Source organism: Microcoleus sp. MON2_D5 (assembly GCF_036701905.1).
Classification (GTDB): domain Bacteria; phylum Cyanobacteriota; class Cyanobacteriia; order Cyanobacteriales; family Microcoleaceae; genus Microcoleus.
In genome coordinates this window covers 1-57,671 of the sequence record NZ_JAUBRM010000029.1, presented here as the reverse complement: position 1 = coordinate 57,671, position 57,671 = coordinate 1, and the positions used below count along the sequence as shown (strand labels likewise).

Below are 57,671 nucleotides of genomic sequence, written 5' to 3'. Positions count from 1 at the left end.
GATTTTCCAAGCCAGAGCCCAGCGTTTTTGTGCAAGATTCTCTTGACTTGCCGCGAATGCTGAATAACCGCAAAACCGTTGCAGTTGTGGGGGCAGGCTTGGCCGGGCTCGCCTGTGCTTACGAACTCTCCCAGCGGGGTTTCGCCGTAACATTGCTCGACAAATCGCCCCAACTCGGCGGCAAAATTGCTAGTTGGCCGATTCAAGTTGGGAACGAAACTTTTATGATGGAACACGGTTTCCACGGTTTTTTTCCGCAATACTACAACCTCAAAAGTGTGGTTGAAGAACTAGAAATTACCGATAACTTTGTATCTTTAGAATCCTACGCAGTTTTGTTTCGAGACGGCAAATACAAACCCGAAGTTTTCCGTCCCAACCATTCAGCTTTTCCCTGGAATATAGTTGATTTGGGGATATCTTCTCCCAATCGGCTCAAGTGGGGAATCAATCTTACAAAACCCGCTCACTGGCAAGTATTTCGGGAAATCGGCGGTTTTCAAACTAAAAAAACTTTCGATCGCCTCGACAATATATCAGTTGCCGACTGGGTAAAAGGTGAATTTCCGCGCGGGCTTTATGACTTGTATTTTCTGCCTTTTGCCAAATCCAGCCTCAACGCTCCCGACGAATTGAGCGCGGGAGAATTAATGCAATTTTTCCACTTTTACTTTTTCGGAAATCCAGAGGGTTTGGCCTTCAACGGCACGCGGCAAGATATGGGCACGAGTTTGGTGCAGCCTATTGCCAAAGCCATTGAAAGCAAAGGCGGCAAAGTATTGACAGATGTCGCAGTCAGTGAGATTCGCTGGGAAAACGGCAAGATTGATTCTCTGAGTTACCAGTCGGGAGACGTGCAAAGTAAAATACCTTTTTGGGTTAAGCGAAACGCGCTGTTAACTGATAGCAACTATACCGAATATTTCGGCGCTGGGGACAGCGTATTTGCCGCCGCACCGTCGGGAAAAGAGGCAATTTCTCTGAGCTGCACTCACCAAGGCTGCACAGTTCAGAAACAGAACGACGGTCAATTTCACTGTCCTTGTCACGGGGCAGTTTTTGATGCCGAAGGGCGAGTTGTGAGCGGGCCGGCTCAGCGGGATTTGCCTCGATTTAAGGTAGTCGATGAAAAAGCCGATGAAATACAGTTAGCAGCAGCGGTTAACCAATCGCAGCCGCAAAAGTTGGGAGAAACATTGAAGGCTGATTACTATGTTTTGGCGGCCGATGTTCCGGGGATGCAGCATTTGTTTAGTTTAGCCAGCGGTGAGGTGAATCCGCAGGTGCAGAGTCGGATCGAGAGTTTGAATATAGCCGATCCGTTTGCGGTGGGCCGCTTTTGGTTCGATCGCGAATTTCCATGGGAACACAGCAATTTCAGTTCGCTTTCCGGCTACAAACTGACTGACAGCATTACGCTTTACCACCGAATTCAGGATCAGTTTATCGAGTGGAATCAGAAAACTGGCGGTAGTGTAGTGGAACTGCACGCTTATTGTTACAAGGAGAAGGAATTTCCGAACCAGGAAGTTTTACTGGCTACTTTTGAGCAAGAATTGTACGAAATTGTACCGGAATTAAAAGAGGCAAATATGCTGCACCGGGAATTAGTAAATCAAAAGAATTTCTCTGGATATCCGCCCGGTAGTTATGCGGAACGCCCGGAGACTTGCTGCGCTGTACCTAATCTTTTGTTTGCGGGAGATTGGGTAAAAATGCCGTTTCCTTGCGGTTTAATGGAAAGGGCGGTTAGCAGCGGTTTGTTGGCAGCTAATGCTATTTTATATCAGGAGGGTTTGCAGAGACGATCGCTCTTGACGGTGAATCCCGAAGGCGTGTTAAAAATCTAAGGTTTGCAGCGGGGGGGGGTTTTATAAATCGTCAATTATTGGCTGCTATCCTCGGTGAAACCCGCCCCCAGCCCTACCAGTTTAGATTTTAGATTTTAGATGTTAGATGTCAAGAAATGGGAATGACTGATTCAAGAAGGGTTTGGAGCTTTCTTACAGTTGCATTCTTTTTTTAAGATGAGTTACGGTTTGTGGGTGTGGTTTCGCTGAGGGGAAAAGGCAGAGCTTGCGAACAAAAAAAATATCTGCGTTGAGGGGGGTGGATATACGGTTAAAATATTATTGAATGAGTATAAAGCAATAATAGATGCTGAAGAGTAACTGCAAAATTCGCAATAAATCTGTAATGTTTGATGCTTTTGCAACAGAATACGATTTCGCTGCCACCTTGCAAAACCACAACGATTTCTTTACTAACAACCTATCGGTCAGCAAAGGTGCAGCATTAGATATTGGTTGCGGTTCGGGAATTCTTGCTTTTGAATTAGCCCAGTATTACGATAATGTAGTGGCCGTCGATTTATCAGCAAAAATGCTGGACATCGCCCGTCAAAAACGCTCAGCCCCCAATATCGAATACATCCAAATGGATGCCAGTCAATTAGCGATCGACCGCAAATTTGATTTAATAGTTAGTGCTGCTACTTTTCACCACCTACCCAACCTCGCAGCCGCCCTTGAAGCAAGTAAAAAATTGTTAAATCCGCACGGAAAAATCGTCTTTTTAGATAATATATCGGAAGTCGAGACACCTCCTAGAATAGGCTACATATTAGGGGCAGCGAGAGATTTTAAGCCCGACTGTTCCACCTACGGATTTCGCAATGCTTTAAGATTATTAAAATTTAGATTGTCGCCGACGTGGTTGAAGCATTTAGCTAACGATAGGTATTTGTCAGAACGGAGATTTAGAAAGATTTACGGTCGTTGCTTTCCGGGCTGTTATTTTGTAAAATTGGGTTGTTTTATGGGCGTAATTTGGGAACATTTGTAATGCAAAACAACGCGATAAAATCGGTATCTGCAAGGGGAGAAAAAACTCACATCCGCGAGTTGGGCATTAATCTCGCTCGCTGGTATGCAATCGCCCGCACCACCGAGGTGCAAACTCAGCCGCTAGCTGCGAAAATCTGGAATCGGGCGATCGTACTTTTCCGCGACAGTGCAGGCAAAATCAACGCTTTAGAAGATAGATGTCCCCATCGGCAAGTTAAACTCAGCCACGGTCAAGTTAAAGGCGATTTAATCGAATGTGCTTACCACGGATGGCGGTTAAATGCAAGGGGTGAATGCGCCGAAGTCGATTATTTAGCCGAAAATCAAAAGCTACCTAACTGCAAAATTCGCTCCTATCCAGTCAAGGAACAAAACGGTTTTATCTGGCTGTTTCCCGGGGACGAAATCCAAGCAGAAAAAACTAATTTACTGGATTTGCCAGAGTGGGAACATCTCAATTATATTGCCACAGTTTCAGTCATCGACTGTCAGGCACACTATTCATTTTTAATTGAAAACTTGATGGATATGTACCACGGACACTTGCACGATGATTGGCAAGCTTGGGCAAATCCGGTGTTAGATACTATAGAAGAAAACGAGCATCAAGTAACAGCGCGCTATCAGGCACAAAGTTATTACAAAATAGATAAAATTTGGTCAATTTCTCAGTTATTTTTTAAGTCTTTGCGCCGACTGCACCCGGAACCGCTGGACGTGAGTTATGTTTACCCGCACTGGGTTTCAACTTTGGGGAGCGACTTTAAGATTTACTGCTTGGTTTGTCCGGTGAGCGAGACGGCAACTCGGGCTTATTTAATTCATTTTACCTCATTAAATGCGTTTTGGCGGCTGCACAAATTGCCTGTTTGGTTTCGCAGGTTTATCAAAGATAGTTGTTTCGGTGCTGCTCAAAAGTTATTAGATGGTTTGGTGCGGCAGGATGTGTTAATGATTGAGGAAGAACAGCAGGCTTTTTTGCAGAATTCAGAAACAAAAAATTATGAATTAAATCGAGCTTTAGCCAGCGTGCAAAAGTTGATGAGAAGTCAGGCGGAAAATGGGTAATTCAGGATCGGATTGAAACCTGCGGCGGGACGAATGAAACCCGCCTGCCGTACCTCAGACAATGGAAAACCGCCAGAAAACACAGTAGGAGGCTGTATGGCTTTTTCCATACTAGGGCGATCGATCCTGCTATCGTCTCGCTACCCCACCTCTGGCACCAGTACATCTCAAACCCGTAAATTCCTCAACTTTTGTGAATTGACAGATTTACTCTTTTATGCACTCAGTGAATTTGTTCAGGTGAACTCGTGAAAAACAGATTTTGAAGTTTTATGTATTTACATTGTGCTTAAAGTGCCATCGGATATAGTTTTTCTAGTCAGGCGAGCAATTATACTATCGGCAGATGACAAGATTGAATTAATCAATTGATAGGCGACTTGTTTTGGGGGTATCGCCCTAGCCGCCCCAAGGTCACCTCGGCTTGTGAAAGAAAGCAGAAATCGAGCTTAAGACCGAATTCAAGAGGCAATCGAGGTCACCATCGGCGGACTCAATGAGTCAGTCCAAAGCATTCCTGAAGATAGCAGCGCTAATTTAGGCGGCTCATCAGGTGACTCCATGAACCACGTACACATAGAGATTGAACTATGTCATTGTCATTAATGCCAGATAGCGATCGCACTCCACAATCTACCGCACCTTCCTCTAGTAATTTCCCACAGGCAGTAGGTACAACCGCCACACCCACTTTTGAAATCAACGCCTCTCGGCAGTTCACTTCCTGGTTAGCTTCACAAAATCTCAGTTTAGTTTTCACCACCTATCAGGCGGGGAAGGTCTTTTTCATTGGATTACGACAAAACGGGGAACTGTCGGTATTTGAACGGACATTTGAACGGTGTATGGGATTGTATGCCCACAACAGCAGCCTGTATATGAGTTCGCTGTATCAACTGTGGCGGCTTGAAAATGCCCTAGAACCCGGACAAGTAGCGGATGGCTGCGATGCCGTTTATGTACCGCAAGTGGGGTATATCACCGGAGATTTAGATATTCATGATGTGGTGCTGGTTGAACCCCCCCAGCCCCCCAAGCTTCGGGGGGAACAACAAGTTGAACCACAAGTTCCTTCCCTTAATAACGGGGAGTTAGGGGGGGTAGTCTTCGTCAATACCCTATTTAGCTGCCTTGCCACAATTAGCGAAACGAAAAGCTTTGTCCCCTTGTGGAAACCGCCGTTTATTTCCAAATTAGCCGCCGAAGACCGATGCCATCTCAATGGTTTGGCGATGCGAGACGGTCAACCCCGTTACGTCACGGCAGTGAGTCAGTCGGATGTGGCGGATGGCTGGCGGGATAAACGCAAAGATGGCGGCTGCGTGATGGATATTAGCACCAATCAGGCGATCGCCACAGGCTTATCGATGCCTCACTCACCCCGTTGGTACAACGATAAACTGTGGTTGCTCAATTCAGGTCGTGGGGAATTTGGTTATCTAGACCTGGAACGGGGAGTATTTGAAGCGGTAGCCTTTTGTCCGGGATATCTGCGGGGTTTGAGTTTCTGCGGTGATTTTGCCGTGGTGGGGATATCCAAACCCAGGCACAACAAGACCTTTTCAGGTTTAGCGTTGGATGAGCAGTTACAGGCAAAACAGGCCCAAGCCCGATGTGGACTGCTGGTGATTGACCTCAGAAGTGGGGATATCGTCCACTCGTTACGCATTGAAGGAGTTGTAGAGGAATTATACGATGTGCAAGTCTTGCCAGGAGTGCGGCGACCGATGGCAATTGGGTTGAAAACTGACGAAATTCGCCGCGTGATCTCGATAGGCGGCGGCTAAAGCAAGAAAACCGACTTCTGGAAAGAAGTCGGGATGTGAAAACTTTCAACTAACCTAACAAGGAAGAACTAACACTATGTTTGAACCAACCTTCAACCTCTCAGACCTCAACGGCAGCAACGGCTTTGCGATTAACGGCATCGCGGCGGATGACCGATCGGGCTTGTCGGTCAGCAACGCCGGGGACGTCAACGGCGATGGCTTTGATGACCTGATTATCGGGGCAGACTTGGCCGACCCCAACGGCATCAACCGTGCAGGGCAAAGTTATGTAGTGTTTGGCAGCAACAGTGGCTTTGGTGCGGGCCTCAACCTCTCAGAGCTCAACGGCAGCAACGGCTTTGCGATTAACGGCATCGCGGCGAATGACTACTCAGGCTCGTCGGTCAGCAGCGCCGGGGACGTCAACGGCGATGGCTTTGATGACCTGATTATCGGGGCACGCTTGGCCGACGCCAACGGCATCCGTGCTGCAGGGCAAAGTTATGTGGTGTTTGGCAGCAACAGTGGCTTTGGTGCCAGTGTCAACCTCTCAGAGCTCAACGGCAGCAACGGCTTTGCGATTAACGGCATCGCGGCGTATGACGAATCAGGCTTCTCGGTCAGCAGCGCCGGGGACGTCAACGGCGATGGCTTTGATGACCTGATTATCGGGGCAAAATTGGCCGACCCCAACGGCATCAGTGGTGCAGGGCAAAGTTATGTGCTGTTTGGTCAGGCAACGACTCCCACCAATCAACCCCCCGTGGCTAACAGCGACAGCGCTACCACGGCTCAAAATACTGCCGTCACCCTGGAGGCTTCAACTCTGTTAGCCAACGACACCGATGTTAATGGCGATAGCCTCAGCCTGACGGGGGTCAGTAATGCTGTCAATGGCAGCGTTACCTTCTCTAATAGCAATGTCATCTTCACCCCCAGCACTAACTTCACGGGTAACGCCAGTTTTAATTACAGCATCAGCGATGGTAAAGGCGGCACCAGCAGCGCTCTTGTCAGTGTCGCTGTCGGCGGTACTCAAATGGGTACCAGCGGCAACGACACCCTCACGGGTACAGCAGGGAACGACTCGCTCAACGGCGGCAGCGGCAACGACAGCCTCACCGGCATTGCCGGAAACGACACCTTGATTGGCGGCAATGGCAGTGACTTCCTATTCGGCAGTGCGGGCAACGACTTACTCAATGGTGACAATGGGGATGACACCTTGAGGGGTGGACCCGGTAGCGACACCTTGACCGGTGGCAACGGCCCGGATGTCTTCGTGTTTGCCTCCGGCGAGGGCATCGATACGATTACTGACTTCAAGTTGGGTAGCGACAAAATCGGTCTGACTGGGGGTTTAACCTTTGGGAATCTGTCGTTCTCCGGGAATCAGATTCGTATGGGTAGTGACGTTTTAGCCGTCCTGACTGGGGTGAATACTAATACTCTGACTGCCTCGAATTTCGTTAGCGTTTAGAACCGCGCACCGGCTGAGGACTCGTCAGCCACAAGCGTTGCTGACGAGTCCCCGCGCTACTTTTTGCCTCGACTAAAGAGTCGCTCAATTCAAGGCAAAACATCTCTCATCAAAAGTTCAAACCAGGTGAAAGTGAGATGAAATCAAGGCAGCTCAGGCGAACGAAATTCGCCGCGCGATCTCGATAGGCGGCGGCTAAAGCAAGAAAACCGACTTCTGGAAAGAAGTCGGGATGTGAAAACTTTCAACTAACCTAACAAGGAAGAACTAACACTATGTTTGAACCAACCTTCAACCTCTCAGACCTCAACGGCAGCAACGGCTTTGCGATTAACGGCATCGCGGCGGATGACCGATCGGGCTTGTCGGTCAGCAACGCCGGGGACGTCAACGGCGATGGCTTTGATGACCTGATTATCGGGGCAGACTTGGCCGACCCCAACGGCATCAACCGTGCAGGGCAAAGTTATGTAGTGTTTGGCAGCAACAGTGGCTTTGGTGCGGGCCTCAACCTCTCAGAGCTCAACGGCAGCAACGGCTTTGCGATTAACGGCATCGCGGCGAATGACTACTCAGGCTCGTCGGTCAGCAGCGCCGGGGACGTCAACGGCGATGGCTTTGATGACCTGATTATCGGGGCACGCTTGGCCGACGCCAACGGCATCCGTGCTGCAGGGCAAAGTTATGTGGTGTTTGGCAGCAACAGTGGCTTTGGTGCCAGTGTCAACCTCTCAGAGCTCAACGGCAGCAACGGCTTTGCGATTAACGGCATCGCGGCGTATGACGAATCAGGCTTCTCGGTCAGCAGCGCCGGGGACGTCAACGGCGATGGCTTTGATGACCTGATTATCGGGGCAAAATTGGCCGACCCCAACGGCATCAGTGGTGCAGGGCAAAGTTATGTGCTGTTTGGTCAGGCAACGACTCCCACCAATCAACCCCCCGTGGCTAACAGCGACAGCGCTACCACGGCTCAAAATACTGCCGTCACCCTGGAGGCTTCAACTCTGTTAGCCAACGACACCGATGTTAATGGCGATAGCCTCAGCCTGACGGGGGTCAGTAATGCTGTCAATGGCAGCGTTACCTTCTCTAATAGCAATGTCATCTTCACCCCCAGCACTAACTTCACGGGTAACGCCAGTTTTAATTACAGCATCAGCGATGGTAAAGGCGGCACCAGCAGCGCTCTTGTCAGTGTCGCTGTCGGCGGTACTCAAATGGGTACCAGCGGCAACGACACCCTCACGGGTACAGCAGGGAACGACTCGCTCAACGGCGGCAGCGGTAACGACAGCCTCACCGGTAATGCCGGAAACGACACCTTGATTGGTGGCAATGGCAATGACTTGATATTCGGCAACGCGGGCAACGACTTACTCAATGGTGACAATGGCGATGACACTTTGAGGGGTGGACTAGGTACGGACATATTGACGGGTGGCAACGGCAAGGATGTCTTCGTGTTTGCCTCCGGCGAGGGCATCGATACGATTAGTGACTTCAGTTTGGGTAGCGATAAAATCGGTCTGACTGGGGGTTTAACCTTTGGGAATCTGTCGTTCTCCGGGAATGAGATTCGTATGGGTAGTGACGTTTTAGCCGTCCTGACTGGGGTGAATACTAATACTCTGACTGCCTCCAATTTCGTCGTAGTCTAGAACCGCGCACCGGCTGAGTGCGACGGGTCAGCCACAAGCGCTGCTGACCCGTCCCCGCGCTACTTTTTGCCTCGACTAAAGAGTCGCTCAATTCAAGGCAAAACATCTCTGATGAAAAGCTCAAGTCCCGCTACGAATCAAACCAGGTGAAAGTGAGATGAAATCAAGGCAGGTCAGGCTTTCCCCACAGCTTGCCTTTTCCTGGGATAAGTTGCCTTAAACCTAATACCGGAATCGCCGGAATCAAGCCTTTTTAACAATCGATTTTCCTCGATATATAGCTAGCAGCAATCGCGCCCTTGAGAAGAGGGCAGAGAATCTCAAAACACGTCCACTAATACAACCCAAGTGCATCAAAGGACAACTCAATTCAATCAATCAGCCGTGCATCAAAATAACGCTTGAGAATGCACCGATGCTGCAATTTGTCAGCCGTCCTTGGCGCCCGTATTTAACTTACTGCTCCGAGTCCCGGTATTCCCTAAAACCTAGGGGCGGCAGTCAAAAAAATCTAAATTCCGCCTGCACAAACTTTACTTTTTAGGTCGCTGCTGCTGGTAAACGCTGATAACTTTATCGGCATAAGTAGCAGTTGCGCCACTTTTGCAAGCTGCGGAGTCCCCTGTCATCCACCAGCAAGCGGCGCGGCGTATGGCGGTTAATTCATTGTTGCTGCTAGCTTTGTATTCGTCGCGCAGCAAATCGCCCACGATACAGCTAACTATTGATTTGGCTTTTGTAGCGTCGGCCTCAAATTGTTGGGGTGTTAAATCTTGTTTGGTACAGAATTTTGCCCAGCGGGAAATATTGCCCGGTAAAACTTGCCACTGACTGTACATTCCGTCATTTGCGGCTTGTGGCGGGGCGGCTTGTCGCAGCGCTTCTACGAGGGCGGAAACTTGGGCGTCGGTGACTGCTTGCGCTGTGGCTGGAAGTGCTTGCAATCCGAGGCTAATTATCAGGCTGCCGAATAGTAGATTGGTTTTTGCGATCGATTTAAAATTCATTCACAATGCCCTGTTTGATTTAAACTTTGTTTCCTCAAACAAGGTTTACTATTTTGTCTATCGAATACCTCTGTCTTAAGTATGATTTCCCCACTTAATGCACTGTCGATCGCCCTTACGATAGAAATTGTTAATCAAGTACGATAAAATCATCGAAGTACAACCCAGGGAAATTCCACGTTACACTACAGCAGAGGGTACGGCACCATTCACCGAGTGGCTTGATGCCCGCCGCGATCGGAATGTTAGAGTTAGAATCAAATCTAGGCTTGACCGAAGTCGAGCAAGGTAATCTCGGAGATTTCAAGTCAGCGGGACAATGAGTTTTTGAACTCAGAATTAATTATGGCCCGGGCTACCGCGTCTACTTCGGACAAGTCTGCTTGACAATTGTGGTAATCCTCATAGCTGGGGATAAAAGCACCCAATAACAGAACATTCGACAAGCTATAGAATACTGGACAGATTATGAAAAACGTGAAAGCACCGACAAGTGATAGCTACCGCGAGGATCTAATTGAATCTCTCCACGAGCCGGAAGAAGCTGCTGGTTTTATCGGGGCTATTTTGGAAGAAAAAGACCCTGAACCCGCACTTTTGAGAAATGCCATCCGAAAGGTGGTTGAGGCTCGAATCAGGATGAATACTCTTTCGGAGTCAGCAAAACAGCATCACGAAAAACTCGACAAGATGCTTGCGGAAAGTGAAGGTTCGGAAATCTATAGTTTGGTAGAATTGCTCGAAGCATTAGGATTTAAACTAGAAATTACTGTCGCAGATACTGAGTTGTCGCCTGACTCAGAAGCGGAGATTGGGGAATCAGAATTATCGCCCGAACCAGTAGTAATTAATCCCAGTTAATGAGTAAATCGCGCCCTCACCCTTCCCTCACAAAATCAAACAATCGGTGAGCCATTTCTAGCTTGCTGCAAGAGACTATTTCTACTTGCTTGCCGGCGGCATTAATTAATATTGCTTGATTGGTATTGCTGCCGAAACCTGCACCTATTCGATCGATCGGGTTTGCGGCAATTACATCCAGTTTCTTCGCCCGCAATTTGTCCAAAGCTGGCTTGACAATATCCCCAGTTTGTGCGGCAAACCCGATTAATTTTTGGTGCGACTGTTTCAAATTTCCCAACTCTGCCACAATATCCCCTACCGGTGCCAACGGCAAACAATTCGGGAGCGATCGCTTCGGCAATTTTTCACTACTGTATTCAGCCGGCTTCACATCGGCTACCGCCGCAGCCATCACCGTCAAATCCGCATCGTGAAAACATTGCAGCATCGCCTGCCGCATTTCTTGTGCACTCGCAACTGCGATCGCCCGCACACCTGACAGCGGCAATTCCCCAGTTATACTGTGTACCAGCGTCACTGTAGCGCCGCGGTGCTGTGCAGCTTGCGCCAAAGCTATACCCATTTTGCCACTGGAAGGATTGCCGATAAACCGCACCGGATCGAGGTGTTCCCGCGTTCCTCCCGCACTGATCAACACCCGAAGGCCCGCTAAATCTCGATCGCCCTTCGCATACAACAGCGATTCAATATGAGGCAAAATCTCATAAGGTTCTGCCATGCGGCCGACACCCGCGCGATCGCACGCCAGCATTCCCGCCCCCGGATTCGCAGCATGATAGCGCCGATAACTCAACACTTCACGCCAATTCCGCTGCACCGCCGGCTGTTCCCACATATCCGTATTCATCGCCGGTGCCAGCAAAATTGGGCAAGTAGAAGCTAAGACAGTATTAGTCAGCAAATTATCAGCAAAACCCCCCGCCAACTTAGCCAAAGTATTAGCTGTCAAAGGAGCAATCACAAAAACTTCCGCCCATTCTCCCAGTTGAATATGCAGGGGGCGGCCGTGACTTGCTTGCCAAAAATCTTTGTCAGTAAAAGCAGGATGGCGGCACAGAGTAGCAAAAGTCAAAGGCGTTACAAACTCCGCGGCTGCATCAGTAAGAATAGCTTTAACTTCCGCTCCAGCTTTTGCTAAAGTTGAAACTACTTCGCAAACTTTGTAAGCTGCAATCCCGCCACTAACGCCGATTAAAATTCGTCTGCCCTTCATGTCATTTTTTCATAAAAAAAAATCAAGAAAGAAATTAAGATAAAAACAGACTCAAATCTCTAATTCATCTGTTTAATCCGCAACAAAATATGCTGCTAACTTCTTCCTCAATTCCGTCGAATTTTTTGACCTAGATTTTTAAGTCTATGCTTCGTCGTAGGCTTCCATATCCAGAAGGTGGAGATAAGGTTCAACCAGCTCCGGCCGCTGAAAGGCAAGCGATCGCAACAAATGCCAATCATTCAATCCCTCAAAAGGATCTGTATAATCGTCAACTTCCAAACGGACAGCCAATTCTGCCACGTCCTGAGAAGTAAGTACAGCAATATCGCGCGATGCTTTGGTTAAAGTTTTCATTTTTTTCCCCTGCCCGAGACTTCCGCCATACTATATACTAAACCTTTAATCAGATTTCGACACAGTTTGTACAACAAAACTTCGCATTACATCTATAACTTCCGGCAGAATCTCGTGTCCCATGTTAAATTCTTGATACTGCACCGCAGCTCCCCAAGCCGTCAAACTCTCGCGCGATCGCACAGCAGCACTAACCGGCACAATAGTATCTTGAGTACCGTGCACGATTAAAACAGGTGGCAAAGCACTCCCAGCAACTGGCGAAATCGGGTGTAAATAACCGCTCAGACAAATTAAACCGGCTACGGGCAAAGTCAACCCCACATCTAGAGTCATCGCTCCGCCTTGAGAAAAGCCACCTAAAATCGTGCGAGACAAAGGCACGCCCGTGCTGCTTTCCAAAGACAGCAAAAATTCCCTCAGCAATTGCCGGCTTTCTACCAACCCTTGAGCGTCTTTGCTTTGAAGGTTATACCACGCTTTGCCGCTCGTTACCTGGGGATGGGGAAATGGGGCATCGGGAAACACAAACTGATAATCCGGCAAATTGAAAACGGGTGCTAAGGAAGTCAAATCCCGAGCATTAGCACCCCATCCATGCAAAGCGACCATCAAAGCGACAGGTTGGCGATCGGTTGTGGGCGGAATGCTAATAGATTGTAAAGACATCGTAGTTAATAATTGGTAATCTGGCCTTGCTACAATTATAAATTGTCACGACGGGTAAAACCCCAAATATTTGTCTTTGGCGATATTGGAGTCGAAATTAGGACGCGATTGCCAATAACTATAACAGTTAACAGTTGACAGTTGAAAATAGACTGCGAAATCCGCAGCTTTCCCAAGTAGAGTGCGGATAGTTCACATTTTCTAAACAGGAATTAGGGAGCATCTCATATTTGTAAAAACACTTTTTCTGGCTCCTTCCTTCTTCCTCTTTTCTTCTTCCTCTTTCCTCCTGCCTCCTGCCTCTTGCCTCCACACTCCAATTTCTAGCTTTGCTGCTTTCATTGAGATGCTCCCAGTAAGACTCAGCTATAAACGAGATTTCTCCCGCTAATTCCAACTGGCACCTACTGCAGGTGAAACCTTAGAAACAGATTGCTTAGACTGTTGCCGCACCGGCACCTCAATCCAGAATTCAGTTCCCTCTCCCGGAGCCGATAGGCACCTGAGCGAACCTTTATGTTTTTCCACTATTTGATAGCCGATCGACAATCCCAAGCCAGTACCTTTGCCTACAGGCTTGGTAGTAAAAAACGGATCGAACAAACGTTTTTTTACATTCTCCGTCATGCCCGCTCCATTGTCAGCAATTCGCACGCATACACAATTAGAACTTACAAGTTCAGTACGAATCCGAATTCTAGGTAAAAAAGCCGCATTATAGGAATTTTTACCATTTGGTAAAATGTGACTTTTTTCTTCATGTAAAACATCAATAGCATTGCTCAAAATATTCATAAATACCTGATTCAATTGTCCAGCCCAGCACTCCACTAAGGGCAAATTTCCGTATTCTTTGATGACTTGAATGCCCGGAAAACCAGGTTGGGGTTTCAGCCGACTATCCAAAATCATCAAGGTGCTGTCAATGCCTTGGTGAATGTCAACCGACTTCATTTCAGCTTCATCCAAGCGCGAAAAATTCCGCAGAGAAAGCACGATCTGGCGGATGCGTTCAGCTCCCATATTCATAGATTTTAGGATTTTAGGCAAGTCTTCACTGATAAACTCCAAATCAATCTCTTGTAGTTTCGCTTGCACTTCTGGTGTTGGGTTTGGATATTGCTGCTGGTATATTTCCACAAGTTCCAGCAAGCTTTGAGTATATTCGCCTGTATGGATCAGGTTGCCAGAGATGAAGTTGACAGGATTGTTAATTTCGTGGGCAACTCCAGCCACCAACTGCCCCAAGCTGGACATTTTTTCAGTTTGGATTAGTTGAAATTGAGTTTCCTGCAAATTTTTTAGTGCCGTTTCTAGTTCAGCGGTGCGCTGTTTTAGTTGAATTGTGCGATCGTACACTTGCTGTTCTACTTTTGCAGTACGTTCTAGAGACATCAACAGGTAAATCGTCAAGCTGCCAGTCATCAATAGCCCGATCGCACAAATTGCCAGCGAACCCTGATGCGTCCTCATACTGTTGTACCCCTTCCCAGGCAAAACTAGCAGCCTCCACTGGCGGTCTGCTACGTTAAATAAGCGAGTGCAAGCACTAGGATTTTTACAGATTTTTCCCCCCAAATTAGTTAACTCTGGCTTTTCGTGTTTTGGGTTATCTATCAACTGTTTAGCTTGTGAGTCGTAGCGCACCAGAAAGCGTTCTTTCTCTATAGCAGAGTTGTCATAGAGGTAAAAATTAATCTTGTCTAAATTTAGCGATTCTAAAGAGGCATCGACCATACTCGTGATCTGAAACAGACCCGCAATAACTCCCATGAGGTTTTGGCGGCCGTTAACCGAGTTATCAACAGAACTTGTGCGGCGGCGTACTGGTAGAAATACTTGCAATCCCGGTTGATTGTTGCTGACTAATCTAATCCGGGCCGAAGCCGCTATTTTCCCGGTATCCACCGATTTCTCTAAAGCTGCTTTGCGATCGGGGCTGGAGGCAACATCAAAACCGATCACTTTGTTATCTTCTTCTAGTGCTTCTCTGTAAATAATGGGAAAATATTCCGATCGCACTTTTGCTTTGACCTGCTTTTTGTCAGGAGTTCGCTCGTAAATTTGAAATGCCGGAAAACCTTCGGCTCGAATTGTTTGTTCGTAAGCTACTTTTTGGGCAGCCGGCACGCGCCGAATCCAGTTAACAGAATGTATAGCAGAATTTCGGGAAAGTGCAGGTTGAGTGAATTGCTTAAAATCTTGTCTGCTAACTTCACTAGATGCGCTGTAGAATGCTTCAAGTGAGTACAGAAATTCTAAATTTTTGTTGATGCTTTGCTGCAATGCCACATTCAGGCGATCGGCTTGCTGATGAAATTCAGCTTGCATTCGTTGGTTTTCCGAATGCCAAACAACGGCTGCGGCTGCCAATGACAAACTCGTGCCGGTGCAAAGAGTCAGCGCTGCTGGAATGTAGCGACGGTGCGACAGTAAACTTTCCTTCAGCGAATTAAACCAATTGCTCGCAACATTCATATTTCCACACCTTCTGCCACCGGAGTGCAATTGTTTAAAGACTTGTGAAGTTCCTTGATAGCACGATCGACAGCCTATAAACTAAATTGTTTAAAAACTTACGATCGCAGCAATAGCACTTACCCTGAGAAACCCAATTTCTACGAAAATATTGGTGTGGTAACGAGAAAGTTGGGAAGCAATTGGCTTTTTACGAATAGTGCATCCCCCACTGAGGGATTGCCACCAATTGTAACTAAGTGTAACGAAGCGAGTTCAAATCTGGGCGAGCCCCAAGTTATATCAAATCCGTTAGCATCGGAATAGTAAATTCGAGTTCACTGTTGACGGTTGACTGTTCACGGCGTCAACAGTCAACAGTCAACAGTCAACCGTCAACATCATTCCGGTGTAACCGGAAATGATATTACTTCCCCGGAAACACCCGAGAACGAGAAAAAGCCTCGATCTGGTGGGGCGGGTAATCAATACCCGCCCTAGAAAGCCAACTTAAATGTGGAACAGCTTACAAAACAGTCCCTATTTCCTTCAAATAAACCCGTGTGAACGGTTCATCATCTCCCAGAGTATACTGTTCGATCAACCCTTGGCGGCGAATAGAAATACTATTTCCTTCCCTCACCACAACAGTATCGTGATCGGTGCTTTCTCTGATCAACATCATCTCAGTTTCTCCCGGATTGTCCAGCACCACCATATTGCTCCCCCCATAAAACATTCCCTCAGCTTCCAAAATATTTCCGGGATATTCAGCAATTAACAAATCGAGCTTGGGATTCCGCAGCAAACTTTGCACGTTAAGATTGTAATTCTTATGCAAAACTTTTTCAGAACGGTTAACAAAAAGTCCCCCGCGGCAAACAGCACCGATCGTCCAATCGGGATGCTGCAAAAGAATGTGGTCGATTGTTTCTTGCAGATCGTGCACCGAAATTTGGTTGAAAGTAATAATCGGAATTCGGGCGGATTTTCCCGAGTCAAAGAAAGTTTCCACAATATGCGACGGCACATCAACCCCTTCTCCGACAGCCGGGTTGAGGTGCATAAAAATTCCCGGCGCGGCATTGATTTCGAGAATCCCAAAATTGCCTGTTTTCCAAGATTTGGCAAGAGTTTCTGTTATCACATCAACCCCCAAACAAGTTAACCGAAAATGTAGGGCAATATCTTGAGCTAAAACAATGTTATCCGGGTGAATACTGTGGGTAGCGTCGATGCTGACGCCGCCTGCGGAAAGATTGGCGACTTTGCGTAGAGACACAACGCGATCGCGCTCTAGGACACTATCTAATGACAGCCCTTGTTCTGCCAGATACATTTCCATCGCTTCGTCGGACTGAATTTTGCTCAGGGCCGAAGTTGGCGTATCCAAACGTTCTGGTTTGCGGTTTTCGCGGCGGATCAATTCGCGAACTGTTGAGTCGCCATCACCTGTTACCCAAGCGGGCCGGCGTTCAGTTGCCGAAACAAATTTGCCGTCAACGCACAACAGCCTAAAATCCGATCCTTTGATGCTGTTTTCCACAATTACTCGCACCGGTTCAGTTTCGGGAATGGCCTTAACTGCTCTTTTAAAAGCGGCTTGCAATTCCTCAGCATCTCGGATATCTGCTGTGACACCAATTCCTTTATGGCCGACTACTGGTTTGACAGCAACTGGATAGCCAATGTCTCTAGCAACTGTCAGAGCTCCGTTTTCTGTGGAGACGATATCGCCTTTGGGAACAGGAAATCCTAATGTAGCGAGAAAAGCTTTACAATCGTCTTTGCGCGTGGTAAAATCAGAGTCTAAATGGCTGTCAGAATCAAAAGTAGTTGCAGAGCCGCGCACGAGTTTTTTGCCGTAACCGTATTGCATCAATCCTTCATCCCACAAATAAAATACGGGAATGCCTTTTTGAGATGCCGCTCGCATTAACGAATAAACTGTCGGGCCTCCGTAAACTGACTGCCGGAACATATTTTGCAGCGCGCCCATTTGTGCTTCCAAGGGAAAGTCTTGATTTTGATTGATGGCTTCAAACCAATCCCAAACTGCGTAAACTACGGATCTGGCGGTGCGGGCGTGAAGTGCTTCTATGCTAATTCTGTTAAACTGAGAAAACGGCTGGATGTTCCAGTTTTGGAAGTGCAAACCCATGTCGAGTTTGGCTACTTCTGAGGCGGTACGGCCGAAGAGTTGGGCGTGGTTCGAGAAAGTTTCGTGCAGGATTTGCGGGTAGCGATCGCCAATAATTTCCTGGTAATGTGCGATCGGCAAAGGTTCGCTCGCGCCCGTCAACGCTAAATCGAAAACTAAAGCTGCTGTGTCTAAATAAGGGTTTGGCCCCATATAGTGTTTGAAGTTGAACACATCAAAAACATCTGTTTTTCGAGCATTGACGCGGGCTGTTTCGGTGCTTTTTTCTTGCAACATTTTCTAACCTCCTTTTAGCTAATTTTTAACGGTAACTTTATACTCGGTGCAGGGGATACTACCTGCGGGCATAGATATCGCACTGCTCAGTTGAGACAACTACTCCGACCCATTCTGCCTTCAGCCTTATTGCGAGAGTGGGGCAGTGGGGGAGTGGGGCAGTGGGGGAGTGGGTGAGAGGGGAGAGGGGAGAGTGGGAAAATATTCCTTCTTTCTTCAAGATCTGACTGAGCATTCATGACTAAGCATTGATAACTAAGCACTTATAACTAATGACTACTTCCTTCCCCGTTCAGGAAAAACCTATAACTTTAGAGAGGTACACTCCCCACTTATAATTGTTTATGACTGTGAAAGAAAATTTAAGAAGCAGCAAATTATGAAGATCGCACAAACTGCTCTCAGGGATAAAGTTCATGAATTAGCTGAGGAAGCATTTCACCGGAAGCTAATTTCTGGCTACGGCGACGGTCAAAACAGCAACGAATATCAGATTGTCTGGAACGGCAAACCCAGACACCTACCTTTAGAACGCGCGAGCACCATATTGAGCAATTTGATCGAGCGATCGCACTAACGGGCGATCGGACTAATTCAGGACTGACGCTGATCAATCTGATTTCTACGAGCAATCAGAGGAGGATTAGCGAAGAATCAGGTCAGAAACCGGATCGATCACCCCCCCCGCGTCGGCCTTGTAATTTAAGCTCATTTTTTGACCCCTCCTATCTCCTGTTAGGGGGGGTAAGTTTTTTGTGTCGATCGTCGAGGATGAGTAAACACCCACATCACCCTTGAGCTCTGTGCGTGCTGGAGGGGTAGAAGTCTGAGATTTTTTGGTATCTATATATACCTTTGGGCCGTTTTCGGAAAAAAGAAGTTTGTGTTTTAGTGAAATTAAATAAATTAACAGTGGAGATATTATGGCGAGCCAGGAAACTCAGGGAAAGTTGCTAATTATTGGTGGCGCGGAAGACAAAGAGGGGGACTGCAAAATTCTGCGGGAATTCTTGCGCTGCGCCGGAGGCACTAAAGCCCGCATTGTAGTAATGACCGCTGCAACAAGCCTACCGGGAGAAGTAGGAGATAATTACATCCGAGTGTTTGAGCGACTTGGCGCTGAAGATGTGCGAGTTATTGACACTCAAAGACCCGAAGATGCCAGCGATCCAGAGCATTTAGAAGCGATCGAACAAGCCACGGGCATATTCTTTACCGGCGGAGATCAAGCGCGGATTATTAGCTGCTTGAAAGACACCAAACTCGACGCAGCTATGCACAAACGCTACTCTGAAGGGATTATCATTGGTGGCACCAGTGCCGGCGCGGCGATGATGCCAGACATGATGATTATTGAAGGAGACTCGGAGACAAATCCCCGCGTTGATGCGGTAGCAATGGGCCCGGGAATGGGTTTCCTTCCCAATGTTGTCATCGACCAGCATTTCGCCCAACGAGGTCGTCTGGGACGCTTAGTTACGGCACTCTTGCTGCAACCGGCTGTGTTGGGATTTGGTATTGACGAAAATACAGCTATTTTAGTCCACGGTGACGAGTTAGAAGTCATTGGCGAAAGCGCTGTAACTGTCATCGACGAGTCGGAAAAACTCCACGACAATATTGAGGGACGCTTGAAGGATGAGGGTTTAGCGATTTGCGGGGCCAAGTTGCACATCCTCCCCCACGGATATCGGTTTAACTTGAAAACTCGCCAGCCGGTGTTTGATAGCGCAGCAACAACAGCAGAGAGACAAAGGCAGCTCGCCTAATTTACTGGCAACTGGCAAACGTCTCAAAAGTATGTAGGGTGTGCAGTGCACACCTTACCGCTGCAACGAAGTAGGATGGTTAAAAACCCAGTTTCTGCGTCCAAAACCAATAAAAAGAAGAGGTGAAATCCTCTTCTTTTTATTGCTGCGGTTTCGGGGTTTTTAAGCAGTTTTCTGTTCGCCAAAAATCGACTGCTGCGCTTCTTCAGTCGATATTAAATTCCACCCTTGAACTCTCAGCTTCTGAAATGTTGCCCATCCCTTAGAACCGCCCGGTTCCCGGTAGTCGGATACAGCAAACTGCGGAAAAGCTGTATAAGGCCGCCACGCCTGACGGGCATCGGTACGCAAGTGCAATATCTTTTCTCCATTGCCTCCGAGTCGGGGCAACCAACACATTTGTTTTAGCATTTTTAACACTCCAGAGTTTTACAGTAACGGTAATTCGCCAACATCCCACATTAAACTTTTAGAGCCTTAGAGCCACTGCTCGGAATATCTAACGGGTAACAGGGACGAATGAGATTTTCACCAATTACCAATTACTGAGGTAGCAGCAGTCGTTAAAGCTGATTTTGGTTCTACAAAGTTTGCCGGTCAACAACTATAAAACAAGTGCTGCCAAGACATAAGCAAAAATAATCATTGCTATTCTCGGCTCAAACTTGGCTTAAAGTCGCAGGAAAACCCAGTTGAATATAGGATTCATGTTTCTGGTTTCCCTTGCCTTATAATTACAAGCTCATCCTCTCTGTTCCCGCATAAAATGACCTCTTTCTACGGTATTATTCCTGTCCGCTAAAAAATGTTTCTTTAGTTACAAATCTTAAATATTCACCACGATTTATTTAGTTATCAAAAGTTAAATTACTTTTCATACAATACTTCGGACAGTTTTGGATAGCCAACCGTAGAATAGGGGTTCAAGCCTCTAAGGCAAGTTCGCTACCAACAGAAAATCTAGGGTTTCAGACTGCGAACTCAAAACAGTCCGGACTATTTTTCATAAATAGCACTTAATAAGTTTTAGTTACTTTAACTACATTTTTGATTAAAATCAGGTTTCGGGTGCCTAGGGGCGCACCTTACTCAATCGCTAGGGTTCGCACTACTAAATCCTCCGGCTGCGCCCCCAAGTACCTTACAACATAAGAGATACAGGTTTAACTCTTAAGAACAAGAACGGTGGCGACAGATTTACCAAATTGTAAAAATCACTACTAATCACGCTTATAAGTTCTGCAAACCAGGTATTCCTGACCGCTGCAATTGAATTCAAACTCTTCGCTCCCAACAACAAAGCAGCTACACTGCTCGGCTCCTTTTCCCAATGGGCAGCAATTCCCTTAGAAAAAGATGAGAAACGTTATTTCCTCACTAACATTAAGTTAGAAGACGGTATTTATCAATACAAATTCCGAGTTCAGTCGCAAAGTCCATGTTTTGAACCGGACGAATGGGTAGAAGTCAATGACCCCTACGCTACTGAAATTGACCGCACTACGGATACAAGTACAGTTCGCATCAAAGCAGGCGCGCGAATTATTGATACCTATGTTTGGCAGCACGACGACAAAGAACTCCCCAATAATGAAGAATTAGTCGTTTACGCAATGCACGTTGCTGATTTTTCCGGGCGGGATGGTTCCGAAAGTGGCGGTAAATTCCAGCAGGTGAGGGAGAAATTAGATTATCTGTGCGATTTCGGGATAAATGCGATCGAACTAATGCCAGTTAATGAATATCCGGGCGATTATAGCTGGCGCTACAAAGTCCGCACTTTCTTTGCCCTGGAGTCCAGCTACGGCGCAACCGCAGATTTGAAGCAATTGATTGACGAGTGCCACGGACGGGGCATCCGAGTGCTCCTGGAGGGGATTTACAACCACTGCGATGAAGAATGTCCCTTATTGCTAATCGATCGCAATTATTGGTACTACCGCGACAAACACTATCCCGAAGATCCGGCTAACTACTGGGGCTCGGAGTTTAACTACGAAAACTTCGACCCACAACTCGGCATTCGTCCTGCTTGGAAATTCATCGGCGATGTCGTTAATTTCTGGATTCAAGAATATCATATCGACGGGATTCGCTACGATGCAGTGCGACAGTTGGACAATCGAGATTTCCTGCACTGGATAATTCGTGAAGCGAAAAAAACCGCTGGCGACAAGCCATTTTACAACCTAGCAGAACACTTTCCCCAACTTCCCTAACTCGTCGCTGCCGACGGGCCGACGGATGGGTGCTGGCACGAAAGTTTTCGCATTTTTGCCATAGAAAATCTCGCGGGGGATACTTTAGATATTGAAAAGCTCAAGGAAGTTCTGGATGCCAAACCACAAGGCTATCAAAAGGTAACTAATGTTATCAATTATTTAGCCAGTCACGACCGATCGCACTTGCTGGCGGCAGAAAGCTTTCTGACTCTCGACCCAGAAGCGGCTTTGAAACAGGCTAATTTGGGAGCATTTTTGTTAGTCACAGCAGTAGGAATACCGATGCTGTGGATGGGCCAAGAGTTTGGACAATCCGCTCGGCAAACTCCCAACCAGCCGAATAAACTGCAATGGTTTTTGTTGAAAAATCAGCCAAATCTGAGTTGTTGGGATACTACAAACACGTGATTCGGCTGCGGGAAAAAGTTCCGGCACTTTATACCGAAAATATTGAATTTATCCACGAAAATGCCGAAGCCAAAGTCCTCGCTTACTACCGCTGGAGCGAGGAGGGAACGCGAGCATTAGTTGTCGCCAATTTTTCGGATACTTATCTATCTGGTTACTGCATTCCTAAGTTTCCGGCTGCCGGAACTTGGCACGAGTGGATGCACAACAAAATCGTATAAGTTGGGGAAGAAGGGTTTAAGTTTGATTTGCCGGAATGGTCAGCCCAAGTATTTGTTTGAGAGTGGGAGAATTATGTCTCCAGGCAGATGAGCGGCGGAGTTGTACAACAGTAAATTGTATTTAGGATGGGCGCACCAAACTAAACAAACTGGGTTTTTCTGCCTAGGTGGATGGCTGTAACGATACTTTTTTGTAAAAAAACTCGGTTTCTGCATCCAAGAGTGCGATCGTAATTCCTGGTATTGAGAATAACAATTACAGGGCGACTTGCCAACCGTGAATTAACACGTCAATTAACACGTCAATTAACACGTCAATTAACACAAACTTTGTCGGAGGACAAACTCTATGGGCTGGCTAAAAAGATTGTTTGGTTTAGAAAAACTTGAAAATCAAGAAACTGTTGAGGCTCCTGCTTACCAAGCACCTGTAGCTGAAGCTCAAGCTCAAGCTCAGTCTGGTGGGAGCGCTCAGACAATCCCGCCGGAACGCATGGGATTGAATGGAGAATACGATCAAAGCGGTTTAGCTAAACGGGTGGCTCAGGCTTTTGATGCAAATCCAGATGTGGCGGATATTGAGACTGTTTATGTGGCTCAACTTGGCACTACTGTGGTTCTCAAAGGTACAGTTCCCAGTCAGGAAATTGTCAACAAGTTGGTGACAATTGCTAAAGGTGTTAAGGGTGCAACTGGGGTGGAAACTAATGAAGTTACTGTCGGCTAACGCGACGGTTGTTTCTAACAGTTAGCAGTTAGGAGTTAACAGTTAACTTAACTGCTAACTGTTAACTCCTAACAGTCTTTTTTATTTATCTATCATGGTTTCAATCAAAAAATATGGCAGGGGAAACCTTAGAACCTACTCGCGGGAAATTAGAACGGACTCTTTCGCAAGGAATTCAAGCTTTGTACCGCTCTCAACTCGGGCACTCAACGAGTCAGGCGCTGTGCAATCTTTTGGATAACAAATTGATAATAGTTGTCGAAAATGGGCTTACTCAACCCGAAAAACTGCTGGCCCAGAATGGTCAGCAAGATTTGGCGTTGCAGGTGCGGACACAATTAGAATCACTTCTGGAATTGCCACTGAAAGAATTAATCCAAAAGGTTTTGGGCGTGGGAGTCATTGATTTGCTCCGCGATGCGACCTGGGAGACGGGCCGCACGGGAACGATCGCAATTTTGGACTCTGCACCTCAAGTTCGTGCTTCTAATTATAAATCTAAAACTCAACCAAAACCATTGGAGAGTTAAGGTGCTGGCGGATAATTCTTTCTAAATCTTTGATGTTAAAAGGTTTGGAAAGGTATTCCACGCAGCCGGCTTGGAGAATTCGAGCGCGGTCTTCTGGTTTTGCTAGTGCTGTGACAGCGACTATCGGAATATCTCTGAGATCGGGGTTTTGTTGAATGCGTTTTACCACTTCCATACCGTCTATATCCGGCAAGCAAATGTCGAGTACGATTAGGTCGGGAGGTCGATCGACTGCTGCTGAAATAGCTGCGTACCCGTCAACGGCTCCTACGCACTCGCAGCCGCATAAATCGAGTATTTGTGTCAGCAGCTCTAAGTTGTCGTGATTGTCGTCTACAGCCAACACTAAGGGGCGCTGGTCTAGCGCCTGTTGACCGTTATTTACAAACGAGGATTCCAATTTATTGTTCCAGTGAGGGTAGTTCATAAATGCCGATCGAAACGATCAAAAAAGTTGCCCCCGAGGCATTCTTCAAGTGGCGCTGCGGCACTTGAAACAGATTGGCTCGTATTTGTAGCTCTCCGATGACCAGTTTTTGGTCTAAGCCGATACAATCTCGCTACAAGGTGCGGGCAAAACGACCGCAGTGGATTAACCCCATAGCATCTGCTTATTCTACCTCTCCTAGCGCCGATTACCAACTGATGCGAGCTTGGCGTCAGCCTTGGTAAAAATACGCAATAACTACGAAAAATCTTACCAATAAAGCATCCTCGCTTAATAGCATTCCATACTGGCGACAGCTTTTTAGGATATTAACCACATTAGACATGGGTTCCCATAGACGGATCTATCTAAAGGAAGATTATAGCGGACACTTAAGTTTCCTAACTTCCACCTGCTGAGAGATACTTGATTACTCTACTTTAGACTTCAATGTTTTTAAGTAGTAAATCACAATTTAAGCCAGTAAAAAAATTTAGTTTTTACATGAGCTTTACCGGATATTAACCTAGGAGGTTTTAATGACAATTCCAATCAGAGACGACCTGACTTACATTTTGCTCAAAAATATTGGCAGCGGCAACGGCAGGGGAGAGTCGGAAATTAGGAACGCAGCGGAAGAATATGTGGGTCACCAGGTGCCGGAAGCTGAATTGCTCGGTCATTTGGACTACCTCAACCAAAGAGAATTTATCAAAGCGGAGTTTAGTGGAGAACCTTACGGGGGAACCGAGTTATTGCCGCCTTTAGTGGCATTTCAAGAAGCCGAGTTAACAGACAAAGGCCGCAAACTGTTACAAAAAATGGAAACGAATCCTCCGAATTCGCTCCACCACGAAGGATCGGCAGTTCCTATCGCTTCAAAGGATATGCCGTTTTTGGAAAAAGTGATGGTAAACGGTCACTTGGAGGATATTTTTGATGCCAGGGACATTACCGAAGTAGTGTACCGGGTCATGCGCGATGTGATGACAAAAGATGCCATCGAGCACGTGGAATCTGAATTGCACAAAGAAGTTTTGCCTACGGATGACAAAACCCTGCAACAAGAAATAGCAGACCTCTGGAAAGATACAAATCCGCTGGTGGGATTGCTCAGCCGCATACGTCAGCCTTTGACCGGCCCGCCTGCACCTGCGGGGATCGATGGCAATTTGTTTGCACGGAGGGTGGAACTAGAAGGCGCACTTCCTTCGGGAGTAAAACCGGAAACTGCGATCGCGGCTGTATTTTCGGCAACGAAGGATGAGCTGTCCGAGGAGCGAATTCAGGAAATAGCCGGCTTTTTGCCGGACAGAATTCGGGAATTGTGGGAGTCGGCTTAACGAGACCTTTTAAGGTATAAATACTTACCAGCCGGGTTGACCAACCAGTATTCTCCCTCCAGAGGGGACAATAGTGCTTGGTCAACCCGGTTTCTCTATACCTTTTGTCTGCTAGCTCTGCAATTGTTTTGTAGTGAGGACTTGAGTCCCGATCGAACTCGATCGGACTTGAGTCCTTACTCATTGTCAGATTGCTCTTTCCTTGCCTTGTAAGTGCTGTGAAAAACCCGGTTTATCACCCAAATTTGTCGAAAAAGCCGAAAGATCCCCAGAAACGGAGTTTCTAGCTGTTGGGTTGGGTCAATGCCCTAGAGGCCGCGAAAGTGTAGTAATGTATAATACAGGGCAACTTAAGACGGTGGCTCGCAAAAATGCTGTCAACAGCCCGGGAGATCAAAAGGCATGACCCGCACCAAAGCTAGACAAATGTCACGATCGACTTTACAACAAGAGATTTTACTCAATCGAATTACCAATCGCATCCGCAACTCTTTAGAACTCCAAGAGATTTTGACGACAACTGCGCGAGAAATCCGCAGCTTTTTAGATAGCGATCGAGTAAAAGTTTATCGCTTTGAGGCCGACGGTAGCGGTGAGGTAATTGCTGAGTCGATCAACGGCGACAATTTGTCCTCTATGCTGGGTTTGCGCTTTCCCTCAGGCGACATTCCCCAGAGTGCTCGGGAAATGTTTCTCAAAGCGCGCCAGCGAGTGATTGTAGATGTGGAATTGAAGCATCAAACAATTAATCGGTTAGATTGTCCCGAAACCGGCAAAACTTTAGCAGTTGAAGATATTAGCTATAGTCCTGTAGACCCCTGTCACGCTGAATATCTGAAGGCTATGGGGGCACGTTCTTCTCTGACGGTGCCGATTGTGCATCAAAATCAGCTTTGGGGACTGTTGGTGTCTCACCACAGCCAACCGAAACGGTTTAGCGATCGAGAATTGAAAATGGTGCAGTTGCTTGTGGATCAACTTTCAATTGCGATCGCCCAATCTTTTCTACTCAGTCAAGCTAGACAGCAAGCGCGTGACGAAGCGGTTATCAACCAAATTACCAGTTTGCTGCATTCTCCTCTGGAACTCAACGAAATTCGGAAAGCAGTTCTCGAACAAACAGTCAAGCATTTGCAAGGTTCGGGAGGGCGACTCTACCTTGCCGCCGAGTTTGGCGATCGGCCCGCTTTGCTTTATACCTGTGGCCAGCAGCCCGCCGACATCGACCTTGAACTCAGCCCGTTTTGGCAGCACATTATGGGGAGGGCAAACGAAGACGATCGAGCACAAACTGCTAATCATACAAGCCAATTAGGTATTTTTGAAAATCTATATTCCCAGCATTACAATTCAATTGACAGCAATATTCCCAATTTTATCGTACCGCACTTGTACGCAATTTGCGATATTTCTAAAGAACCTCAACTTAAATCTGTATCTGCCAATTTAGTCGCCGCTTCCATTCGTTCAATTTTGGCAGTACCGCTGCAATACCGCCAACAGTGCATCGGCTGTCTCACCGTTTTTCGCAGCCCTATAGAAACAGAAATTTTGTGGGCGGGCCGTTGCAGTTCGGACGCCCGGAACGATCGTCCCCGACAGTCCTTTGCAGCTTGGAAAGAAATCAAAACCGGCGAAGCTCAAAAGTGGACTAGCGAAGAACAGAAGCTAGCACAATCTTTAGGAACTCACCTGTACATGGCTGCAATGCAGAGGCGCGTCGAGGCGATGATCCGACATCAAGCTTCTCACGATCCATTAACCGGTTTACCTAATAGATTACTGTTTAATGAAAGGCTGTCTTTAGCTTTAGCTAGCGCTCACCAAAAGGGAGAAATGCTGGCGGTAATCTTTCTAGATTTAGATAGATTTAAAAATGTTAACGATACTCTCGGTCACCCAGTGGGCGATTTGTTGCTGCAAAGTGTATCTCGGCGTTTGACTGACTGTTTGCGCGTGGGGGATTCGATAGCTCGTTGGGGCGGAGATGAATTTACTGTGCTGCTGTACAATATCAACAGCCCAGAGGAAGCAACTACAATTTGCCAGCTAATTATCCAGAGTTTAAGCAGTCCTTTTGATTTTGACGGTCTGGAACTTTATATTAAGGCTAGCTTGGGAATTGCTTTGGCTCCTTATGACGGAGAAGATGCAGAAACTTTGCTGAAAAATGCTGATGCTGCGATGTACAAAGCTAAACAGAAAGGTCGCAATAATTATCAGTTTTACACGCAGGCGATCGGCAGTAAAGTCTCCGAGGATCTTAACTTAGAAAATAATCTTTACAAAGCTCTAAAAAATTCTGAGTTTGTGCTGCACTATCAGCCGCAAATAAACTTAAAGACTGGCAAAATAGTGGGCCTGGAAGCTCTGATTCGCTGGGATCATCCCGAACGCGGTTTGATTTCTCCCGATCGATTTATTCCCTTAGCTGAGGAAACAGGATTAATCTGCCCGATTGACGAATGGGTGATGCGGACTGCTTGCTTGCAAAATCGAGCGTGGCAGTTACAGGGATTGCCGCCGATGCGGATAGCGGTGAATTTATCAGCCCGCCAGTTTCTGCAACCTCACACGGTAAAAATCATCGCTGAAATTTTATTAGAAACCAAGTTAAATCCCGAGTATTTAGAAATAGAAATTACCGAGAGCGTTGCGATGACAGATGTGAGCTTTACGGTGTCGGTATTGCAGCAGTTGCAGGACATGGGAATTCACATTTCTCTGGACGATTTTGGCACCGGTTATTCTTCGCTGTGGTCTCTGAAAAACTTTCCCCTCAATCATTTAAAAATAGACAAATCTTTCGTGGCAGATTTGGTGACCGGCAGCAGCGGTGCTACTATTGTGAAACTGGCGATCGCCTTGGGCCAGGGCCTGAATTTACAGGTGATTGCTGAGGGAGTGGAAACAGCAGAACAGTTGGCGTTTTTGCAATCGCATCACTGCGATATGGGTCAGGGTTATTTCTTTAGCAAACCCATACCGGCGGCGGCTATAACCCAATTGTGCTTAGAAAATAAATGTGGGAAATAATATCGATTCCGGTTGCACCCTCCGTGATTGTTGACTGTTGACTCACAGTGAACAGTCAACAGTGAACAGTCAACAATGATAAGGAGTGCAACCGGAATCGATAGGACAGCTTACTGCCAAACAAACACTTTCGCTTCGTATTCCGGCAAGTCAATCATAATATTGTCATCGCCAGATTCAATATCATAATTCCCTGTCCATTCGTGCCAAGTTCCGTTGGCCGGGAAGTGGGGCACGCTGTAACCTGCTAGATAATTTTCCGACATATTCGCCACTACTACCACTCTCGAACCTTCATCGTTCCAGCGAGTGTAAGCAAAAACTTTCGAGTCGGGGTCTTCGTGGAAAAAGTCGATGTTTTCTGTGTAAAGTGCCTGGTTATTTTTACGCAGGTGAATCAAGCCTTTGTAGTATTCCCACAAACCTTTATTCAAGTCATTTCCTAGCAGCGTCCAGTCAATTTTAGATTGCTCAATTGTTTTGGGTTTGTATTCGCCAAATTCTTCGCCCATCCAAATCAGCGGCACCCCAACTGCTGTCATTAACAGTACGGTTCCCAACTTCGCCCGCTTGAAGGCGGCTTCATCCAAAATGCCGCGCGAACCCAATTCGGCAAAAAGGCGATCGTGGTCGTGATTGCTCAAATAATTAACTACATTCGTAGCACCCAAGTAACCTTGCCGCTTGCAGTCGATTACCTCTTTGAGCCGTTCTAAATCAAAATTGTCGCCGCAGAGTTGTGGAATTAGGGAGTGATAGAAACTGTCGTGCCAGCAGCCGTCCATCGGCCCGTCTAGATTCGTGATGCTGGGATTGTCGGGAATGTATTCGGCAACGGTATAAAATGGTTTGGGACCGGCGACACTTTTGGCTTCTTGAACGATCCAGTGCATGAAATCGTAGTTAGCAATTTGTCGCGCCGCGTCGAAACGAATGCCGTCGAGATGATATTCTTGAATCCAGAAGCGGACTGTATCGCCAGCAAATCTGCGTGCGGGGAAAGTTCCTAAGTTTTCGTCGTAGAATTCGTAGTTAAATTCCGGGCCCCAATTGTTGTCGGGATCGCGGGGTTCGTGGTGAAACCAATAATCGTGATCGATTTGAGTGAGGGGGCTCGATGCTTCCGCGTGGTTGTAAATCCCGTCGATGATGACGCGAATGCCGCGCCCGTGACACTCGTCTATCAGGTTTTTGAGTTCTTCTGTGGTTCCGTAGCTGGACTCGGCAGCGAAGAAGTAGCGGGGGTTGTAGCCCCAACTGTAGTCGCCTGGGTATTCTTTGAGGGGCATGAGTTCGATCGCGTTGATGCCGAGTTCGACTAGGTAATCGAGTTTTTCGACGACGTGCTTGTACTGGCCGCGGGCCAGGGGATCGGCTTCGCCGCCGGAAAAGTCCGCAACGTGCATTTCGTAAATCACTAATTCCCGATCGGCAGGTAGCGGTTTATCGTCGTGTTTCCAGACGTAGGTATCGACAATGCGATCGCCATCTTTGATCCGAACCAGGCCGTTTTGAGTAGGATCGTCGATGTCAGTCGCGTAGGGATCGACTATATCTACCCACTGATCCGCTTCCACAAACCAGCTTTTCGACTGAACGCGGAATTTGTATTGATAAACGCCATCCTCCAACTCAACTCGCGTGCGGAAAAAACCCTCTTCGTCCTTTTCCATCGGAATCTCTTCCCAATTAGAAAAAGAGCCAATCAAGGCAGCTCCTTTGTTGTAGGGAGCAAATAATTTGAATTCAATTGGAGCGGCCATAATACCTCTTTCTAAAATATTTCACTAACAGTTGATACTTTTAATTTCGCTAATTTAAGCGAACTCAGCATCGCTCTGCGGATATAATTTCTTTAAGGCTTAACTATTCCTAAAAGTATCTTAATCTGGCCTGGGTCTGCGCCTTTTATGAAGTGATATCGCGCAATATTGGCAGTGCGAGCGAAATTTATTTAACTGGGGATCGCTCAACAATAAGTATTATTAATATGATATTTTTTTAGCATCTATCTTAAGGTATATTGAGTTTTTTAAAAAGTGAAAATAATATCTGTACTGGGATAGATGCGGATTTAAACTTTATCAATTTTTCAACAACCAACAATTGTTCGGCTGGTGCACAGTGCCTGCCCTAATTTTTTGGTAATAATTAGTCAGTCGGTGTGCACTGCACACCCTAAATCAGTGGCCGTAAGGTGCGCCCAGCGCACCCTACTTTTAACTTGATTTTGCCTGACGCTCAGGCTTCATCCAACCAAGCCAGAACGCAGGGCAAGAACGGCAGCCTGAGTGCGGTCATCAGCACACAACTTGTTCAAAATATTGCGGACGTGAGTCTTGACTGTACCGACAGTAATGTAAAGCTTTTCGGCGATTGCAGCATTGCTGTAACCCTGCACTATCAGTTCCAAAACCTCTAATTCCCGTTCGGTTAAAGGGTAAGTCTCAATGATGTGACTAAACTCGGGTTCGGCAGCCTTAATTGTGACTCTTTTGCCCTCAGCTTTCGGTTCTTCCGGCGCGGACTCCTGAGTGCGAGCTTGTTTCAGGACGATGCGGGCGATCGCCGGATCGATCCAAGAGTTACCTTCGTGAGTTACTTTTACTACATCTAATAACTGATCGAAGCTAATATCTTTCATGCAGTAAGAGTCAGCTCCGGCGGCAAAAGCTGCCAAAACTTCTTCTTCATTGTCCTGAAAAGTCAGAATCAAAATTTTGGTATCCGGATCGGACTCCGCTACCGTTTTTTTGAACTTTTGTGTCAATTCAATGCCATCAAAATCCGGCAGCCCAATATCTACAATTGCCACGTCAGGTTTTGAAGACTGAAGCAGTTTCAATCCCTCAGTAGCGTTAGCGGCATCCCCGACAACTTCTATCGTGTCACGCTGTTGTAAAGCTGTGCGGATGCCGACTCTTGTCAGGTCATGGTCTTCTATCAAAGCAACGCGAATTTTACTCATCTTTCTTCCAATAGTCCAGTAAACTTTAAAAATATCGTCAACTGACTCAGCTAAACTGAGAAAATTTGAGAATGTGTCCTGATTTAGGGTTTTACAGGCTGCACATCATTTTTAAGCATACTCATGTAGCCGCCCAGAATGCAAGTTAATTTTTAAGTTATTTTGCGGCGATGCCTGCACGAGCCCGATCCGGACAGGTAAGCTCTCAATGTTTCAACAGTTTAACTGAATTATCTCATTGTCCGCCCGTTGATAGAGGTAAAGATACCACTACCCATATAAATTTAAAGTATAAAAAATTTTGATGCACTTGGCTCGTCAAAATCAATAAAGCTAGCAGCACGAGTCTTTAGCCGGTGTTAGGGCTTAAGTCCAATGCTTATTTATATAACCTGTTATGACTCAGTATCCCGGCAATAAGTCTTTTCAGTCGGAGTTTTCCGGCTCTGAAATCTTACACAAAGTATCTGAAATAACATCCCCCCAACCGCAAGTTTGCGACTCCCAAACTCAGGAGGATGGCCTGTGGGAGGCAAATCCTTACATAGTTTGGAAAGCGTATGCCGACGGCTGGGTGAGTTATTTAGGTCCGCGCTGGGAGGAATATACGGGGGTACCAGCAGCAGCAGCTTTGGGTTTCGGCTATCTGGCGCAGATCCACCCAGAAGACCGTTCTCGTCTGTTGGCGAGATCGCAGGCTTCTAAGTTCCCGCCACTAAGTTACGAAATTATATTTCGTCTGCGGACGCGGGAGGGCACTTACCGCTGGAATCTGGCCAGAGCAACGCCTGCTAATCTAGACAGTCAGGAAGTTGTGGAATGGGTGGGAACCTATACAGATATGGACGCGCTCCAACAAACTCAACCCGAACCCCAAGCAGAACCAGAATTGTTGCCCCATCAAGTGCCCTCGGAAGACAATTTCACAGCAGAAAAGTTGTGTGAAGTCGAAACGGTAAGGGACAGCGGGCGGGAGTTGCACGCGATCGATCGGTTTACAAATCTGTTGAGCCAGCGCGCGGGTAGCTTGGGTCAGTTGTTGCAAGGCATTGCGGACGCGACTGTAGAGGCGATCGCAGGAGCGGAATTTTGCCTAGTTGCTCTCCTGGAGTACGATTGCAGCGGCCTCAAACTCACCGCTGTCGGGGGCACGGAAAACTTTGGTAAGGGCAAAACCCCGCACGTGCAAAACAAGCTGCTTTGGAAAGCATTTGCGACGGGAGAGTCTGTACTGTTGCGGTCGGAGTCTGGCGACGGCTTGCTGCCGGCGGCGGCTTGTGCTGCGGCGATCGAGTCCGGGCAAAGCGGCCGTTTGGGTGTGTTGGCCATCGGCAACGGGAAAGACAGCACGGCCATGGACGCCCATACTCAGCAACTGCTGGCGGTGATGGGAAAACAAGCTGCGATCGCGATTAACAGCGCGCGGGCGATCGAAAAATTAAAAAAACAGGAACAGCTTTTAGACTTGCAAAACGACCTGCTAATTCGCCAGCAGGAAGAACTGGAAAATCAGGCACGACGCATTCAACAGCAAAAATTGCAACTGCTAGAAGCAGCGAAGTTAAAATCACAATTTTTGGGCATCATGTCCCACGAATTGCGAACTCCCATGAATTCGATTATCGGCTTTTCCCAATTGCTGCTGCGCCAGCACAAACAACTGCTGACCGCCCAGCAAACAGAAATGGTGGGGCGCATTTTACATAACGGCAAAAACCTGCTACTGCTAATTAACGATATCCTCGACCTCTCCAAAATCGAGAGTGGCCGCACAGAATTAAAAATTGAAAAATTTCATTTAGGGCATTTAGTAATGGATGTCGCCCGGGAATTCGGAAATCAAGCCACCGATAAGAACGTGGCAATAGCCGTCAGCGTCTGCTTGCAGGATCAGTTTATAGTTAATGACAAGTCGCGCCTGCGGCAAATTTTGGTCAATCTCGTTTCCAACGCGGTTAAATTCACACATGAGGGCAGCATTTACATTGAGGTGCGGGAATTAAATTGCGATCGGCTAAGTATAACCGTTCGGGATACAGGAATCGGTATCTGTGAAAAGGATGTTCCCCACATTTTCGACAAGTTCCACCAAGGCGACCAAACCACAACTCGCCAATATCCAGGCACCGGTTTAGGACTAGCTCTTTGTGCTTCTTTAGTCAAGCTGATCGACGGTACAATTAGTGCCGAAAGTAAACCCCAAAAAGGTTCGGTATTTCGGATGGAATTCCCGCGTAAAGTTTACCCTAAAAAACTCACTTGCTGACTGAAAACTTTTTTTCTAGAACTTCTGAAAAATAGGGCTATATATAGATTATAGGGGAGCATCTGTATGGAAACCCCCAGACCTAAGTCCGGCGCGGGCTGCTTCGACTTTTAATAATTGGTATAAGATTGATGATTAGAGTTCTTGCAAAAGTCAAATTTACCCCCCGCAATTCCCCCCTTATTAAGAGGGGAAACAAGAATAATCCTGCCTCCTCTCCTCCCCTTGAATCAGTAGAGTTTTCCCGATAGGGCGGGTGGAGTGAATGTAGTTCGCTCAGTTGAAATGTGCTGTAGCAAGACTTTGTTAAACTGGTATTATATTTACAGCAAATTGCCGATCTCAAGAGTGATGTAAGAGTCATGGCGAGCAATTGTTGGGCGATCGATCGTTATGACATACTATCTATACTCATGCAACTAAAAAAAGCAAGTATTAAAACCGGATTTAATATACAAATCTGCGGACACAATGAGGTTTATTTATGTCCGGTAATCATATAAAATTTGGTTTTAATGTCTGCTTTCTTCTTCAGTCTGCGGATGACGTTGGGCGAAGCTCAGTCGCTCCGCAGGCTGGGTTTGACTCTCTGCCGCGGTTTGAACCGCCGAGTCTTCTCTAAAGACTAGAAGTTTTCCCTACTTCCGCCTGAGTAGCAATTGGTTTAACATCGGTGTAGCCCATACTATTAGCTACGTCGCGCAGCACCGAAATTTGCTGTTCAAAATCAAGACCTTCAATTTGACCCAACACGCCATTGACAGCCTCAGTTGCCTCATATCCTTCGGGGATATCGACAATTGTTTCCCCCATACCAATAGCCCAAGCATACCAAACCACCAACTGATTGTTAGCAGTTAAAGCTCCGTAAGCGTGAGAATAGGGCGTGTCGTCGCCGTTGACAATACCGCGCATTATATTCAGTTGTTGGTCATGGGAAAGCTTGTAAAAATCATCGAGCAGCATGGGAGCTAATTGTGGGTCGGCGGCGGCGGGAGCGGCTGGTGTAACTGAATCTCCCATTTTTTCATAAACAAAGTAGAGCAGCGCCAGTTTTTCATCTGTACCCAACCCGTTGATTGCCTGAACGATGTTTTGAGTGTCGTTGGAGAGAGAGTGAGGATTGGTCGCGGCGGGTGAGTTCATAAATAAAATTCCTTAAAAATGTTTCCAGAATATATAAGTATCAAGATTTGTAAGTGCAAGTCACCATCCCCTAGAGGTAATACGATTTGAGATTTGAGATTTGAGATTTGAGATTAAACAATGGGGAATGGCTGAGTATGTATGGGTTTGGAGCTTGCCTAAAGTTGCATTATTTTCAGAAAGTGGTGTAATGTTAACACACCACCCTAGAATAAATCATCCTTAAGATAGAAGCCAACGATACATCTGCGGGTAGATGAAAAAGGCTGGGATTCAAGTAATAATTGATACAGTGCATTGTTAAATAAAACTAGCAAGGAGTCGGCTATGTCTGAAATCAATCCAGAAGTCAATAACATTGAAAACTTTGACGCTCAGCAGATCACTGAAAGCGCGGAAGCTGGAGAACAAAAGTTGCCGACCGTTAATGTATCAGCAGACTACGAAGCTTCAAAAGAATTCAGCGTTAGTGACATCGATCGCACGAGTGCCGGCGCCGAAGCTGCCGCCGCTGCAACTGCACCTAAATTTGCTATTCCCGCTCCTACAGAGATCCCACTGCCGGCAGATACAAGCGGCAATCCCGATGCTTTTCGTTCGATGGCTCACGACATTACGCCTTCTGGTACACCGGGCGAAGTTACCGACGATTTGATCCAGAAAGCGCTCGATCTTGGTACTCCTGGCAGTTAATTTAGAAATTCTCCATCCTCGATGCAAAACCTCTGTATTGTAGGGTGCTTATGGCGCGCCTTACCCCTCTAATTCGCGCGTCAAATCACTTTTTGCATAAGTCCTGAATAGTCAAGTGAGTGCACGATAAGCTGCAATACAGTAGGGACACAACAATGTTGTGTCCTTAAAAGCTGCAATAAGGTAGGGACACAACAATGTTGTGTCCTCAAAGCATTAGTTTTAAGTCTTTCTAATGGCTTAATTTTAAGTCGATCGCCCGACCAATTTTGCCGACAGTGCGATCGCCCAAAATTTCAATTACTAAATCCACCCGATCGCCCTCCTCAACGATCGACTTAATAAATAACTCGGGATGCAGCGCTTTCCAGAAATATTCGACAAACCGATTAATTTCAGCTTCTGACATTCCCGACTTCCCCGCCGCCATCATTTCCCGTTCCGCCTGATTGCGCCACACTTGAGAAATGCGATAATCTTGGGGATACAAAACCATCAACCGATCTAATCGGTTCCACAGCAGCAGATAGTCGTGCAGCTTCGCATTCATGTCGCGCGCAAACTGACAGTCGCTTTCTGTGGAAATCGGAAACGGTGCTGCAGCCAAAAACTCGTTTAATTTGGCATCAACCACCGGATTCACACCGACAAACCAACCTTCAAAAAGTAGAATATCCGCACCGGAAATAATTTCGGGTTGACTTCTATCTCCTGCACCTGCGTAGGCAGATTTGTCAAACCTGGGAATTTCTATATTTTTAATTATATCCGGTTTGAGGGCATCAGATTGTGGATTGTCAACTGCTGCTAAATTGCGAGTTTGAGAAGCGCGCAACTTGTCTAAAACTGCGATTCCCAAGTCAATATCGTGAGTGCCGGGGGGGCCGCGCCAAATTAAACGCGGATCGGCTTTTTGGAGTTGTTGGCGATCGGCATAAGTCTTGTAAAGATCGTCTAAAGAAAGGCTGACCGTAGAATATCCCAATTTTGCCAGAATCAGCCTCAAAACTTGGCATAAAGTAGTTTTTCCCGTTCCTTGCCCTCCTAAAATTCCTTGAATTAAAGGACGGTTTAAACTTTGTTTGGCAGTCGATAATTGCATTGCCAGCGGCAGCCAAAGATTCCACAAAGTTTCGAGAAAAACAGTTGACTTGAGCGGGAAAGTATGCAGTTCGTCAAGAATAGAAAAGAATAAATCGGTTTTGCAGCGGACAACATCGGCTGCATTGTCGGGAGTAATGCCAAAAGCGCGCGATCGCAAATCATCTGCAAGTTCCCAAAAAGCCAGGTGCTCGAAGTCGCGAGGGCTCGGGCGATTGCCGGCGTGCCACCGATGTAAAATTTCAACAGGCGTTACAGTCGATCGATCCATCTTCTCAAAACTCTTGATGCGGGGGCGGGTTTTGTACAAATCCTATCTGCAATTGACAAATATTTGACCCCACTCAAAACGGATACAAGCCCCAACTCCGCTCGTGGAGAGTTCAAAAATTCCGACCCTAGTTCAAATTAAGATTTTTTTAAGAACACGTTTATGTAAATACTATCTACAGCAGACAAATATTTCACCATTTTTTAAGAACCTAGTTTGAAAGCCTCCACAAATAAATTGTAAGTCAGACCAATTTTCAGAGCATTGAGCATCTCCACCCACAAAGAACCTGCCGCAGGCCGCGGGCCGCCGTAAACCAGCCAGTTCACCAACTCGGTCAACAACACCAACAGCCCGGCCGCGATAATATCCCAATCCGCAGATTGTCCCGCGATGGTCGAAATAGCTGTTCCCAAAAAAGTGCCGAACAGCAGGCTAATTATCAGGAGCGAAATCCGCCGCCAAGGATTGCTCAGCCAGCCTCGGAAGCGATCGCCCAGAACATCAATTAATCTGTTAATTCGGGTATTCTGCATAAAAGTTATACCATTTGAGATGTGAAATTTGAGATTTGAGATGCGGAATGACTGATGAATATTGGGGTTTGGAGTACGGGGCTATAGTGGCACTCTTTTTTTCAACTGGTATTAAAAGCTAGACCGATGAGTAAACAAATGCCCCTCCTGACCAACTTCAAATTCTTACCGGGGTGAGTATGTCGCCATCTAAAATATAAAATTTAACATCTAAGATGGTATTGAGCGATCGCGGATTTATAGCCGAGAACGCTCAAGTAATTAAGTGTAACTGTATCTTGGGGCACAGCAGCCCCAGGTTTTACATTAAAAATAGTTAAGACTAATTGCGAGTGCAGCCTATCCTTTAAGCCTAAAATTTATGAATCTTAAAATTTACCAGATCATAATTGGAGTGTGGATCGTCCTAATTACAGGAATGTTTCTAGGACGTTTTGAAATCACTATCTCCAACGGTTCAAATCAGTCGAGCGATTGGCCCTCACAAGCCACCGCACATCCCCGCACACCCCCGGTTCCCCCAGTCCCGACAGCTTCTGCAGGCACCGCCACCGAGCCCAAGCCCGACTCAACACCAACCCCCCCAGATCCAGAGGAGGAATTGCTTTCCTCAATCCCTATAAATGCTAAGGCCTCCGGCCGTTTGCGCGTCAGCAACCGCAGCGAACACCCAGTGCGAGTGGCCCTGCTGTCGAAACGGCAAGCCAAGGAATCCTACGGCAAACCCGCGCACTGGGATTTTGCGCCGGGGGAAGGCGGCGGCAAGGGACTGATGCTATCGCTGCCGGAGGGCAAGTTACAAGTCAAACGGGGAGACATTCTGGTGGTTTTTGCTCAGGATGGTTCTCGCCGCTACTGGGGGCCTTTCGTCGCCGGGGAGACATCCTCGCCCGCTTGGAACAGCACAGCCGGAGAATGGCAGTTAATTTTGCAGCCGTGAACGCTTAGCAGCAGGTGCCGAGATTGTGGTCGAGAAACCCGGTCGATCCGGTTTTATTGAGAACGATGCCGCTATGTGAGTTAACCTCACATAGCGGCATCATTATAAAGAACAGGCAAAATGCCTGTTCCACAAAGAGTGAATTTTCTTGTGGTGGGCATCCTGCCCGCCCATGAAAGCCTTGTTGAGAATGGTGCAACATCTCTGTTTAACCGGATTCGATCGAGTTGGGAGTTTCGAGAATGCGAATCTTTCGGTAGACTCTCTATGCGAGCTAAAATTTTAAATCTAAAATCGCAGGAAGTTTGGGTGAAGGAAGTTATTAAAAGTTTGTCAGAGTTTAGGAAGCGCCCGATTGCACCAAAGCTGCTGTCTCTGTTGTGGCTGTGCGCGATCGCCTGGGTAGGTTTCTTGTGGAATCTCGGCAACATCGGTTTAGTTGACGAAACCGAACCGTTGTTTGCCGAAGCCGCCCGTCAAATGACGGTGACAGGAGATATCATCACTCCTTATTTCAACGGCGAAACCAGGTTTGACAAGCCGCCGTTGATTTACTGGCTGATGGCGGTGGCTTACCGCACTCTGGGCGTTAACGAATTGGCCGTGCGTCTTCCCTCGGCTTTGTGCGCGATCGGGCTGACTTGCCTCGGATTTTATACCTTATCGAAGGAAGAAGGAAGAAGGAAGAAGGAAGAAGGAAGAAGGAAGAAGGAAGAAGCAAAATTCCCCCCCTCGGACACTCTCCCCCTCGAACACTCCCCCAATCTCCCAATCTTTTTTTCTACTCCTTGGATTGGTGCGGCCCTAATAGCTTTAAATCCCCAAACTATTGCCTGGGGACGGACTGGCGTTTCAGATATGCTATTAGTCGGTTGTATGTGTTCGGCACTACTCGCATTTTTTCTCGGTTACACCCTCGAAGAACAGAGAGAAAAAGCAGAATTTTCCCCCGTTTCCGCTTCCAGATTTCCCAATAAGTGGTATCTGACTTTTTACGTACTAATTGCCTTAGCAATTCTGGCTAAGGGGCCTGTGGGAATTGTCGTGCCAGCGCTGATTGTTGGCAGCTTCGCGCTTTATTTGGGAAATTTTCGGCAACTTTGGCGCGAAATGCGTCCGGTGTCGGGAATCTTGATTATTCTGGCGATCGCCTTGCCTTGGTACATTTTGGTTATTTTAGACAACGGTCAAACTTATATTGACAGCTTTTTTGGCTATCACAATTTCCAGCGTTTTACTGGAGTAGTCAACAAGCACTCGGCGCCTTGGTATTTTTACTTTTTTGTAGTGCTAGTTGGTTTTGCACCTTGGTCGATTTATTTGCCGGTGGCGATCGCCCGCACCCGTTTTTGGCAGCGCAGTTACTGGCGTCGTCAACCGCGATCGGCTCAGTTGAGTTTATTTGCCCTATTTTGGTTCGGCTGCATCTTTGGCTTTTTCACGATCGCCGTTACCAAATTGCCCAGTTATGTATTGCCTTTAATCCCCGCCGCTGCGATTTTGGTAACGCTGCTGTGGAGCGATATTATTGCAGGTAACGAATCCGATAACAGGCGGATAAAGTTAGAAAAAAAACCGAATTCTTTACCGCGAGGGCTGTTAGCTACATACATTTTCAATGTCGTATTTTTATTAATTATAGCCGGAGCAACTTTCTACTGCTACAACTGGCTGGGAGACGACCCGGCAATGCCCAATTTTCCCCAAGCAATTCAGCAGTCGGGATTGCTGATTGTCGGCGGTACGATTTGGATAATTACAGCGGTGGCGATCGCACTTTTACTCTGGAAGCGGCAACAGCGCTGGATTTTGGTTGCTAACCTCATCGGGTTAGTAGCATTTATCATCTTTGGTCTTACTCCCGCCTACAAAGTGGTTGATATCAACCGCCAGTTACCTCTGAGACAGTTAGCACAGGTTGCAGTTCAACAAAAACTGCCGGGGGAAGAGTTTATTATGGTTGGTTTCTGGAAACCAAGTCTGGTTTTTTATACCCAAGAGCCGGTGACTTACTACCGAGCTGTCACAAAGGCGATCGACTACATTAAGCAATCTAAAAACCCAACTTCTCCCTCTATTTTGTTGCTGGGATATCCAGAGAAATTTGTGCAATTAGGATTGCAGCCAAATCAATATCAATTGTTGGAAAGTCGGGGCGCTTACCAACTCGCCAGGGTTCCGAGACAAGCGTTTCAATAGTGCCTATAGTGTGATCTCATACTTGTTAAACAAGGTAGAAAAATGATTACAACTAAGAATCTTCAACTACTTGCCGTCGAAAGGATTCACATAGAAGCTTTCTTACGAAGTAAAAGCGAGCTTGCAGCAATTTTAAACGTCATAGTGCCTAATAGCTGGCCTCTTTTCCCGGAAGCATTTTCCCTCCCTGCTGACGAATCTTGCGAATCCAATCCGCCTCCAACTGACTGGCACAACTACTTCTTTATTCATCCAAAAAATCAAGTGCTTGTCGGCAATGGAGGTTTCAAAGGCTCACCTGATGAGTCGGGGACTATAGAGATAGGTTATGAAATTGCTTCCGAATATTGGAATCGCGGATTTGCAACTGAGGTGGCACAGGGAATGATCGATTATGCTTTCGCTCACGAGGAGGTGAAAGCAGTCATCGCTCACACTTTAGCTGAAAAAAATGCCTCGAATAGCGTGTTGCAAAAAGTGGGAATGAAGTTCATTGCAGAGGTGGACGATCCTGAAGAAGGCAAGATATGGCGATGGCAAATAAGCAGGGATGAATATCATCCGACTTGAACTGTAACGCCGTTTGGCTGTTTAAGTCACTGGTTTTGGCGGTAATTTGAAGGTTCTCGGTTGGAGCATTAAATCTGGCATATTGAATAAAAGCTATAATCTAGTCACTACCTAAAACCCGAAGCTCGGAGCCTACAATGGTTTCAATTCTCAACAAACCCTCCTCGTTAATCCATGAGATTTGCATTGAAAAAGTCGATGGGTGGAAGTTCTTCAAATTTAGTGAATCGCTGCAACAGCGTATGGAACTCTTGTTAGAGAAGAAAAAGGCCGATCAACTAATGGCAGAAGAGGTAGCGGAACTCGACGCCATTGGGGAATTAGATCGTATCTTTACCCACATCAATGCAATGATGGCGGCTCAAGATGTCAATCAGTGATCCGACGAGAGAGGCGGTTCGAGAAAGAGCGAGCTATTTATGTGAATACTGTCATATATAGCGGTTCTTGGTCAGGTCAGGTACTTCCTGGAAGCTAAAAAGCTTGACAATCAATGGGTTAAGTGTACCTAACTAGGGTAATAAATGCTATAGTTTGGCTGGATTTGTTGCTAAGAATCCCGGAAAACAGCTAGATATGGAGCATAAGAAAATGCTCGATTACGTTTTTGTCCAGTAATTTCTTCCACAAGACCTATATCACTAAGAGCCTTAATTAAGGCGTTAGCGTTGGGATATGACAAACTCGTAATTTCTTCAGCGTGTTCTACATTAAATATTGGTCTGAAATAAAGGCTCTCAAGCAATGCGATTGCATTCCCTGATTTACGCCCCATTGTGTTTAGGACTAATTGGCGATGTTCTTCTTTTAAGTTGACTATTTTACGGGCAGTAGCTGCAGCTTCCTGAGCCACTTCGTAAACCCCACGCAGAAAAAATTTCAGCCACCCTTCCCAGTTACCACTTTCTCTGATAGCCTGAAGACGATCGTAGTATTCAGAGCGATATTTCTTGAAATAGTGAGAGATATAAAGTAGTGGGCGTTGCAGTATATTTTGTTCGCATAACAGAAACGTGATTAATAATCGCCCTGTTCTTCCATTACCGTCTAGAAAAGGGTGAATTGTTTCAAACTGAGCATGAGCTAATCCAACTTTGATCAAGGTAGGTATAGGTTGTGGACTATGCAAGAATTTCTCCAAATTATCTAGTGATTGGAGCATTTCATAGGGTGGAGGAGGGACATAAGTGGCATCCTTTAAGGAACATCCTCCTGCACCAATCCAATTCTGAGTGCGGCGAAACTCTCCTGGATCGCGCTCAGCACCTCTTACCCCTTGCATTAACTCTTTGTGAATTTCTCGAATTAATCGCAAAGATACAGGGAAATTCTTGAGCCGCTCAAGACCATAATTAATAGCAGCTATATAGTTTACAACCTCAGCCACCTCTTGAGGATTGTTCGGTTCTAAAGCCTGAGATTCAAATTCTAGGACATCTATCAAAGATGCTTGTGTGCCTTCAATTTGGCTGGAAAGAACTGCTTCTTTCCGAACATACATAAACACAAATAGATCGGGATTTGGTAGAGCATCCGTTGCTCCGTCTAGCCGCCCCAGCGCACGATCTGCCTGAGACAGCAGATCCCACATTTCCTGATCCATAATTATATCAGGTTTGGGTGGCAGCGGATTAGGTATAAAGGCTTTGTAGCCTGCAATCTGTTCGACATATTGACCGGCTCTAGTCCCTATGAACATTGTTATCGGTTCCGTTAATACTGAATACTCTTCAACTCTATATTATCAAAACAGACTTCTTTTCGTTAATAATCACATTTTTGACAAACCTGGAGGAAAACTATGCCCTACATCTAGGGGCTTAGAATGCAACCTAACACTACGGAGGTGCGCTCAATACAAGGATGCAATCCGGGGGATCGCCCTTAGGACTGGTGAGGAGAGCCGACCATACGTGCCATAATCAGCGATATTATCTGGTACGCGATCGCCTGAACCTATGGATGCGCTAATCGGCAAAACTTTACAGGGTGGAAAATATACCCTCGAACAAGAATTGGGAAGAGGCGGCTTTGGAATAACCTTCAGGGCAAATCACCGCTATTTAGGACAGCCTGTAGTCATTAAAACCCTCAACGAATCTCTGCGGCAGCAACCCAATTTTGCTGAGTTCGATCGCAAGTTTCAAGACGAAGCGAGGCGGTTGGCTTCCTGCGTTCATCCGAATATTGTCCGCGTCAGCGATTTCTTTGTGGAAGACGGGCAGCCTTACATGGTGATGGACTACATAGCCGGTCAGAATTTGGGCGATGTAGTCGGTTCAAATAATCCGCTGCCAGAAAATCTTGCAATTCTCTACATCACTCAAATTGGCGCTGCTTTAAAAGTTGTTCATCAAAAGGGTTTGCTGCACCGAGATGTCAAGCCGCAAAACATTCTCTTGCGCCAAGGTACTCAGGAAGTCGTGCTGATTGACTTTGGCATTGCCCGCGAGTTTACTCCCGGTGCAACCCAAAGTCACACTAATATGGTGTCCGATGGCTATGCGCCGCCAGAACAGTATTTTGCCCAAGGAAAATATACGCCCGCAACAGATGTTTATGGTATGGCGGCGACGCTTTATACTCTGCTGACAGCACAGGTGCCGGTGGCTGCAATTTTGCGTACCAGTCAGCCGATGCCTTCGCCCCGCGACTTGCAGCCTCAGCTAAGTGCGGCTGTCAGCTCTGCAGTGATGCGGGGGATGACGGTAGAGGCTCAAAATCGCCCTGCTACCGTGGATGAGTGGCTGTCGCTGCTGCACGGGCAGCCTCATGGTGCAGCGTCGCCAAGCACCGGGCCGACGGTGGCGGTGATTCCGGGACACGGGCCTCAGTCGCCTGCGGGTTCCAGAACAGCGCCTGCTGTGGTGCCTTCTGGGGACAACAACCGCAAGGTTTGGTGGATTTTGGGGTTCGTGGCGATCGCACTTATTGTTGCAGGTTTGGTCGGGATTGCTAGGGTTTTCCTCAACCGGCCGTCTTCGGAACCCGCACCTGTGGCCCAGGACGATCGCACTTCGGCCCCTGCAGATCCAGACGCGCGCTCACGCCCCGCACCAATTCCCGCGCCGACATCAACGCCAGCCCCGACTCGCAGAGAAACTCCAGCGCCCGCTGCTGAAACTCCAGCGCCGGCTGTTGAAACTCCAGCGCCGGCTGTTGAAACTCCAGCGCCGGCTGCTGAAACTCCAACACCAGCCCCAGCGCCAACACCAGCGCCTTCTCCGGAGGCTGTCGAACCCACACCAACGGAAAAACTTGTTGACAAAGAGTTGCCGCCAGATCGATCGCCCGCACCCAGCGAACAACCGGGAACCAATTATCAGAAGACTCCCACAATCCCTGGGTATGCGGTTGGTACGCCGGAAACTCAGATTTTATCCGAATTGGGAGAACCGACTGACTCTCAAGCCCGGGGCTATTGGCCGAATACTCGCACCGCACTTTACGAAATATTGCCCAATCGGATTACTCTCGGCTACATTTACGATCGCGATTCGGGCGAGCTAGTACAAACAGAGGGTTCTTTTGCCCAGTCGGTGGACGATTTGGTGGTGCGAACCGCCTTAAACGGGATGGTGGGCGGCGCCAGCGGGGAGATTTTGCAAGGCTTGGGCGACGTGCAGCAGCGCCGGAGTAATCGGTTTACGTTTAGGAAGGGTTCGCTCGAAGGGATGATCGAACGCAACGAGCGCGATCGGATTTACATCGGCGTCTGGGACGACAACTTGCATTAAACTTGGCATCGCTGACATTTTGCACCCTTGTCAATAAACCTGGGCGGGCTCTTCGGCCCACCCCACAGGAAAACTCAACTCTTGTGGAACAGGCCGGAAAGCCTGTTCAAGAAAATGGTGAAAGATGTAAATATTCCCCACTCAGCTTTGTGGCAAAATCGAAAATCCAAAATCTAAAATCTAGTTGACGCAACACGAAATATTGTCTATGATTAAAGAACACACGAGGGGCTGTAATGGTTTCGACAGGGTGGCGAAAGCTGCTCCGTGATGCAGGTCGAGAGGGAGTCTACTCTCGTTAATATCGGCTCAAAAAAAATAGTAAATGCGAACAACATCGTTCCTTTCGCTCGCAAAGCCGTAGCTGTAGCCTAAAAACTTCTTGAGCTTGGTTTAGAGTGTATGCGACCTCACTCCGTTAACGGTAGCATAACAACCCCCAACGGATGCCCTAGCTAAACGTTTCTAGTCGGCTAGCTAGGAAAGCAATCACTAGAAAATCCCCCCATTTGGGATAAAGATGGTTCCCGCCCTGAGGATTAGAAGGGATAAACCTGTGAACGATCGGAAGGTAAATACCCGCTTTGGACGGCAGTTCGATTCTGCCCAGTTCCATAAAAAAAGTGACGTAAAATCAATGGTTTAAGCCATTTGAAAGTTACTTTAAAGCATTAAAAGGGCCCAGAGTTAACTCTGGGCCCTTTTGTTTGGCATTCAATGTTCAATCTAAAACCTAAAATCTAAAATCTAAAATAGATTAGCTCGATCGACTAAGTAAAAATACATAAATTATATCAAATCCGTTAGCATCGGAATAGTAAATTCGAGTTCACTGTTGACGGTTGACTGTTCACGGCGTCAACAGTCAACAGTCAACAGTCAACCGTCAACATCATTCCGGTGTAACCGGAAATGATATTACCAACCCATTAGCTACGCTGCGGGCTCATATAATTAGAACTTCACCCTGTCTGTGCGTTCTTGGAGCCTGTCGGGCGATATACTATTAGGCGGTAAAGCATTAAAAATCTTTACAAAGACCCCGATTTCTAAGCCTACTCCTACGAAGGACGGGTGAAAAATTATATGCTGACCGCTCAAAAGCTGGACAAATGAACCCAGGAATTGACTTACAAGGAAGTTTCGTAGAAGCCCTCATGAATTTGGGCTTACCGGCGGACATCGCCCAAGTGCTTTGGCTACCGCTGCCGATGTTGCTGATGATTGTCGCTGCCGTTTTCGGGGTACTCACTAGCGTCTGGCTGGAACGGAAAATTTCCGCCGCCGCTCAACAGCGGGTAGGCCCGGAATTTATCGGCCCTCTGGGAGTGCTAGCACCCGTTGCTGACGGTCTGAAGTTGGTATTCAAAGAAGACATTGTACCGGCAAAAGCTGACGCGCTGCTATTTACCCTAGGCCCGGTAATTGTGGTGATTCCAGTTTTTCTCTCCTACTTAATCGTGCCCTTCGGAGAGCATATGCTGATCGCCGATATGGGGACAGCGATATTTCTGTGGATTGCCCTGTCTAGCATTCAGCCGATCGGCTTGCTGATGTCCGGCTATGCTTCAAACAACAAATACGCCCTCCTCGGAGGACTCAGAGCCGCAGCTCAATCCCTCAGCTACGAAATTCCCCTAGCTTTGGCAGTATTGGCAGTCGTGATGATGTCCAATAGCCTCAGTACGATCGACATCGTACACCAGCAAACCGGCTACGGCATTGTCGGCTGGAATATCTGGCGGCAACCAGCAGGTTTCCTGATTTTCTGGATCTCCGCACTAGCAGAATGCGAACGGTTGCCCTTTGACCTCCCGGAAGCAGAAGAAGAATTGGTAGCAGGATATCAGACGGAGTACACAGGCATGAAATTTGCTTTGTACTATATCGCTTCCTACGTTAACCTCGTCCTTTCTTGCCTCCTAGTAGCAGTTTTGTACCTCGGCGGCTGGGAATCCCCGATTCCTGTCGAAGTGCTGACAAATGCGCTGGGATTGAGCGAGACGACTCCTTGGTTGCAGGTAATTACTGGCTTGCTGGGCATTACAATGACCATGTTGAAAGCCTACTTTTTCCTGTTTCTGGCAGTTCTGCTCCGCTGGACTCTGCCGCGAGTTCGGATCGACCAATTGCTAGATTTGGGATGGAAGTTTTTGCTGCCCGTTGCTTTAGTTAATTTGCTATTGACCGCAGCTTTGAAGCTTGCCTTTCCCTTTGCTTTTGGCGGTTAATTGATAATAGGTAAATGGCAACAGCTAAAAAAAATAGCTGTTAACCAATTACCTATTATCAATTAGCTATTACCAAAAACTCAAGTACAGAGAGAGAACACCATGTTAAAATTCCTCAATCAAGTAGGCGAATACGCCAAAGAAAGTTTTCAAGCTGCTAAGTATATCGGTCAAGGTCTAGGTGTTACTTTTGACCACATGAGACGCCGCCCGATTACGGTGCAGTATCCTTACGAAAAATTAATTCCTTCCGAACGTTTTAGGGGCAGAATTCACTTTGAATTTGACAAGTGCATCTCCTGCGAAGTTTGCGTTCGGGTATGTCCGATCAACTTACCTGTAGTGGATTGGGAATTTAACAAAGAAACCAAGAAGAAACAACTCAAGCACTACAGTATCGATTTCGGTGTTTGTATCTTCTGTGGCAACTGCGTAGAATATTGTCCGACTAATTGTTTGTCGATGACAGAAGAATATGAGTTAGCCACCTACGAGCGCCACGAATTGAATTTTGACAACGTGGCCCTCGGACGTTTGCCCTACAAGGTTACAGATGACCCGATGGTGACACCGATGCGGGAATTCGCTTACTTGCCGAAAGGTGTGATCGACCCCCATGAAGTTTCCTACACCGATCGCCGCGCCGGTCTGCGTCCAGAGGAAATTATCGAAAAGTAGGTAATGGGGCATGGGGCATGGGGCATGGGGCATAGTTAGTAATTAGTGATGAGTGGTTACTTGTTAGTAGTTTTTCTAATAACTAAATAACTACTAACAAATGCCCAATGCCCAATGCCCAATGTCCTCATGCCCAATTACCAATTCCCAATTACCAATTACCAAAGGATAAAAAATTGTGAATCTAGCTGAAGGGGTTCAAATTGTTTCATTTGGCATACTGTCCGTAATGATGATTGGAGGAGCACTAGGAGTAGTGCTGTTATCCAACATCGTTTACTCAGCTTTTTTGCTGTGCGGCGTATTTACCAGCATTGCCGGCTTGTACTTGTTGCTGAATGCCGACTTTGTAGCAGCAGCGCAGGTATTGATTTATGTTGGCGCTGTTAACGTCTTGATTTTGTTTGCGATTATGTTGGTGAACAAGCGAGAAGATTTCCGCATAATTCCCAACGCTTGGGTGCGTCAAGTAGCAACAGCAGTAGTTTGCGTAGGCTTGTTTGCGCTTTTGGGTACGATGGTGGTGTCTACTCCTTGGGCTATTGTGGCAACGACAGGAGCACCGGCAGAAAGTTCGATCGTCACGATCGCCAAACATTTCTTCACCGACTTTTTGCTGCCTTTCGAGTTAGCATCAGTGTTTTTGTTGATGGCAATGGTGGGAGCAATTGTCTTGGCGCGCCGCGATTTTTTCCCGGATGAACTGTCAAAGAAGCTATCCGAAACACCTGCTTTGAGTTTGCCGGAAAGACCTCGCGAATTAGTTTCTGCCGGAGATGTGTCTTCGCCAGAATCTAAATAAAAGTAGTTAGTCTAAATGATTCGTACATTTAAGGTAGGGGCAATTTACCCGTGGTTGCCCCGCTCGGAGGTAGGTACCTATCACTACCCCTAGTGTATGAATGATTTAGACACGCTACAGTAGGGTGTTCACTGCACCTATCTCTCTGTCTTGTAGTAATGTTGATTGAGAAAGACTCAAAAAATTTATGCAACTGCAACTCCAGTATTTCCTGTTATTAGCCGCCGCACTTTTCTGTATTGGTATTTACGGTTTGATTACCAGCCGAAATGCAGTGCGCGTGTTGATGTCGATCGAGTTGATGCTGAATGCTGTCAATCTCAATTTGATGGGTTTCTCCAATTATCTCGACCCTGTACAAGTTAAGGGCCAAGTATTTACCGTGTTTGTAGTTACGGTAGCGGCGGCTGAAGCTGCGGTGGGTTTGGCAATAGTTTTGGCGATTTATCGCAACCGCAATACCGTAGACATGGAAGAATTTAACTTGCTGAAGTGGTAATTAATCAATAGTCATCAGTCATCAGTCATCAGTCATTAGCGATAAACTAATGCAGATTAAAGACTGATGACTAAGGACTAAGAACTAATGACTAATGACTTCTAGTAATTTCTAGAGTAATTCTACCCCCGAAATCAGGGATGGGGGCAGCAGGTTTCGAGAGTTGTAGTTTAACTTTTTCCACTAACGGTAGTTCTAAAAGCGCTTGAGCAATAGTATCTGCTAGGCGTTCGATTAATAAAAATTTCGACTCTTGGACTAGCTTTTGAATCAGAGTAATTGCGCTGCGGTAATCAAGAGTATGTTGAATATCATCACTTTTTCCAGCTTGCGATAAATCCAGCCAGAGAGTAACATCCACTTCAAACCACTGTCCCAAAACTTGCTCTTCAGGCAGATAGCCCGTATATCCGTAGCAGCGAATTCCTGTAAGTTGAATAGAATCCATTTTGCAATAAACTAAAAGTGCGTTGTCTATACCAATTTGTATTAAACCAGATAAAGTTCTCTTTCTCTTCCCTCTCTTTTTTTGCCCTTTTCCTTCTCCCTCTGCGCTCTTTGCGCCCTCTGCGGTTCAATCACTCTTATTCTCTCTTAAATTTCACAACTCTCCTCCTTTCTCCAACTTGTCGAGTAAATCCTCAGCAACTTCATACCATTTCTGCCTAATTTCAGCATCTTCTGGCTTTTCTGTCAAGCTGCGCCCTTGTAATTCGGGATATTTATTGTAATATAATTCATCCACTTTTTGATAGAAAATATCTTGATTAATATTGAGATTTTTGCGCCGTTTACCAATCTTTTCTTGACGAATTATTTCAGCTTGCTCTAAGGATGTATCGGGAGGTTGCTGGCGCGAAGTAAATTTAGGTAAATCCGGCAACTTGGGCAACGTGAAACCAGATTTGACTACACTAAAAGCTAACATTCCTGGCACCAAAACGACACTTAAACTCCCTAAGATTTTCCAAGGAATTAAGTTGAATGTGTTGTTGTTATTAACCAGTTGAGGATTTTGGTGAACAGGAGTATGATTGCTGGTAGCAGTTTGAGTGGTGTTTTTGAAAGGGCGGCCGACAAAGTTCATTGTCACCATTTGGGAAATTATACTGCCAATTTGAGATAGTTTTGGATCTTTGAGTGCTTCGCGGACTGCTTTTGCAGATTGGTAGCGATCGCCCGGTTGTTCTGCTAACATCCGATCCAATACGCTGGCTAAATTTGGGCTGACACTGACGTGCGATCGCCAATCCCAAGTTTTATTATTGATATCGTACAATTTTTGAGGCTTTTTGCCGCTTAACAGTACCAAAGCCGTGACGGCTAAAGCGTACAAATCGCTAGCAGCAGAAACTTTCCCCAGTCGTATTTGTTCTGCCGGCGAATAACCCTGTTTCCCGATCGCCGTATCCGATTGTCCGTTAAACTGAACTACGGCATTGGCTGCGATTTGTTTGACAGAACCGAAATCAATTAAAAATGGTAGTTTGTCAGCATCATGCTGAATAATATTATCCGGGGAAATATCGCGGTGAATTAAATTTTTCGAGTGGATGTATTCTAAAACTGGTAAAAGCTGAAATAGCAGTTGAGTCACTTCGGCTTCGGTAAAATTTTTACCTTCCTGCTGGCGCGATATCAATATTTCTTCGTAGGTTTGACCCTTGATATAATCTTGCACTAAAAATAAAGATGGATTCCCCCCCAAATCCGTTCGCAGGAGTTCTCGAAACCTTGGAATTTGCGGGTGTTGGAGGTGGTAAAGCATACTCGCTTCGCGATCGAACAATTCGGCAGCTTTGGGGCTGTGAACAACCGGAGAAAACTCTTTGAGTACGCAAGATTCGTTGTAGCGGTTGATGTCTTCGGCGAGGTAAGTGCGCCCGAAGCCACCGCGGCCTAATTCGCGGAGAATGCGGTAGCGTTTTTCGAGAGTCGAACCGGGGGCGAGGAGGGAGGAGTTAGACATAAACCACGGCAAATTGTTCGAGTTGGGGAGTCGCCGAGCACAGTATAGCTTATTGTAGCTAAGTTTGTTTGAATGTCAGGGCGATCGCCGGATTTAGCCCCAGATTCCTGCACAACTTCAGCTAATTATGTCAATCTTATCTGATTGACACACTAGACTTTGTAGCTTGATTCAGGAACGAATTGACCCGAAATTTAAGAAAGCTAACACTTTTTATTGAGGTAGTTGCACCTGGTCAACCTATCTGGTAATATTTGATAAATAAGTTATGTCACTAATTTTATTTCATCAGATAATCAACATGAGTGATTCAAAGCCAAAATGGAGTGCAGACGGAAGTAATATTCCAACAATAGATCCTCATACTAAATCCAAACATCAAATTATCGAAAAATATATTGAAAACCTCATATATACACTTTATGAAAAAACTCGTTTTGGAGAAACTACATTTACTTTTATAGATGGCTTTTGTGGGGGCGGTATGTATAAAGATGGTAGTGATGAATGGGAAGGTTCTCCTATTAAAATTATAAAAGCTGTAAGAAAAGCACATCAAAAATCCAAACGAATTTATTCACAACCATTAAATGTAAAATTTATTTTTATAGATAGTAAAAAATCGCACCTGAGTTGTCTCAAAAGTTATTCAATGATTAAAGCGAATTTAGGAGAATTAGTTGACGAACAACCGCATACATTTAATGAGGGTTATGGAGATAGGATAGAGGAATGTGAATTTCTACAGGGAGAATTTGAAAATTTAGTAAAATCATGTATTTTTACAGTTGAAACTCGTAGAGGTCATTCTTTCTTTTTGCTAGATCCATTTGGTTGGACAGATGTTTCAATGGGAACTATTAGAGACTTAAATAATCTCAGGGGTTCGGAAATTTTATATACTTACATGATTTCTTATATCAAAAGATTTCTTCTTGAAAGATACACAACACTGAAATCTGCTTTTGAAGAAGTTCTTGAAGCAGATGGATATTATGAAGAAGCCAACTTAGAAGACACAAGCATGGGAGAACAGTGTTATTTGAGAGACCAAACTGTCAAGCTCTTTATTGAAAGAGGTAAATCCGAATATGTTTTTACTTTTGCACTGATTCCTAAAGGAGAAAGTAATGTATTATACTATCTACTGCATCTTTCTAAGAACTTAACAGCATTGGAAGTTATCAAAGATTGCTTTGATTTAGAGAACAATCTAGATTATCAATACCATTATGAAATATATGGATATGGACTTAAAACTGCTGATTATTATAATCAAAATCAAATTTCTCTCCAATTGAATATCACCAAAGATAGTTATGAAGTTTGTATGGATAAGTTAGATCGAGATGTGGGAAATTTAATCAGAAAAAATCCCGAAGGTATTTCTTTTGGAGAAATAAAGAAAAGAACAATGGTACTTAATCCAGCTAACCGAAGGCTCTATAATGAATATATCAACAGATATATTGATGATAAAGAAATAGAAGTTTGGAGAAAGGATAAGTTATTAAGCGGTAAGCGAGTCAAGTTGCAAAAAAATGATATAATAAAACTACCCCAAAAATATCAAATTTCATTATTTTATAAGAGTAAGTTTTTTACATCTGATTCCTAAATAACTAAGCTCCAGAAACTCTCACAACCATAAACAGAGGCATATAATGTCTATCGTCAAAGGCACAGAAAAAATTGTCAATCCACTGCAAGAGAGTGCGCTTAATAAGAAGGGACTATGCGACTATGTAATTAACGTAGCCTCTGGTTGTCTGCACGGGTGTACCTTTTGTTATGTACCCTCAACGCCAGCAATTAGGACAAAGCAAGCACAACTGCGGGAAAGGGGAGTAAGCAATCCTCAAATGGACTGGGGACAGTATCTTTTTGTTCGTGAAGATATACCCGAGTTACTAGAAAAAAACCTAAGTCGCAAAAAGTCTTGGCGCGAGACGCCAGAAGGAAAAGGAGTAGTTTTATTGTGTTCGGGTACTGACCCATATCAAAACCAGCAAACGGCAAATATAACTCGCAAGACCGTCGAGGTTCTATTAAAATATAACAAAAGAGTCAGAATTCTAACTCGTGGTTTATTGTGGGTAAACGATCTCGAAATTCTCAAAAATCCTAATGTGACAGTTGGCATGAGTTTGCCATACCTAGATGATGACGAGCTGATTCGCAAGATAGAACCTCAATCACCTCCACCTTCTAAACGCTATGAAGCTTTGCTAAAAGGTCATGAAGCTGGATGTAGATTGTATGTTGCAATGGCTCCCACTCCTCCTACCATGACATTAGAGGACTTTAAAAGATATCTAGAGAAAATCATGAATGTGAATCCAGAGGTTATTTTTTGGGAACCCATTAATGCTCGCGGGACTAATGGTAAGCGAATGACAGCAGCAGGTTTAGATTTTGCTCATTCAATTATGACTAGAAAATCATGGGCAGAATGTTTTAGCAAACAATGGGAATATATTGAAGAAGCAGCGAAAGATGTGGGGTGTGAAGAGCGACTACACATTTGGCCAGATCCCGAACTAAGAGGATATGTGGATGAAGCTAAACTAGAGCGTTGGTTGTATAAACCGACAGTAGAAAAGTGGGATAGTCTCACAGCTTTACGGACTAAGGGAAAATCTAGTAGCACCAAGGACAAGAATTACTCAAATGCTTACAAATCCCGATGAGTAAACCCCTTCGCATCCTTCCCTACATAACTCGCGGCCACATGACCATCTCCAACAACTCGATACTTATAGGTAATCAACCCCTCTAAACCGACAGGCCCGCGAGGCGGCATTTGCTGCGTGCTAATCCCCACTTCTGCACCGAAGCCGTAGCGGAAACCGTCGGCAAATCGAGTCGAACAATTGTGATAAACTCCCGCCGCATCTACTCCATTTAAAAAAGTTTCGGCGGCTTGGCTGTCTTCGGTAACAATAACATCTGTGTGTCTGGAACCGTAAGTATTGATATGGTTAATTGCCTCTTCCACAGAATCTACTATTTTGATTGACAAAATCAAATCGCTGTATTCTGTACACCAATCGGTTTCTGTCGCTTCGGCAATATTTTCGAGGATGGCGCGAGTTTTTTCGTCTCCCCGCAATTCAACTTTTTTCTGCTGCAAAGCTGCGGCAACAGCGGGCAGGAATTTGGGGGCGATCGCACTGTGAACTAACAAGGTTTCAATGGCATTGCAGGCTGCTGGATACTGAGTTTTTGCATCCACAGAAATCTCTACTGCTTTCTGAATATCCGCCGCTTTGTCTGCGTACAAATGACAAATTCCGTCGGCGTGTCCTAACACGGGAATTCGGGTATTTTCCTGCACGAACCGCACGAAGGAATTAGAACCTCTGGGAATAATCAAATCTACATATTCATCCATTTTGAGCAGTTCGATTGTTTCTTCCCGCGTGGTGAGCAACTGCACGACTTCTGGATTAACAGGAGTTTCTGCTAATGCTTGATGTATCACTTTTGTCAATATTTCGCAGGAACGGACTGCTTCTTTGCCGCCTTTGAGAATGACGCCGTTTCCCGATTTGATTGCCAAGGATACTATCTGAATTAAAGCTTCTGGGCGCGCTTCAAAAATAATGCCTAAAACGCCCAAAGGACAGGTGACGCGCTTCAGAATTAATCCTGTATCCAATTCACGGTGGATTTGCACGACACCGCTCGGCTCAGGGAGTTTCGCAACGTCGCGCACCCCCGCGATCGCACTTTTCAACTTGCTCTCATCCAACTTTAGGCGATCGTACAGCGGTTTCGCTATTCCATCCACCTCAGCAGCCTTGCAGTCAGCAGCATTCGCCGCCACAATATCCGGCGCAGCAGCTTCTAAAGCTTTTGCAATAGCTTCAATAGCTTGATTTTTGGCATCAGCGGACAAAACTGCCAATTTTCTAGCAGATACGCGCGTTTTTTGGGCAATTTCAATAATAGACATGGCGAGTAATTTAAATATTTTTGAGTTTTGAGTTTTGGGTTTTGAGTTTTGAATTGAATCCGCACAAATAAATTTCGGGGCGGTTTTCAGTCTTAACAATTCTAGAGGAACTTCTATATTTTTGTTGAAACCCCTTACAGCAATCCGCATTAACAGGTTAAAACAGTCAAGTATAGATAAAATCCCACGGTCATTTCCATTTGTCAATAACCTTTGGAGAGTATTATGTCATCTCACGCCCCTTTACGCAAGGCAGGGCGAGCCGCCAAAGCCGGCGTTAAACTGATACAGAGATGCGGGTTATACCTTCGGTTCTGATTTGAAATTGCAAGACTCAACGGGAATGATTTATCTGCGCTATGCTTCTGGTTTTGGGCCAATTGGTAATTTTCTGTTTGGCCTGAAACGGGTTAAAAGTTGGATGGGAATGGATGTTAGCGCTTTGGGTTGGTTCCCCCGGGGTGTGGCACCTTGGATGGATTTGATTCAGCTTGAAAGCGATAGCGGTACGGTGGTTAGTAGCTATCACCGCTTCTGGTCTTTTGTGATGGGTATAAATGCGAGATCGATCGGTATTGCACTTCTATTCGTGTTATTTCCAGCTTAAGATTTGATTGATTTATTTTAAAAATGTAAAATCGTCTTCTTTTAGATACCCGACTTCTTCAAGAAGTCGGGTATCTGGATATTGTGTTGTTTTCGGTGGGTTTACTTAAGATTAAGAAACCCGGTTTCAGAGAGTCAGAGTTCCTTCAGGACTGATTCTCAGTCAACACTTTATATCAATTCCGGTTACACCGGAATGATGGGGAGTGATCCGTGGGGGAATGTGGAATTATTGACCTTGACTTTATCATTCCCATGCAACCGGAAACGATATTAATTCCCCATACAACTGGTTATTAACCGACCGTTTGATCGGTATTGGAAGGGGGGGTAATTTTTTTGATAACTCTAGCAGGTATTCCAGCGACAATAGTATAAGGCGGTACATCCTTATTAACAAGAGAACAAGCAGCTACCACTGAATGTTCTCCAATTATACAAGGTCCAATAACAGTAACATTACTAGCCAGCCAAGCTCCCTCCTTAATGATTACGTCTTTTCCCAAACCCGGAACAGTTATCTGTCTTTCACGTCCGAATTTATTATAATCATGTGTTCCTGTTAACACTGCAACATGAAGTCCAAAAAATACATATTCTCCTATTTGGATAGTGCCAGAAATTGTGTTAAAAGTAGCATTGTTTACCACAGCGGTTTCAGCAATTTGCAAGCGTTCTTCATTTCCGTAAAGCAAGTATTTAAACAGGAAGCCTGTGTCCATGTATCTTGTGATAGCAAAATTTGCTATTTTGGCAAAAAATATATCGTAAATCTTAGTTACAACAAGTTTTATTATTTTTTTTATCATGGTAAAAATTCCTCTTTTACTATTAAATAAGGTTGAGCATTTCCCACACTTGCCAATCTTATGTTGATTAGACACAGATGGTAGTTGAGCGAGACGATCCGGGGATTTGAGATTTGGGATGCAAGAATTACGATTTGTGACATCATCTAAAATCGTAATTCTTTATTGATTAAGACTTTCCCGTGGCGAATCGAGCAACTGGCTTGCTCATCTTTGCGAGCGAGAATCTCTTGTTTAATCTTACCACTTTGATCCATCGGCGCAACTTCCATCGGACAAACCGAGTTTCAGTACTAACAACGGGTACATCCCCAAACGCCTTCCGTGCCTTGGTTGTATTTTTCCAGCCGATTTTCTGTATCGCAACGTCGCGCAGGCGTGCGATCGCACTTTTCAACTTGCTCTCATCCAACTTTAGGCGATCGTACAGCGGTTTCGCTATTCCATCCACCTCAGCAGCCTTGCAGTCAGCAGCATTCGCCGCCACAATATCCGGCGCAGCAGCTTCTAAAGCTTTTGCAATAGCTTCAATAGCTTGATTTTTGGCATCAGCGGACAAAACTGCCAATTTTCTAGCAGATACGCGCGTTTTTTGGGCAATTTCAATAATAGACATGGGAGGAATTTAAATATTTTTGAGTTTTGAGTTTTGGGTTTTGAGTTTTGAATTGAATCCGCACAAATAAATTTAGGGGCGGTTTTCAGTTTTAACAATTCTAGAGGAACTTCTATATTTTTGTTGAAACCCCTTACAGCAATCCGCATTAACAGGTTACAACAGTGAAGTATAGATAAAATCTCACGGTCATTTCCATTTGTCAATAACCTTTGGAGAGTATTATGTCATCTCATGCCCCTTTACGCAAGGCAGGACGAGCCACCAAAGCCGGCGTTAAACTGATACAGAAAACTGGCGGAAATCTCGTTTTAGCTTCCGGCGTCACCATCAGCCTGCTGTTTGGTATGGTGTTACAGCACTTCCGGATGTTATGAGGTACAATAAAATCGACTAAAAATAATATACCAATGAAAGCATACTCAGTAGATTTGCGATCCAAAATAGTAGCAGCCCATATCGAGCAGAAGCTGTCGATCAGAAAAACAGCAGAAATATTTGCCTGCAGTAAAAGCTTAGTTCAAAAACTTGTCAAGCAACAAAAAATCGACGGGAATTTACAGCC

The 57,671-nt window shown here is 46.0% G+C and carries 50 protein-coding genes, 1 other RNA gene and 2 pseudogenes (1 of these 53 running past the window's edge); 33 read left to right on the top strand and 20 right to left on the bottom strand.

Features of this window, described 5'->3' with window-relative positions:
- From QUA47_RS12805 to QUA47_RS12780, 6 genes are all read left to right on the top strand, one after another.
- Window positions 1-1,850, top strand: partial view of an FAD-dependent oxidoreductase gene (locus tag QUA47_RS12805; RefSeq protein WP_445302509.1) — the 3' portion only. The gene continues 151 nt to the left of window position 1, outside the view; the window shows 1,850 of its 2,001 coding nt (coding positions 152-2,001); its start codon lies off the left edge, out of view; it ends in the stop codon at window positions 1,848-1,850.
- 307 nt (window positions 1,851-2,157) lie between these two features.
- Window positions 2,158-2,844 carry a methyltransferase domain-containing protein gene (locus QUA47_RS12800; protein WP_333431012.1) on the top strand — a complete coding sequence of 229 codons (687 nt, stop codon included), beginning with the start codon at window positions 2,158-2,160 and terminating at the stop codon, window positions 2,842-2,844.
- On the top strand, window positions 2,844-3,914 hold the full coding sequence (locus tag QUA47_RS12795; RefSeq protein ID WP_333431011.1) for an aromatic ring-hydroxylating dioxygenase subunit alpha: 1,071 nt from the start codon (window positions 2,844-2,846) through the stop codon (window positions 3,912-3,914). The genes QUA47_RS12800 and QUA47_RS12795 overlap by 1 nt, the downstream gene beginning before the upstream one ends.
- Before the next feature lie 590 nt (window positions 3,915-4,504).
- Entirely contained in the window at window positions 4,505-5,701 is a 1,197-nt protein-coding gene (locus QUA47_RS12790; protein ID WP_333431010.1) for a TIGR03032 family protein, read from the top strand.
- Window positions 5,702-5,777: 76 nt separating this feature from the next.
- Window positions 5,778-7,163: a cadherin-like domain-containing protein gene (locus QUA47_RS12785; RefSeq protein WP_333431009.1), complete on the top strand. Its 1,386-nt coding sequence runs from the start codon at window positions 5,778-5,780 to the stop codon at window positions 7,161-7,163.
- Window positions 7,164-7,438: 275 nt separating this feature from the next.
- Complete coding sequence (locus tag QUA47_RS12780) at window positions 7,439-8,824, top strand: cadherin-like domain-containing protein (RefSeq protein WP_333431008.1); 1,386 nt, start codon at window positions 7,439-7,441, stop codon at window positions 8,822-8,824.
- Window positions 8,825-9,357: 533 nt separating this feature from the next.
- Here QUA47_RS12780 and QUA47_RS12775 read toward each other — a convergent pair.
- Window positions 9,358-9,831, bottom strand: coding sequence for a hypothetical protein (locus QUA47_RS12775; RefSeq protein ID WP_333431007.1), 474 nt, complete (start codon window positions 9,829-9,831; stop codon window positions 9,358-9,360).
- A 468-nt stretch (window positions 9,832-10,299) separates the two neighbouring features.
- On the opposite strand from QUA47_RS12775, the gene QUA47_RS12770 reads away from it, so the two are divergent.
- Complete coding sequence (locus QUA47_RS12770) at window positions 10,300-10,692, top strand: transcriptional regulator (RefSeq protein WP_333431006.1); 393 nt, start codon at window positions 10,300-10,302, stop codon at window positions 10,690-10,692.
- 16 nt (window positions 10,693-10,708) lie between these two features.
- Here QUA47_RS12770 and coaBC read toward each other — a convergent pair whose 3' ends face one another.
- The 6 genes from coaBC to QUA47_RS12740 form a co-directional block, all read right to left on the bottom strand.
- Window positions 10,709-11,908, bottom strand: a complete 1,200-nt coding sequence (gene coaBC / locus QUA47_RS12765) for a bifunctional phosphopantothenoylcysteine decarboxylase/phosphopantothenate--cysteine ligase CoaBC (RefSeq protein WP_333431005.1) — start codon at window positions 11,906-11,908, stop codon at window positions 10,709-10,711.
- A 144-nt stretch (window positions 11,909-12,052) separates the two neighbouring features.
- Window positions 12,053-12,265, bottom strand: a complete 213-nt coding sequence (isiD, locus tag QUA47_RS12760) for a protein IsiD (RefSeq protein ID WP_006632739.1) — start codon at window positions 12,263-12,265, stop codon at window positions 12,053-12,055.
- 45 nt (window positions 12,266-12,310) lie between these two features.
- Window positions 12,311-12,934, bottom strand: coding sequence for an alpha/beta hydrolase (locus tag QUA47_RS12755; RefSeq protein ID WP_190662802.1), 624 nt, complete (start codon window positions 12,932-12,934; stop codon window positions 12,311-12,313).
- A 201-nt stretch (window positions 12,935-13,135) separates the two neighbouring features.
- Complete coding sequence (locus QUA47_RS12750) at window positions 13,136-13,276, bottom strand: hypothetical protein (protein ID WP_333405554.1); 141 nt, start codon at window positions 13,274-13,276, stop codon at window positions 13,136-13,138.
- Window positions 13,277-13,321: 45 nt separating this feature from the next.
- Complete coding sequence (locus tag QUA47_RS12745) at window positions 13,322-15,412, bottom strand: CHASE domain-containing protein (protein WP_333431004.1); 2,091 nt, start codon at window positions 15,410-15,412, stop codon at window positions 13,322-13,324.
- Between the two features lie 505 nt (window positions 15,413-15,917).
- On the bottom strand, window positions 15,918-17,828 hold the full coding sequence (locus QUA47_RS12740; protein WP_333285238.1) for an ATP-binding protein: 1,911 nt from the start codon (window positions 17,826-17,828) through the stop codon (window positions 15,918-15,920).
- 379 nt (window positions 17,829-18,207) lie between these two features.
- Between QUA47_RS12740 and QUA47_RS12735 the strand changes: the two genes are divergently transcribed.
- On the top strand, window positions 18,208-18,405 hold the full coding sequence (locus QUA47_RS12735) for a hypothetical protein (protein ID WP_333123502.1): 198 nt from the start codon (window positions 18,208-18,210) through the stop codon (window positions 18,403-18,405).
- Window positions 18,406-18,751: 346 nt separating this feature from the next.
- Complete coding sequence (locus QUA47_RS12730) at window positions 18,752-19,597, top strand: cyanophycinase (protein ID WP_333217178.1); 846 nt, start codon at window positions 18,752-18,754, stop codon at window positions 19,595-19,597.
- 162 nt (window positions 19,598-19,759) lie between these two features.
- Here QUA47_RS12730 and QUA47_RS12725 read toward each other — a convergent pair whose 3' ends face one another.
- Window positions 19,760-20,008: a hypothetical protein gene (locus QUA47_RS12725; protein ID WP_333285236.1), complete on the bottom strand. Its 249-nt coding sequence runs from the start codon at window positions 20,006-20,008 to the stop codon at window positions 19,760-19,762.
- 812 nt (window positions 20,009-20,820) lie between these two features.
- On the opposite strand from QUA47_RS12725, the pseudogene QUA47_RS12720 reads away from it, so the two are divergent.
- The 6 genes and pseudogenes from QUA47_RS12720 to QUA47_RS12695 form a co-directional block, all read left to right on the top strand.
- Window positions 20,821-21,021 (top strand): annotated as a pseudogene (locus QUA47_RS12720) (glycogen-binding domain-containing protein); the annotation flags it as partial.
- Between the two features lie 189 nt (window positions 21,022-21,210).
- Window positions 21,211-21,816: an alpha-amylase family glycosyl hydrolase gene (locus QUA47_RS12715; RefSeq protein ID WP_333431003.1), complete on the top strand. Its 606-nt coding sequence runs from the start codon at window positions 21,211-21,213 to the stop codon at window positions 21,814-21,816.
- A 186-nt stretch (window positions 21,817-22,002) separates the two neighbouring features.
- Entirely contained in the window at window positions 22,003-22,227 is a 225-nt protein-coding gene (locus QUA47_RS12710) for a hypothetical protein (protein WP_333431002.1), read from the top strand.
- Window positions 22,170-22,448 (top strand): alpha amylase C-terminal domain-containing protein, encoded by a 279-nt coding sequence (locus tag QUA47_RS12705; protein WP_333431001.1) that lies wholly within the window; start codon window positions 22,170-22,172, stop codon window positions 22,446-22,448. Before QUA47_RS12710 ends, QUA47_RS12705 begins: the two co-directional genes overlap by 58 nt.
- A gap of 349 nt (window positions 22,449-22,797) precedes the next feature.
- Window positions 22,798-23,175: a BON domain-containing protein gene (locus tag QUA47_RS12700; RefSeq protein ID WP_006632731.1), complete on the top strand. Its 378-nt coding sequence runs from the start codon at window positions 22,798-22,800 to the stop codon at window positions 23,173-23,175.
- 113 nt (window positions 23,176-23,288) lie between these two features.
- On the top strand, window positions 23,289-23,705 hold the full coding sequence (locus tag QUA47_RS12695) for a DUF2294 domain-containing protein (RefSeq protein WP_333431000.1): 417 nt from the start codon (window positions 23,289-23,291) through the stop codon (window positions 23,703-23,705).
- Here the strand turns inward: QUA47_RS12695 and QUA47_RS12690 are convergent.
- On the bottom strand, window positions 23,674-24,132 hold the full coding sequence (locus QUA47_RS12690) for a response regulator (RefSeq protein ID WP_333430999.1): 459 nt from the start codon (window positions 24,130-24,132) through the stop codon (window positions 23,674-23,676). The genes QUA47_RS12695 and QUA47_RS12690 overlap by 32 nt on opposite strands.
- 98 nt (window positions 24,133-24,230) lie before the next feature.
- Between QUA47_RS12690 and QUA47_RS12685 the strand changes: the two genes are divergently transcribed.
- The 3 genes from QUA47_RS12685 to QUA47_RS12675 all read left to right on the top strand — a co-directional run bounded on the left by QUA47_RS12685 (window position 24,231) and on the right by QUA47_RS12675 (window position 28,511).
- Window positions 24,231-24,377 carry a hypothetical protein gene (locus tag QUA47_RS12685; RefSeq protein ID WP_333285227.1) on the top strand — a complete coding sequence of 49 codons (147 nt, stop codon included), beginning with the start codon at window positions 24,231-24,233 and terminating at the stop codon, window positions 24,375-24,377.
- Window positions 24,378-24,671: 294 nt separating this feature from the next.
- Complete coding sequence (locus QUA47_RS12680) at window positions 24,672-25,475, top strand: DUF2267 domain-containing protein (RefSeq protein WP_333430998.1); 804 nt, start codon at window positions 24,672-24,674, stop codon at window positions 25,473-25,475.
- A 402-nt stretch (window positions 25,476-25,877) separates the two neighbouring features.
- Window positions 25,878-28,511, top strand: coding sequence for an EAL domain-containing protein (locus QUA47_RS12675; protein WP_333430997.1), 2,634 nt, complete (start codon window positions 25,878-25,880; stop codon window positions 28,509-28,511).
- Between the two features lie 110 nt (window positions 28,512-28,621).
- Here QUA47_RS12675 and QUA47_RS12670 read toward each other — a convergent pair whose 3' ends face one another.
- Both QUA47_RS12670 and QUA47_RS12665 read right to left on the bottom strand, forming a co-directional pair.
- Window positions 28,622-30,274, bottom strand: a complete 1,653-nt coding sequence (locus QUA47_RS12670; protein ID WP_333430996.1) for an alpha-amylase family glycosyl hydrolase — start codon at window positions 30,272-30,274, stop codon at window positions 28,622-28,624.
- Between the two features lie 485 nt (window positions 30,275-30,759).
- Complete coding sequence (locus QUA47_RS12665) at window positions 30,760-31,479, bottom strand: response regulator transcription factor (protein WP_190662814.1); 720 nt, start codon at window positions 31,477-31,479, stop codon at window positions 30,760-30,762.
- A 397-nt stretch (window positions 31,480-31,876) separates the two neighbouring features.
- Between QUA47_RS12665 and QUA47_RS12660 the strand changes: the two genes are divergently transcribed.
- Entirely contained in the window at window positions 31,877-33,745 is a 1,869-nt protein-coding gene (locus QUA47_RS12660) for an ATP-binding protein (RefSeq protein ID WP_333430995.1), read from the top strand.
- 618 nt (window positions 33,746-34,363) lie between these two features.
- Here QUA47_RS12660 and QUA47_RS12655 read toward each other — a convergent pair.
- Complete coding sequence (locus tag QUA47_RS12655) at window positions 34,364-34,891, bottom strand: orange carotenoid protein N-terminal domain-containing protein (RefSeq protein ID WP_333285215.1); 528 nt, start codon at window positions 34,889-34,891, stop codon at window positions 34,364-34,366.
- 327 nt (window positions 34,892-35,218) lie between these two features.
- Between QUA47_RS12655 and QUA47_RS12650 the strand changes: the two genes are divergently transcribed.
- Window positions 35,219-35,584, top strand: a complete 366-nt coding sequence (locus QUA47_RS12650; protein ID WP_333285213.1) for a hypothetical protein — start codon at window positions 35,219-35,221, stop codon at window positions 35,582-35,584.
- Window positions 35,585-35,816: 232 nt separating this feature from the next.
- Here the strand turns inward: QUA47_RS12650 and QUA47_RS12645 are convergent, their stop codons facing one another.
- Together QUA47_RS12645 and QUA47_RS12640 are read right to left on the bottom strand one after the other, a co-directional pair.
- Entirely contained in the window at window positions 35,817-36,956 is a 1,140-nt protein-coding gene (locus QUA47_RS12645; protein WP_333431022.1) for a glycerate kinase, read from the bottom strand.
- Window positions 36,957-37,159: 203 nt separating this feature from the next.
- Window positions 37,160-37,492, bottom strand: coding sequence for a DUF565 domain-containing protein (locus QUA47_RS12640; RefSeq protein WP_333430994.1), 333 nt, complete (start codon window positions 37,490-37,492; stop codon window positions 37,160-37,162).
- 361 nt (window positions 37,493-37,853) lie between these two features.
- Between QUA47_RS12640 and QUA47_RS12635 the strand changes: the two genes are divergently transcribed.
- From QUA47_RS12635 to QUA47_RS12620, 4 genes are all read left to right on the top strand, one after another.
- Entirely contained in the window at window positions 37,854-38,432 is a 579-nt protein-coding gene (locus QUA47_RS12635; RefSeq protein ID WP_333430993.1) for a hypothetical protein, read from the top strand.
- A gap of 120 nt (window positions 38,433-38,552) precedes the next feature.
- Window positions 38,553-40,631 (top strand): glycosyltransferase family 39 protein, encoded by a 2,079-nt coding sequence (locus QUA47_RS12630; protein ID WP_333430992.1) that lies wholly within the window; start codon window positions 38,553-38,555, stop codon window positions 40,629-40,631.
- Between the two features lie 42 nt (window positions 40,632-40,673).
- The gene (locus tag QUA47_RS12625) at window positions 40,674-41,201 is read left to right on the top strand and encodes a GNAT family N-acetyltransferase (RefSeq protein WP_333173255.1); all 528 of its coding nucleotides are present in this window, start codon (window positions 40,674-40,676) and stop codon (window positions 41,199-41,201) included.
- A gap of 137 nt (window positions 41,202-41,338) precedes the next feature.
- Window positions 41,339-41,581, top strand: coding sequence for a hypothetical protein (locus QUA47_RS12620; protein ID WP_333430991.1), 243 nt, complete (start codon window positions 41,339-41,341; stop codon window positions 41,579-41,581).
- Between the two features lie 170 nt (window positions 41,582-41,751).
- On the opposite strand, the gene QUA47_RS12615 is transcribed toward QUA47_RS12620, so the two are convergent.
- Window positions 41,752-42,900, bottom strand: a complete 1,149-nt coding sequence (locus QUA47_RS12615) for a Fic family protein (protein ID WP_333430990.1) — start codon at window positions 42,898-42,900, stop codon at window positions 41,752-41,754.
- A gap of 259 nt (window positions 42,901-43,159) precedes the next feature.
- On the opposite strand from QUA47_RS12615, the gene QUA47_RS12610 reads away from it, so the two are divergent.
- The 6 genes from QUA47_RS12610 to nuoK all read left to right on the top strand — a co-directional run bounded on the left by QUA47_RS12610 (window position 43,160) and on the right by nuoK (window position 49,148).
- A complete protein-coding gene (locus QUA47_RS12610) occupies window positions 43,160-44,938 on the top strand; it encodes a protein kinase domain-containing protein (RefSeq protein WP_333430989.1) in 1,779 nt (592 codons plus the stop codon).
- A gap of 227 nt (window positions 44,939-45,165) precedes the next feature.
- Window positions 45,166-45,556, top strand: a transfer-messenger RNA (tmRNA) gene (gene ssrA, locus QUA47_RS12605).
- 494 nt (window positions 45,557-46,050) lie between these two features.
- The gene (nuoH, locus tag QUA47_RS12600; protein WP_333285199.1) at window positions 46,051-47,169 is read left to right on the top strand and encodes an NADH-quinone oxidoreductase subunit NuoH; all 1,119 of its coding nucleotides are present in this window, start codon (window positions 46,051-46,053) and stop codon (window positions 47,167-47,169) included.
- Between the two features lie 102 nt (window positions 47,170-47,271).
- Entirely contained in the window at window positions 47,272-47,847 is a 576-nt protein-coding gene (gene ndhI, locus QUA47_RS12595) for an NAD(P)H-quinone oxidoreductase subunit I (RefSeq protein WP_333430988.1), read from the top strand.
- A gap of 178 nt (window positions 47,848-48,025) precedes the next feature.
- Window positions 48,026-48,649 carry an NADH-quinone oxidoreductase subunit J gene (locus tag QUA47_RS12590; RefSeq protein ID WP_333285197.1) on the top strand — a complete coding sequence of 208 codons (624 nt, stop codon included), beginning with the start codon at window positions 48,026-48,028 and terminating at the stop codon, window positions 48,647-48,649.
- 193 nt (window positions 48,650-48,842) lie between these two features.
- Window positions 48,843-49,148 carry an NADH-quinone oxidoreductase subunit NuoK gene (gene nuoK, locus QUA47_RS12585; RefSeq protein ID WP_199292736.1) on the top strand — a complete coding sequence of 102 codons (306 nt, stop codon included), beginning with the start codon at window positions 48,843-48,845 and terminating at the stop codon, window positions 49,146-49,148.
- A gap of 91 nt (window positions 49,149-49,239) precedes the next feature.
- On the opposite strand, the gene folB is transcribed toward nuoK, so the two are convergent.
- Both folB and QUA47_RS12575 read right to left on the bottom strand, forming a co-directional pair.
- Entirely contained in the window at window positions 49,240-49,596 is a 357-nt protein-coding gene (folB, locus tag QUA47_RS12580) for a dihydroneopterin aldolase (protein WP_190662829.1), read from the bottom strand.
- A 153-nt stretch (window positions 49,597-49,749) separates the two neighbouring features.
- Window positions 49,750-51,117, bottom strand: a complete 1,368-nt coding sequence (locus QUA47_RS12575) for a serine/threonine-protein kinase (protein ID WP_333430987.1) — start codon at window positions 51,115-51,117, stop codon at window positions 49,750-49,752.
- Between the two features lie 301 nt (window positions 51,118-51,418).
- Here QUA47_RS12575 and tcmP point away from each other — a divergent pair, with 301 nt between their 5' ends.
- Both tcmP and QUA47_RS12565 read left to right on the top strand, forming a co-directional pair.
- Window positions 51,419-52,735 (top strand): three-Cys-motif partner protein TcmP, encoded by a 1,317-nt coding sequence (gene tcmP / locus QUA47_RS12570; RefSeq protein WP_333430986.1) that lies wholly within the window; start codon window positions 51,419-51,421, stop codon window positions 52,733-52,735.
- Between the two features lie 46 nt (window positions 52,736-52,781).
- On the top strand, window positions 52,782-53,807 hold the full coding sequence (locus tag QUA47_RS12565; protein ID WP_333430985.1) for a radical SAM protein: 1,026 nt from the start codon (window positions 52,782-52,784) through the stop codon (window positions 53,805-53,807).
- Here the strand turns inward: QUA47_RS12565 and QUA47_RS12560 are convergent.
- Entirely contained in the window at window positions 53,792-55,075 is a 1,284-nt protein-coding gene (locus QUA47_RS12560; protein ID WP_333430984.1) for a glutamate-5-semialdehyde dehydrogenase, read from the bottom strand. The genes QUA47_RS12565 and QUA47_RS12560 overlap by 16 nt on opposite strands.
- 343 nt (window positions 55,076-55,418) lie before the next feature.
- Here QUA47_RS12560 and QUA47_RS12555 point away from each other — a divergent pair, with 343 nt between their 5' ends.
- Window positions 55,419-55,682 (top strand): hypothetical protein, encoded by a 264-nt coding sequence (locus QUA47_RS12555; RefSeq protein WP_333430983.1) that lies wholly within the window; start codon window positions 55,419-55,421, stop codon window positions 55,680-55,682.
- 295 nt (window positions 55,683-55,977) lie between these two features.
- Here QUA47_RS12555 and QUA47_RS12550 read toward each other — a convergent pair whose 3' ends face one another.
- Window positions 55,978-56,565 (bottom strand): acyltransferase, encoded by a 588-nt coding sequence (locus QUA47_RS12550; RefSeq protein WP_333430982.1) that lies wholly within the window; start codon window positions 56,563-56,565, stop codon window positions 55,978-55,980.
- A 289-nt stretch (window positions 56,566-56,854) separates the two neighbouring features.
- A pseudogene (locus QUA47_RS12540) lies at window positions 56,855-57,106 on the bottom strand (glutamate-5-semialdehyde dehydrogenase); the annotation flags it as partial.
- Window positions 57,107-57,671: the final 565 nt, after the last annotated feature.

Excerpts from the sequence above, each read along its gene's own strand:
- QUA47_RS12640 (WP_333430994.1), bottom strand. The coding sequence starts at position 37,492 with ATGCAGAATACCCGAATTAACAGATTAATTGATGTTCTGGGCGATCGC.
- QUA47_RS12725 (WP_333285236.1), bottom strand. The coding sequence starts at position 20,008 with ATGCTAAAACAAATGTGTTGGTTGCCCCGACTCGGAGGCAATGGAGAA.
- QUA47_RS12705 (WP_333431001.1), top strand. The coding sequence starts at position 22,170 with ATGGTTTTTGTTGAAAAATCAGCCAAATCTGAGTTGTTGGGATACTAC.
- QUA47_RS12675 (WP_333430997.1), top strand. The coding sequence starts at position 25,878 with ATGACCCGCACCAAAGCTAGACAAATGTCACGATCGACTTTACAACAA.
- tcmP (WP_333430986.1), top strand. The coding sequence starts at position 51,419 with ATGAGTGATTCAAAGCCAAAATGGAGTGCAGACGGAAGTAATATTCCA.
- QUA47_RS12770 (WP_333431006.1), top strand. The coding sequence starts at position 10,300 with ATGAAAAACGTGAAAGCACCGACAAGTGATAGCTACCGCGAGGATCTA.
- QUA47_RS12785 (WP_333431009.1), top strand. The coding sequence starts at position 5,778 with ATGTTTGAACCAACCTTCAACCTCTCAGACCTCAACGGCAGCAACGGC.
- QUA47_RS12700 (WP_006632731.1), top strand. The coding sequence starts at position 22,798 with ATGGGCTGGCTAAAAAGATTGTTTGGTTTAGAAAAACTTGAAAATCAA.
- QUA47_RS12795 (WP_333431011.1), top strand. The coding sequence starts at position 2,844 with ATGCAAAACAACGCGATAAAATCGGTATCTGCAAGGGGAGAAAAAACT.
- QUA47_RS12670 (WP_333430996.1), bottom strand. The coding sequence starts at position 30,274 with ATGGCCGCTCCAATTGAATTCAAATTATTTGCTCCCTACAACAAAGGA.
- nuoH (WP_333285199.1), top strand. The coding sequence starts at position 46,051 with ATGAACCCAGGAATTGACTTACAAGGAAGTTTCGTAGAAGCCCTCATG.
- folB (WP_190662829.1), bottom strand. The coding sequence starts at position 49,596 with ATGGATTCTATTCAACTTACAGGAATTCGCTGCTACGGATATACGGGC.
- QUA47_RS12745 (WP_333431004.1), bottom strand. The coding sequence starts at position 15,412 with ATGAATGTTGCGAGCAATTGGTTTAATTCGCTGAAGGAAAGTTTACTG.
- QUA47_RS12660 (WP_333430995.1), top strand. The coding sequence starts at position 31,877 with ATGACTCAGTATCCCGGCAATAAGTCTTTTCAGTCGGAGTTTTCCGGC.
- QUA47_RS12625 (WP_333173255.1), top strand. The coding sequence starts at position 40,674 with ATGATTACAACTAAGAATCTTCAACTACTTGCCGTCGAAAGGATTCAC.
- QUA47_RS12685 (WP_333285227.1), top strand. The coding sequence starts at position 24,231 with ATGACCAGTTTTTGGTCTAAGCCGATACAATCTCGCTACAAGGTGCGG.
- QUA47_RS12650 (WP_333285213.1), top strand. The coding sequence starts at position 35,219 with ATGTCTGAAATCAATCCAGAAGTCAATAACATTGAAAACTTTGACGCT.
- QUA47_RS12655 (WP_333285215.1), bottom strand. The coding sequence starts at position 34,891 with ATGAACTCACCCGCCGCGACCAATCCTCACTCTCTCTCCAACGACACT.
- QUA47_RS12575 (WP_333430987.1), bottom strand. The coding sequence starts at position 51,117 with ATGTCTAACTCCTCCCTCCTCGCCCCCGGTTCGACTCTCGAAAAACGC.
- QUA47_RS12560 (WP_333430984.1), bottom strand. The coding sequence starts at position 55,075 with ATGTCTATTATTGAAATTGCCCAAAAAACGCGCGTATCTGCTAGAAAA.
- QUA47_RS12735 (WP_333123502.1), top strand. The coding sequence starts at position 18,208 with ATGAAGATCGCACAAACTGCTCTCAGGGATAAAGTTCATGAATTAGCT.
- QUA47_RS12555 (WP_333430983.1), top strand. The coding sequence starts at position 55,419 with ATGATTTATCTGCGCTATGCTTCTGGTTTTGGGCCAATTGGTAATTTT.
- QUA47_RS12800 (WP_333431012.1), top strand. The coding sequence starts at position 2,158 with ATGCTGAAGAGTAACTGCAAAATTCGCAATAAATCTGTAATGTTTGAT.
- QUA47_RS12740 (WP_333285238.1), bottom strand. The coding sequence starts at position 17,828 with ATGTTGCAAGAAAAAAGCACCGAAACAGCCCGCGTCAATGCTCGAAAA.
- QUA47_RS12620 (WP_333430991.1), top strand. The coding sequence starts at position 41,339 with ATGGTTTCAATTCTCAACAAACCCTCCTCGTTAATCCATGAGATTTGC.
- coaBC (WP_333431005.1), bottom strand. The coding sequence starts at position 11,908 with ATGAAGGGCAGACGAATTTTAATCGGCGTTAGTGGCGGGATTGCAGCT.
- ndhI (WP_333430988.1), top strand. The coding sequence starts at position 47,272 with ATGTTAAAATTCCTCAATCAAGTAGGCGAATACGCCAAAGAAAGTTTT.
- QUA47_RS12750 (WP_333405554.1), bottom strand. The coding sequence starts at position 13,276 with ATGAAAGCAGCAAAGCTAGAAATTGGAGTGTGGAGGCAAGAGGCAGGA.
- QUA47_RS12645 (WP_333431022.1), bottom strand. The coding sequence starts at position 36,956 with ATGGATCGATCGACTGTAACGCCTGTTGAAATTTTACATCGGTGGCAC.
- QUA47_RS12715 (WP_333431003.1), top strand. The coding sequence starts at position 21,211 with ATGCACGTTGCTGATTTTTCCGGGCGGGATGGTTCCGAAAGTGGCGGT.
- QUA47_RS12780 (WP_333431008.1), top strand. The coding sequence starts at position 7,439 with ATGTTTGAACCAACCTTCAACCTCTCAGACCTCAACGGCAGCAACGGC.
- isiD (WP_006632739.1), bottom strand. The coding sequence starts at position 12,265 with ATGAAAACTTTAACCAAAGCATCGCGCGATATTGCTGTACTTACTTCT.
- QUA47_RS12790 (WP_333431010.1), top strand. The coding sequence starts at position 4,505 with ATGTCATTGTCATTAATGCCAGATAGCGATCGCACTCCACAATCTACC.
- QUA47_RS12565 (WP_333430985.1), top strand. The coding sequence starts at position 52,782 with ATGTCTATCGTCAAAGGCACAGAAAAAATTGTCAATCCACTGCAAGAG.
- QUA47_RS12635 (WP_333430993.1), top strand. The coding sequence starts at position 37,854 with ATGAATCTTAAAATTTACCAGATCATAATTGGAGTGTGGATCGTCCTA.
- QUA47_RS12680 (WP_333430998.1), top strand. The coding sequence starts at position 24,672 with ATGACAATTCCAATCAGAGACGACCTGACTTACATTTTGCTCAAAAAT.
- QUA47_RS12610 (WP_333430989.1), top strand. The coding sequence starts at position 43,160 with ATGGATGCGCTAATCGGCAAAACTTTACAGGGTGGAAAATATACCCTC.
- QUA47_RS12695 (WP_333431000.1), top strand. The coding sequence starts at position 23,289 with ATGGCAGGGGAAACCTTAGAACCTACTCGCGGGAAATTAGAACGGACT.
- QUA47_RS12615 (WP_333430990.1), bottom strand. The coding sequence starts at position 42,900 with ATGTTCATAGGGACTAGAGCCGGTCAATATGTCGAACAGATTGCAGGC.
- QUA47_RS12730 (WP_333217178.1), top strand. The coding sequence starts at position 18,752 with ATGGCGAGCCAGGAAACTCAGGGAAAGTTGCTAATTATTGGTGGCGCG.
- QUA47_RS12775 (WP_333431007.1), bottom strand. The coding sequence starts at position 9,831 with ATGAATTTTAAATCGATCGCAAAAACCAATCTACTATTCGGCAGCCTG.
- QUA47_RS12665 (WP_190662814.1), bottom strand. The coding sequence starts at position 31,479 with ATGAGTAAAATTCGCGTTGCTTTGATAGAAGACCATGACCTGACAAGA.
- QUA47_RS12630 (WP_333430992.1), top strand. The coding sequence starts at position 38,553 with ATGCCTGTTCCACAAAGAGTGAATTTTCTTGTGGTGGGCATCCTGCCC.
- QUA47_RS12755 (WP_190662802.1), bottom strand. The coding sequence starts at position 12,934 with ATGTCTTTACAATCTATTAGCATTCCGCCCACAACCGATCGCCAACCT.
- QUA47_RS12690 (WP_333430999.1), bottom strand. The coding sequence starts at position 24,132 with ATGAACTACCCTCACTGGAACAATAAATTGGAATCCTCGTTTGTAAAT.